At 57.4% G+C, this 55,870-nt stretch carries 55 protein-coding genes (2 of these 55 cut by a window edge); 25 read left to right on the top strand and 30 right to left on the bottom strand.

Annotated elements, in window-relative coordinates:
- On the bottom strand, positions 1–36 hold the start of the coding sequence (locus tag AC2FGB_RS04505) for a metal-dependent hydrolase family protein (protein ID WP_496693288.1). The gene continues 1,320 nt to the left of window position 1, outside the view; only the first 36 of its 1,356 coding nucleotides appear in the window; it begins with the start codon at positions 34–36; its stop codon lies off the left edge, out of view.
- A gap of 136 nt (positions 37–172) precedes the next feature.
- On the opposite strand from AC2FGB_RS04505, the gene AC2FGB_RS04500 reads away from it, so the two are divergent.
- Positions 173–1,186, top strand: a complete 1,014-nt coding sequence (locus tag AC2FGB_RS04500; RefSeq protein ID WP_496693287.1) for a helix-turn-helix transcriptional regulator — start codon at positions 173–175, stop codon at positions 1,184–1,186.
- A gap of 160 nt (positions 1,187–1,346) precedes the next feature.
- On the opposite strand, the gene AC2FGB_RS04495 is transcribed toward AC2FGB_RS04500, so the two are convergent.
- The 3 genes from AC2FGB_RS04495 to AC2FGB_RS04485 all read right to left on the bottom strand — a co-directional run bounded on the left by AC2FGB_RS04495 (position 1,347) and on the right by AC2FGB_RS04485 (position 4,501).
- The gene (locus AC2FGB_RS04495; RefSeq protein WP_281972269.1) at positions 1,347–3,167 is read right to left on the bottom strand and encodes a M3 family oligoendopeptidase; all 1,821 of its coding nucleotides are present in this window, start codon (positions 3,165–3,167) and stop codon (positions 1,347–1,349) included.
- A gap of 102 nt (positions 3,168–3,269) precedes the next feature.
- Positions 3,270–4,211, bottom strand: a complete 942-nt coding sequence (locus tag AC2FGB_RS04490) for an alpha/beta fold hydrolase (RefSeq protein ID WP_496693286.1) — start codon at positions 4,209–4,211, stop codon at positions 3,270–3,272.
- Positions 4,211–4,501: an SCP2 sterol-binding domain-containing protein gene (locus tag AC2FGB_RS04485; RefSeq protein WP_142634424.1), complete on the bottom strand. Its 291-nt coding sequence runs from the start codon at positions 4,499–4,501 to the stop codon at positions 4,211–4,213. The genes AC2FGB_RS04490 and AC2FGB_RS04485 overlap by 1 nt, the downstream gene beginning before the upstream one ends.
- 69 nt (positions 4,502–4,570) lie before the next feature.
- On the opposite strand from AC2FGB_RS04485, the gene AC2FGB_RS04480 reads away from it, so the two are divergent.
- The 5 genes from AC2FGB_RS04480 to AC2FGB_RS04460 all read left to right on the top strand — a co-directional run bounded on the left by AC2FGB_RS04480 (position 4,571) and on the right by AC2FGB_RS04460 (position 9,560).
- Complete coding sequence (locus AC2FGB_RS04480) at positions 4,571–5,140, top strand: tetratricopeptide repeat protein (protein WP_416383904.1); 570 nt, start codon at positions 4,571–4,573, stop codon at positions 5,138–5,140.
- A gap of 22 nt (positions 5,141–5,162) precedes the next feature.
- Positions 5,163–7,982, top strand: a complete 2,820-nt coding sequence (locus AC2FGB_RS04475) for a helicase-related protein (protein WP_496693285.1) — start codon at positions 5,163–5,165, stop codon at positions 7,980–7,982.
- Between the two features lie 6 nt (positions 7,983–7,988).
- Positions 7,989–8,354: an RNA-binding S4 domain-containing protein gene (locus AC2FGB_RS04470; RefSeq protein WP_142634418.1), complete on the top strand. Its 366-nt coding sequence runs from the start codon at positions 7,989–7,991 to the stop codon at positions 8,352–8,354.
- Between the two features lie 66 nt (positions 8,355–8,420).
- Positions 8,421–8,759 (top strand): ferredoxin FdxA, encoded by a 339-nt coding sequence (gene fdxA, locus AC2FGB_RS04465; RefSeq protein WP_085821728.1) that lies wholly within the window; start codon positions 8,421–8,423, stop codon positions 8,757–8,759.
- 282 nt (positions 8,760–9,041) lie between these two features.
- Entirely contained in the window at positions 9,042–9,560 is a 519-nt protein-coding gene (locus AC2FGB_RS04460) for a CarD family transcriptional regulator (RefSeq protein WP_142634416.1), read from the top strand.
- An 83-nt stretch (positions 9,561–9,643) separates the two neighbouring features.
- Here AC2FGB_RS04460 and cobS read toward each other — a convergent pair whose 3' ends face one another.
- A complete protein-coding gene (cobS, locus tag AC2FGB_RS04455; protein WP_496693284.1) occupies positions 9,644–10,408 on the bottom strand; it encodes an adenosylcobinamide-GDP ribazoletransferase in 765 nt (254 codons plus the stop codon).
- A 79-nt stretch (positions 10,409–10,487) separates the two neighbouring features.
- On the opposite strand from cobS, the gene cobT reads away from it, so the two are divergent.
- Positions 10,488–11,501 carry a nicotinate-nucleotide--dimethylbenzimidazole phosphoribosyltransferase gene (gene cobT, locus AC2FGB_RS04450; RefSeq protein ID WP_496693283.1) on the top strand — a complete coding sequence of 338 codons (1,014 nt, stop codon included), beginning with the start codon at positions 10,488–10,490 and terminating at the stop codon, positions 11,499–11,501.
- A 28-nt stretch (positions 11,502–11,529) separates the two neighbouring features.
- Here the strand turns inward: cobT and AC2FGB_RS04445 are convergent, their stop codons facing one another.
- Positions 11,530–13,410: a monovalent cation:proton antiporter-2 (CPA2) family protein gene (locus AC2FGB_RS04445; RefSeq protein WP_496687615.1), complete on the bottom strand. Its 1,881-nt coding sequence runs from the start codon at positions 13,408–13,410 to the stop codon at positions 11,530–11,532.
- 19 nt (positions 13,411–13,429) lie between these two features.
- Positions 13,430–13,885 (bottom strand): Lrp/AsnC family transcriptional regulator, encoded by a 456-nt coding sequence (locus AC2FGB_RS04440; protein ID WP_496693281.1) that lies wholly within the window; start codon positions 13,883–13,885, stop codon positions 13,430–13,432.
- A 146-nt stretch (positions 13,886–14,031) separates the two neighbouring features.
- Between AC2FGB_RS04440 and hppD the strand changes: the two genes are divergently transcribed.
- The gene (gene hppD, locus AC2FGB_RS04435; RefSeq protein WP_281994757.1) at positions 14,032–15,129 is read left to right on the top strand and encodes a 4-hydroxyphenylpyruvate dioxygenase; all 1,098 of its coding nucleotides are present in this window, start codon (positions 14,032–14,034) and stop codon (positions 15,127–15,129) included.
- Between the two features lie 43 nt (positions 15,130–15,172).
- On the opposite strand, the gene AC2FGB_RS04430 is transcribed toward hppD, so the two are convergent.
- Positions 15,173–17,050: a hypothetical protein gene (locus AC2FGB_RS04430; RefSeq protein ID WP_496687617.1), complete on the bottom strand. Its 1,878-nt coding sequence runs from the start codon at positions 17,048–17,050 to the stop codon at positions 15,173–15,175.
- Positions 17,051–17,214: 164 nt separating this feature from the next.
- Here AC2FGB_RS04430 and AC2FGB_RS04425 point away from each other — a divergent pair, with 164 nt between their 5' ends.
- Complete coding sequence (locus tag AC2FGB_RS04425; RefSeq protein WP_496687619.1) at positions 17,215–17,910, top strand: SIMPL domain-containing protein; 696 nt, start codon at positions 17,215–17,217, stop codon at positions 17,908–17,910.
- On the opposite strand, the gene AC2FGB_RS04420 is transcribed toward AC2FGB_RS04425, so the two are convergent.
- The 3 genes from AC2FGB_RS04420 to AC2FGB_RS04410 form a co-directional block, all read right to left on the bottom strand.
- On the bottom strand, positions 17,907–18,623 hold the full coding sequence (locus tag AC2FGB_RS04420; protein WP_496687622.1) for a GNAT family N-acetyltransferase: 717 nt from the start codon (positions 18,621–18,623) through the stop codon (positions 17,907–17,909). The two genes, AC2FGB_RS04425 and AC2FGB_RS04420, sit on opposite strands and share 4 nt — an antisense overlap.
- A 3-nt stretch (positions 18,624–18,626) precedes the next feature.
- Positions 18,627–19,919 (bottom strand): O-acetylhomoserine aminocarboxypropyltransferase/cysteine synthase family protein, encoded by a 1,293-nt coding sequence (locus tag AC2FGB_RS04415; protein WP_496687624.1) that lies wholly within the window; start codon positions 19,917–19,919, stop codon positions 18,627–18,629.
- Positions 19,920–19,991: 72 nt separating this feature from the next.
- Complete coding sequence (locus tag AC2FGB_RS04410) at positions 19,992–20,987, bottom strand: GT-B fold glycosyltransferase domain-containing protein (protein ID WP_496687626.1); 996 nt, start codon at positions 20,985–20,987, stop codon at positions 19,992–19,994.
- 171 nt (positions 20,988–21,158) lie between these two features.
- On the opposite strand from AC2FGB_RS04410, the gene AC2FGB_RS04405 reads away from it, so the two are divergent.
- The 3 genes from AC2FGB_RS04405 to preA all read left to right on the top strand — a co-directional run bounded on the left by AC2FGB_RS04405 (position 21,159) and on the right by preA (position 24,633).
- Entirely contained in the window at positions 21,159–21,791 is a 633-nt protein-coding gene (locus AC2FGB_RS04405; RefSeq protein ID WP_142634394.1) for a cupin domain-containing protein, read from the top strand.
- Positions 21,792–21,948: 157 nt separating this feature from the next.
- Complete coding sequence (locus tag AC2FGB_RS04400; RefSeq protein WP_496693280.1) at positions 21,949–23,283, top strand: NAD(P)-dependent oxidoreductase; 1,335 nt, start codon at positions 21,949–21,951, stop codon at positions 23,281–23,283.
- A gap of 45 nt (positions 23,284–23,328) precedes the next feature.
- Positions 23,329–24,633 (top strand): NAD-dependent dihydropyrimidine dehydrogenase subunit PreA, encoded by a 1,305-nt coding sequence (preA, locus tag AC2FGB_RS04395; RefSeq protein ID WP_281994752.1) that lies wholly within the window; start codon positions 23,329–23,331, stop codon positions 24,631–24,633.
- A gap of 252 nt (positions 24,634–24,885) precedes the next feature.
- Here the strand turns inward: preA and AC2FGB_RS04390 are convergent, their stop codons facing one another.
- Positions 24,886–25,494, bottom strand: coding sequence for a TetR family transcriptional regulator C-terminal domain-containing protein (locus AC2FGB_RS04390; protein WP_142634388.1), 609 nt, complete (start codon positions 25,492–25,494; stop codon positions 24,886–24,888).
- 169 nt (positions 25,495–25,663) lie between these two features.
- On the opposite strand from AC2FGB_RS04390, the gene AC2FGB_RS04385 reads away from it, so the two are divergent.
- The 9 genes from AC2FGB_RS04385 to AC2FGB_RS04345 all read left to right on the top strand — a co-directional run bounded on the left by AC2FGB_RS04385 (position 25,664) and on the right by AC2FGB_RS04345 (position 34,555).
- Positions 25,664–26,914, top strand: coding sequence for a Zn-dependent hydrolase (locus AC2FGB_RS04385; protein ID WP_496687633.1), 1,251 nt, complete (start codon positions 25,664–25,666; stop codon positions 26,912–26,914).
- 92 nt (positions 26,915–27,006) lie between these two features.
- Positions 27,007–28,461 (top strand): dihydropyrimidinase, encoded by a 1,455-nt coding sequence (gene hydA, locus AC2FGB_RS04380; RefSeq protein WP_496687636.1) that lies wholly within the window; start codon positions 27,007–27,009, stop codon positions 28,459–28,461.
- Between the two features lie 54 nt (positions 28,462–28,515).
- Positions 28,516–29,310, top strand: coding sequence for an ABC transporter ATP-binding protein (locus AC2FGB_RS04375; protein WP_281972254.1), 795 nt, complete (start codon positions 28,516–28,518; stop codon positions 29,308–29,310).
- On the top strand, positions 29,303–30,235 hold the full coding sequence (locus tag AC2FGB_RS04370) for an ABC transporter permease (RefSeq protein ID WP_496687638.1): 933 nt from the start codon (positions 29,303–29,305) through the stop codon (positions 30,233–30,235). The genes AC2FGB_RS04375 and AC2FGB_RS04370 overlap by 8 nt, the downstream gene beginning before the upstream one ends.
- Complete coding sequence (locus tag AC2FGB_RS04365) at positions 30,232–31,077, top strand: ABC transporter permease (protein WP_496687640.1); 846 nt, start codon at positions 30,232–30,234, stop codon at positions 31,075–31,077. Before AC2FGB_RS04370 ends, AC2FGB_RS04365 begins: the two co-directional genes overlap by 4 nt.
- A 60-nt stretch (positions 31,078–31,137) precedes the next feature.
- Positions 31,138–32,127, top strand: a complete 990-nt coding sequence (locus AC2FGB_RS04360) for an ABC transporter substrate-binding protein (protein WP_496693279.1) — start codon at positions 31,138–31,140, stop codon at positions 32,125–32,127.
- 153 nt (positions 32,128–32,280) lie between these two features.
- Positions 32,281–32,994, top strand: a complete 714-nt coding sequence (locus AC2FGB_RS04355) for an ABC transporter permease (protein ID WP_281972252.1) — start codon at positions 32,281–32,283, stop codon at positions 32,992–32,994.
- Positions 32,987–33,721 (top strand): ATP-binding cassette domain-containing protein, encoded by a 735-nt coding sequence (locus tag AC2FGB_RS04350; RefSeq protein WP_142634372.1) that lies wholly within the window; start codon positions 32,987–32,989, stop codon positions 33,719–33,721. The genes AC2FGB_RS04355 and AC2FGB_RS04350 overlap by 8 nt, the downstream gene beginning before the upstream one ends.
- An 18-nt stretch (positions 33,722–33,739) precedes the next feature.
- Positions 33,740–34,555, top strand: a complete 816-nt coding sequence (locus AC2FGB_RS04345) for an ABC transporter substrate-binding protein (protein WP_496693278.1) — start codon at positions 33,740–33,742, stop codon at positions 34,553–34,555.
- A 2-nt stretch (positions 34,556–34,557) separates the two neighbouring features.
- Here the strand turns inward: AC2FGB_RS04345 and AC2FGB_RS04340 are convergent, their stop codons facing one another.
- The 10 genes from AC2FGB_RS04340 to AC2FGB_RS04295 all read right to left on the bottom strand — a co-directional run bounded on the left by AC2FGB_RS04340 (position 34,558) and on the right by AC2FGB_RS04295 (position 43,737).
- Entirely contained in the window at positions 34,558–35,430 is an 873-nt protein-coding gene (locus AC2FGB_RS04340) for a substrate-binding domain-containing protein (RefSeq protein WP_281972249.1), read from the bottom strand.
- Positions 35,431–35,556: a hypothetical protein gene (locus AC2FGB_RS04335; protein ID WP_271946568.1), complete on the bottom strand. Its 126-nt coding sequence runs from the start codon at positions 35,554–35,556 to the stop codon at positions 35,431–35,433. It abuts the gene before it with no gap.
- Positions 35,557–35,569: 13 nt separating this feature from the next.
- The gene (locus AC2FGB_RS04330; RefSeq protein WP_496687651.1) at positions 35,570–36,832 is read right to left on the bottom strand and encodes a c-type cytochrome; all 1,263 of its coding nucleotides are present in this window, start codon (positions 36,830–36,832) and stop codon (positions 35,570–35,572) included.
- Complete coding sequence (locus AC2FGB_RS04325; protein ID WP_496693277.1) at positions 36,833–38,014, bottom strand: formate dehydrogenase subunit gamma; 1,182 nt, start codon at positions 38,012–38,014, stop codon at positions 36,833–36,835. It abuts the gene before it with no gap.
- A gap of 119 nt (positions 38,015–38,133) precedes the next feature.
- Complete coding sequence (fdh3B, locus tag AC2FGB_RS04320; RefSeq protein ID WP_085821701.1) at positions 38,134–38,727, bottom strand: formate dehydrogenase FDH3 subunit beta; 594 nt, start codon at positions 38,725–38,727, stop codon at positions 38,134–38,136.
- 11 nt (positions 38,728–38,738) lie between these two features.
- On the bottom strand, positions 38,739–41,633 hold the full coding sequence (locus AC2FGB_RS04315) for a formate dehydrogenase subunit alpha (RefSeq protein ID WP_496693276.1): 2,895 nt from the start codon (positions 41,631–41,633) through the stop codon (positions 38,739–38,741).
- Between the two features lie 107 nt (positions 41,634–41,740).
- The gene (locus tag AC2FGB_RS04310; RefSeq protein WP_142634359.1) at positions 41,741–41,929 is read right to left on the bottom strand and encodes a ubiquinol-cytochrome c reductase iron-sulfur subunit N-terminal domain-containing protein; all 189 of its coding nucleotides are present in this window, start codon (positions 41,927–41,929) and stop codon (positions 41,741–41,743) included.
- Between the two features lie 59 nt (positions 41,930–41,988).
- Positions 41,989–42,600, bottom strand: a complete 612-nt coding sequence (locus tag AC2FGB_RS04305) for a TorD/DmsD family molecular chaperone (protein ID WP_496687658.1) — start codon at positions 42,598–42,600, stop codon at positions 41,989–41,991.
- Between the two features lie 4 nt (positions 42,601–42,604).
- Positions 42,605–43,186 (bottom strand): DUF3306 domain-containing protein, encoded by a 582-nt coding sequence (locus AC2FGB_RS04300; RefSeq protein ID WP_496693275.1) that lies wholly within the window; start codon positions 43,184–43,186, stop codon positions 42,605–42,607.
- Entirely contained in the window at positions 43,183–43,737 is a 555-nt protein-coding gene (locus AC2FGB_RS04295; RefSeq protein WP_142634353.1) for a DUF3305 domain-containing protein, read from the bottom strand. The genes AC2FGB_RS04300 and AC2FGB_RS04295 overlap by 4 nt, the downstream gene beginning before the upstream one ends.
- A gap of 230 nt (positions 43,738–43,967) precedes the next feature.
- Here AC2FGB_RS04295 and AC2FGB_RS04290 point away from each other — a divergent pair, with 230 nt between their 5' ends.
- On the top strand, positions 43,968–45,920 hold the full coding sequence (locus AC2FGB_RS04290; protein ID WP_496693274.1) for a 4Fe-4S binding protein: 1,953 nt from the start codon (positions 43,968–43,970) through the stop codon (positions 45,918–45,920).
- On the opposite strand, the gene AC2FGB_RS04285 is transcribed toward AC2FGB_RS04290, so the two are convergent.
- On the bottom strand, positions 45,914–46,642 hold the full coding sequence (locus tag AC2FGB_RS04285; protein ID WP_496693273.1) for a hypothetical protein: 729 nt from the start codon (positions 46,640–46,642) through the stop codon (positions 45,914–45,916). The genes AC2FGB_RS04290 and AC2FGB_RS04285 overlap by 7 nt on opposite strands.
- A gap of 110 nt (positions 46,643–46,752) precedes the next feature.
- Here AC2FGB_RS04285 and AC2FGB_RS04280 point away from each other — a divergent pair, with 110 nt between their 5' ends.
- The 3 genes from AC2FGB_RS04280 to AC2FGB_RS04270 are packed head-to-tail and all read left to right on the top strand — an operon-like array spanning position 46,753 to position 48,985.
- Complete coding sequence (locus AC2FGB_RS04280; RefSeq protein WP_281972241.1) at positions 46,753–47,814, top strand: Mrp/NBP35 family ATP-binding protein; 1,062 nt, start codon at positions 46,753–46,755, stop codon at positions 47,812–47,814.
- Complete coding sequence (locus AC2FGB_RS04275; RefSeq protein ID WP_496687669.1) at positions 47,811–48,506, top strand: biotin/lipoate--protein ligase family protein; 696 nt, start codon at positions 47,811–47,813, stop codon at positions 48,504–48,506. Before AC2FGB_RS04280 ends, AC2FGB_RS04275 begins: the two co-directional genes overlap by 4 nt.
- Complete coding sequence (locus AC2FGB_RS04270; RefSeq protein WP_496693272.1) at positions 48,506–48,985, top strand: DUF6505 family protein; 480 nt, start codon at positions 48,506–48,508, stop codon at positions 48,983–48,985. The genes AC2FGB_RS04275 and AC2FGB_RS04270 overlap by 1 nt, the downstream gene beginning before the upstream one ends.
- Positions 48,986–48,988: 3 nt before the next feature.
- Here the strand turns inward: AC2FGB_RS04270 and AC2FGB_RS04265 are convergent, their stop codons facing one another.
- The 7 genes from AC2FGB_RS04265 to AC2FGB_RS04235 all read right to left on the bottom strand — a co-directional run.
- Positions 48,989–49,489 carry a flavin reductase family protein gene (locus AC2FGB_RS04265; RefSeq protein ID WP_281994740.1) on the bottom strand — a complete coding sequence of 167 codons (501 nt, stop codon included), beginning with the start codon at positions 49,487–49,489 and terminating at the stop codon, positions 48,989–48,991.
- Positions 49,490–49,577: 88 nt separating this feature from the next.
- Positions 49,578–50,990, bottom strand: a complete 1,413-nt coding sequence (locus AC2FGB_RS04260; RefSeq protein ID WP_496693271.1) for a 3'-5' exonuclease — start codon at positions 50,988–50,990, stop codon at positions 49,578–49,580.
- 1 nt (position 50,991) lies between these two features.
- Entirely contained in the window at positions 50,992–51,510 is a 519-nt protein-coding gene (locus tag AC2FGB_RS04255) for a hypothetical protein (protein ID WP_142634335.1), read from the bottom strand.
- 26 nt (positions 51,511–51,536) lie between these two features.
- The gene (locus AC2FGB_RS04250) at positions 51,537–53,360 is read right to left on the bottom strand and encodes a DUF294 nucleotidyltransferase-like domain-containing protein (protein WP_496693270.1); all 1,824 of its coding nucleotides are present in this window, start codon (positions 53,358–53,360) and stop codon (positions 51,537–51,539) included.
- A gap of 111 nt (positions 53,361–53,471) precedes the next feature.
- On the bottom strand, positions 53,472–55,256 hold the full coding sequence (locus AC2FGB_RS04245) for a sodium:solute symporter family protein (RefSeq protein WP_142634331.1): 1,785 nt from the start codon (positions 55,254–55,256) through the stop codon (positions 53,472–53,474).
- Between the two features lie 6 nt (positions 55,257–55,262).
- Positions 55,263–55,547, bottom strand: coding sequence for a DUF4212 domain-containing protein (locus AC2FGB_RS04240; protein ID WP_142634329.1), 285 nt, complete (start codon positions 55,545–55,547; stop codon positions 55,263–55,265).
- Positions 55,548–55,731: 184 nt separating this feature from the next.
- Positions 55,732–55,870, bottom strand: partial view of an adenylate kinase gene (locus tag AC2FGB_RS04235; RefSeq protein WP_142634327.1) — the 3' portion only. 545 nt of this gene lie beyond the right edge of the window; only the last 139 of its 684 coding nucleotides appear in the window; the start codon falls outside the window, past its right edge — the gene reads right to left on this strand; the stop codon is at positions 55,732–55,734.

The following is a 55,870-nucleotide window of genomic DNA, read 5'->3' as shown; positions in this document are numbered from 1 at the left end:
TATTATTACAAATGGAAAACTGCGCATTTTGAACATTTGTCGGCCTTCAGTATAGTTCCTATACCCTAGTTAAGCACATCGCAGCGCACCGAGGGTGGTCATTTTCGTGTTGCGCAGAGACCAGCTGAAGATGAAAATGGCCACTCGGCACCTTGGCTTTGTGAGATCACCGTTGACCAGCCCACCACAACACCTAGATGGATTTGTCCGGCTTGCGCTTGTGCATCCGTTCACCGCGTATCTCGACACGAAGTTCGTAGACTATGCGTCTGTATTGTCCCGGCATTCGCTCACCCCAAGCGATCTGGCGGATCCGACTGCACTTGTCTTTTCGGAGAAGATGTATGCGTTGCTCAACGCGCTCGCCCAGGTGGCAGGTGACCCGCATCTCGGTGTTCACGTAGGGGAACGTGTGACTATTGAACAATGGCCGCCCTTTTATGAGGCTGCGCGGGAGGCCAAGACGTTCGGCGAGTTTTTGAGCCGCCTTGCGATGGCCGTCCCGACGGAGGCTAGTTCGGTGCGCTTCGAGCTCCGTGTGCGCGCGGAGGTTGCGACGTACCTCGTGGAACGAGTGCAAGTGTCGCGCGAACATCCAGGACATGCCGAGGGCTACTTTGTTGGGGTCTATCTCCGGCTCTTGTCAGACGTTGCGAAGCCGGTTTGGGATCCATCTGACGTGACTGTCTTCACACCGTATACAGAAGCCATTCCCACAGCCTACAAGGGGGCCCGGATCACGAGGTCGGACGCGGCGCTCGCACTGCAGTTTCCCTCCGCCTGGCTAGTGACGCCCTTTTCGATGAACGCGAAGCTTGCGCAGGTTCCGGCCCTCAAGGGCGCGTCCGTAGAGCCCCTGACCGCGGTCACGGCAGTCTCGCGCGCCGCCGAGCGCGGATATCGACAGGGAGACCTGACGATCTCCGGGATTTTGGACTATCTTGGTGTTTCTCGAGGAATTTTGCGAACGACACTCGCGAACTATGGTACCACAATAACACGGGTAGTGTCTGACGCGAAGGTCGAGATCGCAAAGCGAGCTTTGGCCCATGACGATCGACAGATCCGTGACATCGGTTTTGATCTAGGCTTTCCCGACCCCTCCCATTTCGCTCGATTTTTTCGACAAAAAGCCGGAATGTCGCCATCTTCTTTTCGAGCCGCGCGAACGCAAGATTTTTATTAGGTATTCGAAAGGAAATGGAATTACCGGTTAAGCGCCGAGCCGAAGTTTGCTGTCTAGATCGCGCATGTCTGCTTTGCGCCGGAAGCGTCGATTACCCGTTGATGTCCGACTGACGGGTTTGTCCGCAAAGCAGACATCACCGTCTCCGCTTCAGGCGACTTCAGCCCTCCATCGCTTCCAATTCATCAATAAAGCCCGAGATCATCGACAGGCCTTTGTCCCAGAACTTGGGATCGCTAGCATCCAGACCGAACGGGGCCAGCAGCTCTTTGTGGTGTTTTGACCCACCGGCGCGCAGCATGTCGAAGTATTTGTCCTCGAACCCGTCGGCGCCGCTTTCGTAGACGGAATAGAGCGCGTTCACGAGGCCGTCGCCAAAGGCATAGGCGTAGACGTAGAAGGGCGAATGCACGAAATGTGGGATATAGGCCCAGAACGTCTCATACCCTTCCATGAATTCAAATGCGGGGCCGAGGCTTTCGGCCTGAACGCTCATCCACAAGGCGTTGATGTCGTCCGGGGTCAACTCGCCCTCGCGGCGTGCGGCGTGCAATTTGCATTCGAAGTCATAGAACGCGATTTGGCGCACGACCGTGTTGATCATGTCCTCGACCTTGCCAGCCAGCAGAATCTTGCGCTGCTCAGGGGTTTCGGCCTTGTCCAGCATTTTGCGGAAGGTCAGCATTTCACCAAAAACCGAAGCGGTTTCGGCCAGCGTCAGCGGGGTGGATGACAGCATCTCGCCCTGATCGGCGGCCAACACCTGATGAACGCCATGGCCCAGCTCATGCGCCAGGGTCATCACATCGCGCGGCTTACCAAGATAGTTCAGCATCACATAGGGGTGGACGTCAGTTACGGTGGGATGCGCAAATGCGCCTGGCGCCTTGCCCGGCTTCACCGCCGCATCAATCCAACCCTTCGAGAAGAACGGCGCGGCGATTTCACCCATACGGGGATCAAAGGCCTCATAGGCATCCATCACGGTTTTCTCGGCGTCATCCCAGCCGACAATCTGCGTGTCTTCCATCGGCAGGGGCGCGTTGCGGTCCCAGACCTGCATCACATCCAGACCTAGCCATTTGCGTTTCAGCTCGTAATAGCGGTGGCTCAGCTTGGGGTAGGCGGCCACGACCGCCTCGCGCAGGGCCTCGACGACTTCGGGCTCGACGTCATTCGACAGGTGACGACCAGTTTGCGCGGTCGGCATATTGCGCCAGCGGTCGACGATTTCCTTTTCCTTGGCCTGCGTGTTGTGAACGCGCGCGAAGGTCTTGACGTTGTCCTGAAACACGCGGGCCAATTCGCGAGAAGCCGCTTCGCGTTTGCTGCGGTCCTGCTCGGTCAGCAGGTTGAGTGTGCCTTCGATGTTCAACTCTTCTCCGTCAACATCAAAGGTCAAGCCTGCGATGGTCTCGTCGAAAAGGCGTTCCCAGGCATCGCCAACAACGCCCAGATCGTGCAGGAATTTTTCAAGCTCGTCAGATAGCTGATAGGGTTTCATCGCGCGGATGCGGCGGAATACGGGCTCGTAACGGGCCAGATCGGTGTTGGCGTCGAAATGCGCTTTTAGCGCGTCGTCGTCGAGGCGATTGATTTCCAGCGTGAAGAACACCAGCGGCGTGGTAAAGACAGTGATCTTTTCCTGCATGTCCGAGAGGAACTTGGCGCGTTCGGCGTCGGTTGTCAGCTGATAATAGCGCAGTCCGGCAAAGGACATGATACGCCCGGCGATCGAGTTGATCTTTTCGTTCCGCAACACGCAGGTCAGCAAGCCCTGGGCATCAAGATCCGCCAAATTGCCTTCGTAATCTGCGGCAAAGGCGGCGCATTCGGTTTCCAACCAGTCCAGGTCACGCGCAAGCTCGGCCGCGTCTTCCGAAGCATAGAGATCCGTCAGATCCCATTCCGGCAGGTTGCCAAGATTATCGGCCCCGCCGACCGCGTTTGCGTCACGTAGTGGAAAAGGAAGGTCGCGCATGGATCACCTCGAAAATCTGCTTTGGCAAACATCTAGGCGCGACCGGCGAGGATCACAAGCGGACAGTCAAAGAGAAAGCGCCGGTTCCAGGGGGTGATCCGTCTATGCAGCTTTGAAATGCGCGGCGATTTGGTCAAATGCAGGGTCGCGCACCTCTGGCGGTTCCATCAGGACTTCGTGTTCACCGTCTGGAATTTCGATCAACGTGCTGTTCGGCCAGTTTGCCATGCGTGCGCGGATGGCCTTGCGGTCCACAATCTGCTCGTGGGAGCCAAGATATGTCAGGCATGGGACGGCTGGGGCAGTCTGCACCATCAACCAGTCGCATTCATCTAATGCCTCGCGCAGCCAGATCGTCGACGGTGCACCAAGGGAAAGTTCGGGATACTTGGCCAGATGATCCTGCATCATTTTGTACATGGCAGGATCGCGCGTCAGGCTATTGCCTTCGAAAGGCTGTGTCAGAACATAGCTGTCCAGTGAAGTGGTCGGGGGGGTCTTTTCGCCAAACCCCAGACGCGGGGCCCAATTTGCGGTCAACCGGCTGATGGGTTTCATAAGGGGCGTAAAGAAAATCCCCCACATCGGACCGGTAAAAACACAGGTAGCAAAACAATCGTTTTCCAAAACTGCCCGCAATCCAATGGCACCACCCATAGAGTGGCCGATAACATGCCAGGGCCTGGGCAGATCAAGCTTTGTGGCCAGCTCTAGCGACACATCTACGTCTTGCTGATAGTCAGTGAATTTATTGACATGGCCAACCCGCGGATCGTCAAGCAACCGGTCTGCCAATCCCTGACCCCGCCAGTCGATCACCAGCACGGCAAAGCCACGCTTGACGAATTCACTCGCTGCATCACCGTATTTTTCGATGTATTCAGTGCGACCGGGAAACAGCATGACAGTCCCGTTCGCTGTACCTTCGGGGCGCCAATGCGCCACGCGAATTCGGGTACCGTCGGCGGTGTTCAACCAATGTGCAACACCGCCAGCGGGGCCGCCAGCCACGTCTTCGAACAAAGGGGCCGACGCATATTCCATCAGGCCAGGGCCGAGGCGAGTTTCATTGCCGCGCCCATGTCGCCGTCGATGCTCAGTTTTCCGGCCATGAAGGCGCTTGTCGGGTCCAGATCACCATTGAGAATTTGCTCGAACGTGTCCGCATCAGCGTTCAAAGTCACGTCCGTTTCTTCATCGCTGATGCGCGCGCCGCTTGCATCAACTACGATCGCGCCCAAATCCGCGATGGCAAATTTAGCCGATGCGTCGAAATCGCCGCCCGACAGTTTCTCATTCAGCACTGCTGCGGCTTTTTCCAATGAATCGCTCATGATCTTCCTCATTTTGTTAGTACGCCGTGAATGGACATCCTCGGTCGCAACGCTACACTGACACTTGTTATGAGCAATGCAATCAACAATCTCAAAGGTACCGTTGCGGCACTTTTTGTCCTAGTCATGTTTTCCTCCACTTGCCTTGCGCAGCAGGAGGATTCCCGCGACGAGGCCGAGTTGTTGCAGAACCTTGCACAGGCCACACCGGACCAAGCGACTGGAATCGACCGCCAGTTACGGGCGCTCTGGTCGCAATCGGGTTCGGCCTCCGCCGACCTGCTGCTGGAGCGTGGGCGCGAAGCACTGGATGATGGTGACACCTATGCCGCGATCGAGCATTTGACGGCCCTGACAGACCACGCGCCTGATTTCGCCGAAGGCTGGCACGCGCGGGCCTCTGCGTTTTTTGGGATCGAAAGGTTCGGGATGGCTGCCGCAGATCTGGAACATGCTCTGACGCTGAACCCGAACAACTATGAGGCCATCTACGGGCTTGGATTGATATTTGAGATTCTGGGTCAGCCCGAAAAGGCATTTGCGGCCTATTCCCATGCCTTGGCTATACATCCCCATTACGAAGAAGTAACCAATGCAGTGAATCGACTGAAAGCCCAGGTCGAGGGCTCGGCCCTCTGAGAACCGAGGGCAGGGGGCAAAGGTGAGCGGGTCATCCCGAATCGTGGCCGTACTTGGCCCAACCAATACAGGCAAAACCCATTACGCAATCGAACGTATGCTGGGGTACCGCACGGGGGTGATCGGCTTGCCGCTGCGTCTGCTTGCGCGCGAGGTATACGACAAAATCGTCGCCATTCGCGGGCCGTCGGTGGTGGCGCTGATCACCGGGGAAGAACGTATCGTACCGCCGCGTGCGAAATATTGGGTCTGTACGGTCGAGGCGATGCCCGAAGGCATGGGTGCCGATTTTGTGGCTATCGACGAAATCCAACTCTGCGCCGACCCGGAACGCGGCCACGTCTTCACCGACAGGTTGCTGCGCGCGCGCGGCACCAATGAAACCCTGTTTCTGGGATCCGACACCATGCGCGGTCCCATCGCGGCACTTGTGCCCGAAGCACAATTCGTCCGGCGAGAGCGGATGTCGCAACTGGTCTATGCCGGCCCCAAGAAAATCAGCCGCATGCCACCGCGCAGCGCCATCGTCGGGTTTTCGGTCGACAACGTCTATGCCATCGCCGAGCTGCTACGCCGTCAAAAGGGTGGGGCAGCTGTGGTCATGGGGGCGCTTAGTCCGCGTACACGGAATGCACAGGTTGAGCTCTATCAGAATGGTGAGGTCGACTATTTGGTTGCCACCGATGCCATCGGGATGGGGTTGAACCTGGATGTGAACCATGTTGCGTTCTCGTCCCTGACCAAATTCGATGGCCGGCGGATGCGGCCCCTGGCCCCGAATGAGCTTGCCCAAATTGCTGGCCGCGCAGGGCGCGGAATGTCCGATGGAACCTTCGGCGTGACCGGCGAGGCGCCGCCTCTGGACGACGGTGTCGCGCAGGCCATTATGGACAGCCGCTTTGCGCCGATGAAAAAACTGAATTGGCGGAATGCCGCCTTGCAGTTTGGTTCGATTGACGCTCTGATCCGCACGCTCGAGATTAGCCCGGATAGCGAACACCTGATCAAAGCCCGTCCGGCAGATGATCTGAATGTGCTTAAATCCTTGTCGCAAGTTGCCGAAATTGCGGCCCGTGCCAGTGATCCGCAATCCGTTCGTTTGTTGTGGGATGTGTGCCGAATCCCCGATTTTCGCGGCATCAGCCATGCCGAACATGCCAGCCTGCTCGAAGTGATTTTTGGCCACCTGCATGAAGGTGGTTCGATCCCGGATGACTTTATGGCGCGGCAAATCCGCCGGATCGACCGAACGGATGGCGATATAGATGCACTGTCAAAAAGGTTGGCATATATTCGCACCTGGACTTACGTTGCGCAACGAAATGGTTGGGTGCGTGACGAATCCCATTGGCGTGATGAGACGCGCATTGTAGAAGACAGGCTGTCAGACGCTCTGCATGACCGTTTGACTCAGAGATTTGTGGACCGGCGCACATCCGTTTTGTTGCGCCGGCTCAAACAGAAGGAGGCCCTTTTGGCCGAAGTAAATGACAAGGGTGAAGTGACCGTCGAAGGTGAATTCGTCGGTCGTCTGGAAGGGTTCCGGTTCAGTCCGGACAAAAGCGCGCAAGGAGCCGAGGCGAAAGCCTTGAAATCGGCGTCCTTGCAAGCCCTCGCGCCGCAATTCCATCTGCGTGCCGATCGCTTCTATAATGCACCCGATACCGAAATCGATTTTACCGATCAGGGTGGCCTGATGTGGGGTGAATATGCCGTTGGCAAGCTGGTTGCCGGGGCAGAGCCTCTCAAGCCGCTGGTCGAGGTTTTTGTGGACGAGGCCGCGGGCCCCGATGTTGAACAGAAAGTTCAGCGTCGCCTGCAGCATTTCATCGACCGCAAAGTGGCCGCACTGTTCGAGCCGTTGCTGAACCTGTCGCGCGATGAAGAACTCAATGGGCTAGCTAGGGGCTTTGCCTTCCGCATGGTTGAGGCGCTGGGCGTATTGCCGCGCGCAGGTGTCGCGCAAGACGTCAAGGATCTGGATCAGGACGCCCGTGGCGCGCTGCGCAAACACGGTATCCGCTTTGGTCAGTTCACCATTTTCATGCCGCTGCTGCTGAAACCGGCCCCAACGCGTCTGCGTCTTGTTTTGTGGGCATTGGCAAATGGCCTGCAGGAATTTCCCGACGCGCCGCCTCCGGGTCTTGTTACTGTGCCCATCGCCAAGGGCGCACCTGACGGTTATGACACTATGTGTGGTTATCGCGATGCGGGCGAACGCTCGATCCGGATCGACATGCTGGAACGTCTGGCCGACATGTTGCGCGCTGAAGACAGCCGTGGTGGGTTCGAGGCCAAGCCTGACATGCTGTCGATCACCGGTATGACGCTGGAACAATTCGCCGACCTGATGCAGGGGCTGGGCTACAAGGCCGAACGCGCCGAGCGTGAAAAGGTTAAGCCCGCACCGGCAGAGCTACCTGCCGCAGAGGCCACGGAAGCAGCTGCCTCCGAGGAAGTACCCGCACCAGAGGGAACCCCCGAAGAGGTCGCCGCACCCACCGAGGCGTCAGCCGAGGCCACCGAAAGCACCGAGGCAGCAGCCGAGGCCACCGTGCCGACAGCAGCAACAGATGAACCCGAGGTTGAGGTTTTCTATACCTTCACCTGGGGCCGTCAGCGTCAGGCCAACCAAGGCCCACGCCGTGAACAGCGGCAGGGGCAGGGCAAAGGTAAGCCGCGCGGTAAGCCTCAGGATGGCCGGGGCAAGCCGCAGGGCAAGAAAGGTGGCAAGCCGCAGGGTGCCAAGACCTTCTCGTCTCGTCCGCCCAGGAAAGAAAAGCCCATTGATCCCGATAACCCGTTCGCGGCCGCGCTTATGGGTTTGAAGGAAGGCAATTAACGCCTGATGACCGAGGCCCGGCTTCGGATCGATAAATGGCTGTGGCAGGCTCGGTTCTTCAAGACCCGCAGCCTGTCCGCCAAACAGGTCAGTGGCGGCCATGTCCGCGTCAACGGAAACCGGATCCTGAAACCGGCGCAGCCTGTGGCCCCCGGTGATGTTCTGACCTTCCCTCAGGCGCGCGTTGTGCGCGTTGTGCGTATCGAAAAACTGGGTGATCGGCGCGGACCAGCATCCGAGGCGCAGACATTATATACCGATTTGACCGAAAAGCAGGACACGCAGCCGCGAAATCCAGGGTTTGAGGGAAAAGGTCGTCCCACCAAGAAGGATCGGCGTCTACTTGATCTTTCTCGCAATCAAGATAGCTGAACATATCTTGAAGCTGACGCCATACTGATTTAGCTAGACGCCCAAACCGCAAACGGGAAATTCACCATGACCTATGTTGTCACTGAAAACTGCATCGCCTGCAAATACACCGACTGTGTCGAAGTGTGTCCGGTGGATTGTTTCTATGAAGGTGAGAATACACTGGTCATCCATCCCGATGAATGCATCGATTGCGGAGTATGTGAACCTGAATGTCCCGCTGATGCGATCCGTCCGGATACTGAGCCGGGCATGGATCAATGGGTCGAGTTTAATCGCAAGTTCTCCGAGCAGTGGCCGGTGATAGTGACCAAGAAAGACCCGCTGCCTGATGCAGAAGAGCGTGATGGCGAAGAGGGTAAGATGGAGAAATACTTCTCTGAGGCCCCCGGCGAAGGCGGCTAAGCGATTCGCGCTCTGAACTTGTCAGTTCAGCAGTGGGATGGCGCCTTATCTATCTGTTTTTTAACACCTTTCTTTCAAGTGGAAAGGGGCAGCCTTTCGAGTGTCTCAATTTTGTGATATACTCGGAAATTGAACGTTGATTGAGATGGGGATGACTCCGTAAGTATGCTCGCTTTGGAGTTCTGATTAGTTGAAAACACAGCAACCTGACCGGGCCGTACTGGCACGGGGTGGGTCGTTTTGTTGTCTGTCCCGCGCTCTCGTAACCAAGGAAGAACCTGTATGTCTAAGTCGAAGAAGCTTGAGTTTCGCCCCAACGACTATGTTGTTTACCCGGCCCATGGTGTCGGTCAGATCATTTCGATCGAAGAACAGGAAGTTGCGGGATACTCGCTCGAGCTGTTCGTCATTTCCTTTGAGAAAGACAAAATGACCCTGCGCGTGCCGACCAACAAGGCGACCGAGTCCGGTTTGCGCTCGCTCAGCTCGCCAGATGTCATCAGCCAGGCCATGAAGACACTGAAGGGCAAGGCCAAGGTCAAGCGTGCCATGTGGTCCCGCCGGGCACAGGAATATGAACAAAAGATCAACTCGGGTGATCTGATCTCGATTGCCGAAGTTGTCCGCGATCTGCACCGCACCGATGATCAGCGCGAACAGAGCTATTCCGAACGTCAGCTTTATGAAGCCGCGCTTGAGCGTCTGACCCGCGAAGTCGCGGCAGTATCCGGCGCAGGCGAAGTGTCTGCGGCCAGGCAGGTGGATGAGGTTCTGACCTCGCGCGCGGCAGCGGCGGCCTGAACCTGCTGAAATCAAAATTTTAGGGCCATCCCCGCAAGGAGGTGGCCTTTTTATATTGCAGTCACCAGATGAAATCGGGGCCACTAAACCTGCGTAGCTACGGCCATAAGAAACCCTATCTCGGCCAGTTGTTGAGTGGCGCCCAGTATATCACCGGTCTGACCCTCGATCTTGGCCTTGGTTAGCATCGCCATTGCCACCGCAGACAAAGCGGCAATCAGCGTAGGGAAAACCACCTGCAACCCGATCATTGGCAGAGTGAGCAGCAGCGCCATGACTCCGCCGAGTATCACCGCGGTCGATCCGGGTGCGCCCACTGAATGGCTAAGGCCCGATTGGCGGGCATTTGGAAGGACGGACATAACAACAGGCATCATAGCCCGCGAAACGATGCATGCGGCCAATACGGTGGTAAAACCCGCATTCGAAAGGATCGCGGCAATCAACGACACGCGCAGCAGTTGCGAAGAAATCAGGGCAAGGACGCCATAGGTGCCGATGTGGCTGTCCTTCATGATCTCTAGCCGCCGTTCAGGCGTGAAACCGCCCCACAGCCCGTCGGCGGTATCTGCAAGCCCATCCTCGTGCATCGCGCCGGTGGTGATGGTCAGGACAAGAACGACAAGTATGGCACACACTATCGACGGCAGCCCCATGGCCGTCGCCATCCATCCCACGGCACAGGCCAATAGGCCGACAACAAGCCCCGCCAATGGAAAGGCCCAAACGGCACTGGCCTGACGCGAGAACACTCTGTCAGGCAGCCGCGGCACGGGCAAACGCGTCAACAGGACCAAAGCCAGCGGAATATCCCAGGCAGAAATGAGCTTGGTGTCGTTTTTTAGCACTCCTGCGCCTTTCAGGGTCTTGTCGGTTTGATCGCTTCGGTTAAACACGCAGGACCACTCTGATGCAACGAGGCTTTGGATGCTGCCCGAAATTAACAATCTGAATTCTTTCCGCGAAGCTGTCCGGCAAGCCTCCGGGCCCGATGATGCCGCTGCGCAAGGGGCGACTGACCGTAATGGGCAGCTGACCAAACCTCCGGGCGCGCTTGGTCGGTTGGAAGACCTGGCAATCTGGTATGCAGGCTGGCGCGGGGATGCCCGCCCGCAGATCACCTCGCCGCAGGTTATCGTGTTTGCCGGAAACCACGGTGTCACAGCACAGGGTGTTTCGGCCTTTCCGCCGGAAGTGACCGTGCAGATGGTGTTGAACTTTGAACATGGCGGGGCGGCCATCAACCAGCTGGCCAAGGCGGCTGGTGCTACGATGGATGTCCACGCGCTGGAGCTTGAACGACCGACCGCGGATTTCACATCAGGTCCAGCTATGTCAGAGGACGACCTATTGCAGGCGCTGCGCACCGGGTGGACTGCGGTCAGACCAGACGCCGATCTTCTTGTTGTTGGTGAAATGGGTATCGGCAACACAACCCCCGCAGCGGCGATTGCTTGCGCCTTGTTCGGAGGTCAGGCGGGCGATTGGACTGGTCGCGGAACAGGTGTCGATGATGCGGGATTAGCAAACAAAACCCGTGTGGTGGCCGAAGGTGTTACGCTACATGGCGGTTCGGGCGATGGGCTAGAGATTCTGCGCCGTCTGGGCGGACGCGAGATCGCCGCTATGGCCGGAGCCATTGCCGCCGCACGCGCGCTGCACATTCCGGTTATTCTGGATGGCTTTATCTGCTCAGCGGCCGCCGCGTGTCTGTCTGACCTTTCAGAGAGCGCGCTGGATCACTCGATCGCCGGGCACCAGAGCGCGGAAGGTGCGCATGGCGCTGTGTTGGCCAAGCTCGGTAAAGAGCCTTTGCTGAAGCTGGGGCTGCGACTGGGTGAGGGCTCTGGCGGGGCGCTGGCGATCAATATCCTCAAAAGCGCTGTTGCCTGTCATTCCGGCATGGCGACCTTTGCCGAAGCTGGCGTCACGGACAGTTGATCCGCGCGGCCTGACCGTCAGTTGAAGGTCAGGCCGATTTTTTGTCGTTTTCTTCCGCCAATTCCAGCAGTTCGGTCTCAAGGTCTTTTTCCAGCTGCTGCGCACGCTCGATGTATTTTTTGTTCTCGGCGGTGGGCAGCCCGGGAATCCAGAGCTCTGCCAGTTCACGAACCGACATGCGATCATGGTGGTAGAAAGTCTGTTCGGCCTGCGCTGCCTCGTATTCGCTGAGACCCACATTCTCGAGCACATATCGCCCGGCCCGCAATGAGCCATCGAATGTCTCGCGCACAATGTCGTTCGCGCCGGCTTGATACAGCTCGTACACATGGGTCCGATCCCGTGCCCGCGCGACGATGTGTAGGTCTGGGCGCTGGCGGCGCGCATAGCCGACAAGACGCGTCACCTTCTTGCGATCATCCATCGCAGCCACCAGAACAGATGCTTTTTCAAGGCCGGCCGCGCGCAACAATTCCGGACGGGTCGGATCCCCCAGGAACCCTTTTACGCCAAAGCGACGCATCAGCTGGATGGTTTCGATGTTATGGTCAAGAACGATGGTTTTGAACCCGCTTGCCTGCACCAGACGATTGACGATCTGACCAAATCGCCCGATCCCGGCGATGATGACCGGGCCTTTCTCGTCGATCTCATCCGGTTCGGGTGCCGGTGTGCCATCCCCCATCCGGCGCGAGAGAAGATCATAAATGATGAACAAAAGCGGCGTGATCAGCATGGTCAGCGCAATGATCATCAAAAGTTTTTGTGACAGATCCCCTGGAATCACATTCTGCTGGGTCGAAAACGCCAGCAGGACAAAGCCGAACTCACCTGCTTGCGCCAGCCCCAGTGTAAACAGCCAGTGATCGCGTCCGCGCAGTTTAAATGCGCGGCCAACCAGGAACAGAATGATCCCTTTGACCAAGATTACCAACAGGGCCAGTCCGATCAGGTCGAAGGGGTCGTCAAAGAAATAGGCGACATCGATGCCCGCGCCAACGGTGATGAAAAACAGACCAAGGAAAAGGCCTTTGAACGGCTCTAGGTCGCTCTCCATTTCATGCCGGAACTCGGAACTGGCCAGCACCACACCTGCAAGAAACGCGCCCAGAGCGGGTGACAGGCCAACCAGCGTCATCAGGAAGGAAATGCCAACCACAATCATCAACGCCAGCGCCGTATACATCTCGCGGAGGCGGGTCGCATGAATAAAGCGGAACAAGGGCCTGGTCAGGTACACTCCGGCGAGAATGACGAAACCGATCGCGGCAATGGTGACAAGCGTTACCGCCCACCCTGGCAACCCCTCGACCAATGACAAGCTATGATTCGCCGCGCCGTGGTGCCCCGTGGATATGCGGTTGATAGATCCGTCATTTGCAATCTGGGGAATGGCAGGCAGAGCCAGCAGTGGAAGCAGTGCCAGGATTGGTATGACCGCGATGTCTTGAGTCAGCAGTACTGAAAAGGTCGCCCGTCCTCCGTTCGTTTTCATCAAGCCCTTTTCCGACAGGGTCTGCAAAACAATCGCAGTTGATGACAGGGAAAGCGTCAACCCCACTGCCAGGGCTACGGACCATGGATGATTTGCATACATGGCGACGCTGGCGATCACTGCGGTCGATAAAAGCACCTGGAGGCCGCCAAGCCCCAAAAGCCTGTCCCGCATATCCCAAAGAGCGCGCGGTTCCAGTTCAAGTCCGATCAGGAACAGCATCATGACTACGCCGAATTCAGCCACATGCTGCAGGTTTTCCGTTTCCGCACCCACCAATCCGAACAACGGCCCTATGACAAGGCCCGCGGCCAGATATCCCAGTACAGAGCCCAGTCCCAGACGCGCCGAAAGCGGCACGGCGATCACAGCCGCAGCCAGATAGATCGTCGCCTGGTAAAGGAAGTTGTCCATGATCGTCCTTTCAATGCGCTCAGGTGGGCAGGGGGGCGTCGCGTTTGAGCTGATCCATAACGATTTGGCTTTGTATCCGAGCCACTGCAGGATGTGGAAGGATTACCTGATGAAGCAAGCGATTAAGCGCGGATAGATCGTCGCAATAGACATGTAGTAAATAATCGGCCTCACCTGTCATTGTCCATGCGCTGGTGATTTCGGCGCGTGTTTCGACCATACGGGCAAAGCCTTCAGATTGCGCGGGGCCGTGCGTACTCAGATGAACCTGAACAAAACCCTGCACCTGCAACCCTAACTTTAGAGGATCGAGGCGAGCGACATAGCTGGTGATATACCCTTCAGCCTCCAGCCGTTGGCGCCGGCGACCAGCCTGACTGGGCGACAGGTTCAACATCTCTCCAAGTTGGTGTGCTGTTAGGTGGGCGTTTTTCTGCAGCGCTGACAGCAGGCGCGTATCAGTGGAATCAAGCATGTGCGGAAAAACTCCGTGATTGGCCAATCTTATGCGCAATTTACGCGCGCCCCTTTAAGTTATTGGAAAACTATGCGCGAAAAAAGTGCCGATTAAGACGTATTTTGAAATCAGCAAATAAATTCCTGTATTAACGGAGACGCGCCATGGGTCCTTTCCCTCACAACGCCCCGAAATCAATCATATCGGATGAAAACCCCGCCGGAACCGATGGGTTCGAGTTTGTCGAGTTCGCACATCCCGAGCCGCAAGAGCTGCGCGATCTGTTCGCAAAGATGGGATTCGCGCTGGTAGGTCACCACAAGGACAAGCCTGCGATTGAGTTGTGGCAACAGGGTGATGTGACTTACATCCTGAATGCAGATCCCGACAGCTATTCTGCCCGGTTCGTGGGCGAGCATGGCCCTTGTGCTCCGGCGATGGGATGGCGCGTCGTGGATGCGCAGAAAGCCTATGAGCACGCTGTAGCGAAAGGGGCTGAACCTTATGACGCGGCAGACAAGACACTGAATGTGCCTGCAATCAAGGGGATTGGCGGATCGTTGATCTATTTCATTGATCAATATTACGAAACATCGCCCTATAATCAGGAATTCACATGGACAGAACAGTCCAAGCCCCGGGGGGATGGGTTCTATTATCTCGATCACCTGACCCACAATGTTTACAAGGGCAATATGGACAAGTGGTTCAAGTTCTATGGTGATTTGTTCAACTTCCGTGAAATCCGTTTTTTTGACATTCAGGGCAAATTCACCGGTCTTTTTAGTCGCGCGCTGACTTCTCCATGCGGGCGTATCCGCATTCCGATCAACGAAGATCGCGGTGAAACCGGGCAGATCGTTTCCTACCTGAAGAAATACAAGGGCGAGGGCATCCAGCATATCGCTGTGGGCAGCGAGGATATCTATGCCTCGACCGATGCGATTGCCGAAAAGGGGCTGAAGTTCATGCCCGGCCCGAACGAAGCCTATTATGAGTTGTCCAAAACCCGCGTGGTCGATCATGAAGAGCCGTTGGACCGGATGATGAAGCACGGCATTCTGATTGATGGAGAGGGCGTTCTGGACGGTGGTGAGACCCGGATTCTGCTGCAAATCTTCTCGAAAACGGTCATCGGACCGATTTTCTTCGAGTTCATTCAGCGCAAAGGCGACGATGGGTTTGGCGAGGGTAACTTTAAGGCGCTGTTCGAATCCATTGAGCGAGAGCAGATTGAAAGTGGAGAAATTTCAGCAGCTTGATGCAAGAAGGTAATCCTGCGTGGTCACCCGCGCAGGCCGCCTCTTAACCACGTGGCATCTTGAGAACTACGTTTCGCCCGCGTTTCTGATAGCGCAATTCATTGTCGCTGATAGCAATGACATTGCCGCCGTCAAGCCTGTCCCCGATCTTAAGCTTTTTGTACCTGCCGCTGGGCAGCCGAACCAATGCGCGGCGATTGGATGGGCTGCCGTAAACCCCGATCAGGTTCAGTTTCCGCAGGTTGATTGCATTGTCGATTGTGGCCTGCCGTGCAACCGAAGCCGAGGATGGGATTTTGGGCGCTGTGGTTTTGGGCTGGAACGTTCCGACCTCATTGTTGAGCTGTTCAATTCCAGCTGCCGAACCCAAAGTCGCAGTACCTGCACTGGCCTGCCGGGTCAGTCCGGCCGGTCGGAGTTTGGGGCGCGGCACCCTCATTTCCGCAAGGGGCTCAGTCGATTCCGGGGGCGGCGGAGCACGCAACAGGGATTCCGGGCGCGGTTTCGGGCGAATTCCGGACAATTCCTTCAATGTACGCCCTTGAAGCCGTTGCCGTTCAAAATTTTCGGTCAGGTTCTCGGGCCTTGGTTTTGGTCGCAATGTCGCCAGCCTGTTGTCGACCACTTCCTCAACAGGTGCCTTTTCCAGCCGGACCAAAGCCGATGGAGGGGGAGTTTTAGAAGGTGTTCCCAAATAGACAACCACTCCGTCCGGGTTCAAGACGCCTTCTTTGGTTGGTATTACCAGCCCGCGCTCGTCAAGGCTGAACCTTGCCCCGGCAGCGGTTGAAAGTGGTTCGAAATCAAATGGCAGGTCGGTGTCGTATGTGTGTACTGGCGGCAATGCGATTGCATCACGCGACAGATTCGAGTCGTCTTTGGAGGCCAGATACAGCTCAATTTGCGGATCCTGCGCTGGCGCTATCAAAAGGCCCGGTGACGTGATTTCGATCTCCGGCTGTGTAGGAACTAACTGAGGTTCAGGCTCAAGCTCGATTTCGTCTACCAACGCGGGCGCAACGTTCAGCGCCTCAAGAATGGCCTGGTCGGTTGCAGACAGCTCGGGCTCTGATTCAGAGGTCGGTGCCATTTCTGGCTCTGCGGTCTCAGGCACTGTGACTTCGGCCTGTGCTGCGGGTGTCTCTGCAGGCTCGACAGGTCCAGAACTCGGTTCGGGTTGGGATATTGTTTCGTCCAGCAGGGCCAGTTCTGAATCGGCAGGGGCAGGGCTGTCTTCTCCAAAAAGGCTCCATATGCCACCGGCCACCAACATCAAAGCCACCGCCGCTGCAATTCGCACTGATGGCAGAGAGGCCCAGTTAGGTGCGGCCACTTTTTGGACAGGCCAAAAGCTGGTCGGAGCGGTAGAATCGGCGATCGCGTGAACAACCGGACTATCCTGCGCGGGGTCTGTGGGGATCACTTTGGGCGCGTTTGTGGTCGCAGGCGCGTCCCCAAGCGGGAAAAACGGTTCGGTCGGAAAATCATCTGTTTCATATGCAGCGCTGAACGCGACCGGAACGAATCCGTATCCCAGCACAAACCCCCGAGCTTCCTCCAGTGTATCGCGTGGAACGACGGCGACGCATGTGGTCGCCCCGTCATGTGCCGTGACATATACCAGCTCTGTCAGGTCATAAGGGGTGGCATCGGATACAGCGTTTTGCACAGCCTGTTCGGTGTCTTCGAAGGATGATCCGGCGGTATCGACTTTGATGAATTTGACCTGATCCCTTGGGATGATGACCTTGCAGCTCAGGTCATTTTCAAGCGCAAACCCCTTGTCCCGAAGCGCTTTCAACTGCTCTTCCAAGTTGGAGGCATCCAACGACACCTCACCTATGGCGAACCAGTCGCCATCGGAATTGTGGTGCAAAGAAATTCCGGTTGTAGAAATGGACAGCGCAAAAGCGGGTTTCATAATCCGGAGGAACCATAATTGTCAGTTGCAATGCAAACGATGCCTCGTCCGCAGACCGACATTAAAGCAGGATCTCGCCGAGGGAAAGAAAAAGCCTGCGTCTCCTCTTGCCCCGTGACCCGGTGCAGCCCCATGTTGAAATCAGGATAATTGGAGGGAAGATATTGAAGAAAATCGCTTTTCTGGCCGCTGTGCTGGCCATGACGTCGGTAGGGATGGCAACTGCGGAAGAACGTCGCATCATTGTTGATGCGGTAGGCATGGTGCATGCGGCCCCGGATATGGCCACCATTACCCTGGGTGTAACAAACGAAGATGCACAGGCATCAAATGCGATGCAGGCGACTTCGGACGCGGTGACCAAAATTCTGACTCGACTGGATGAGATGGGGATCGAAACCCGTGATGTGCAGACACGTGATCTGTCTTTGTCGCCGGTATGGTCTGGGCGGAACAGTTCTAGCGGAGAGCCGCCCGAGATTTCCGGCTTTGTCGCATCCAACAGCGTCGTGGTGCGTGTTCGCGATCTGTCGCAGCTGGGTACCATCATGGATGCGGTCATTGACGACGGGGCCAACAATTTCGGCGGGCTGAATTTCGGAATTCAGGACCCTGCACCGCTTGAGGCACAGGCGCGGGCCAAAGCTGTCGGTGAGGCGCGGGCAAAGGCCAACCAACTGGCACAGGCGGCCGAAGTCACGCTGGGTCCGGTTCAGATGATCCGCGAACAGGCCGGAGGATTCAATCCCATGCCGCAAATGCGTGCAATGAACATGGCAGCTGAGGGCGGCGTTCCGGTTTCCGGGGGCGAGATTTCGGTCTCGGTCAACGTGTCGATGGAATTTCTGATTTCCGACTAGGATGTGTCGCTGGTTCGGGCCATCAGGGATTGCCGCTGCTGGCCCGACTGATCAAAATTGTCCGGCGACAGCCAGGCCTCGAAAGCCGAGCGGATGCGCGGCCATTCGGTATCGAGGATTGAATACCAGGCTGTATCGCGGTTGCGCCCTTTGTAATGGGTGGCCTGCCGAAAGACGCCTTCGAAGGTAAAGCCCAGCCTTTGGGCCGCACTGCAGGACGGGGCATTCAGCGCGTCGCATTTCCATTCGTAACGGCGATACCCCAGCTCGTCGAACACGCGGCGCATCATCAGGTACATCGTCTCGGTGGATTTCGGGCTGCGCTGCAGCAGCGGTGAGAAATGGATGTGCCCAACCTCGACCACACCGGCCGCAGGTTCAATCCGCAGGAACGAGGCCATGCCAATCGGGGTGCCATCATCGTCTAGCACTGTGTGGAACATGGGATCGGCATCCATACAGGACGCGCGGGTCCAGGCGGCGAAATCTTCTTCGCTGTCGAATGGGCCATAGGGCAGATAAGTCCAGTTCCGCCCATCAGTGTCATTGGCAAACGCCCGGTACAGACCGGGCGCATGCCTGTTCACATCAAGGGGCACGACCGAGCAATATTGACCTTCCATCGGTGTATAAGGCGGCGTCGGGCGCGGAAACTTGCCCGAAACTGGCCGGCCGATGGGTTGGCCTAGATCGTTGGTATCGTGCCCGGCCATTTGTCAGGCCGTTGCCTTGGCCAGCGCCTGATCCAGATCGGCAATCAGATCGTTGGCGTCTTCGATGCCGATGGACACCCGAACAACGCTGGGACCGGCGCCTGCGGCCTCTTGCTGTTCCGGGGTCAGCTGACGGTGGGTGGTCGAGGCCGAATGAATGATCAACGACCGCGCGTCGCCCAGGTTGGCCACATGGCTGAAGATCTCCAGCGCGTTCACCAGTTTGACACAGGCGTCATAGCCGCCCTTGACCGCAAAGGTGAATAGCGCACCGGCCCCTTTGGGGTAGTGCGTCTTGACCCGGTCGTGATAGGGCGACGAGGGCAAGCCCGCATAGGTCACATATTCCACGCGGTCATCGGCCTCTAGCCAGGCTGCGATCTTTTGCGCGTTCTCTACATGACGCTCCATTCGCAGAGACAGAGTCTCGATCCCCATCAGCGTGTAATGCGCCGCCTGTGGGTTCATCGTCATGCCCAGATCACGCAGGCCGATGGCGATGCCGTGGAATGTGAAGGCCAGCGGACCGAATGTCTCGTGGAATTTCAGCCCGTGATAGGCCGGTTCCGGCTGGCTGAGCGAGGAAAATTTGTCATTCGCGGACCAGTCGAACTTGCCCGAATCCACGATACAGCCGCCAGTGACAGTGCCGTTGCCGGTCAGGTATTTGGTGGTTGAATGCACAACCAGCGTCGCGCCGTGCTCAATCGGGCGGCACAGATAGGGTGTGGCCGAGGTGTTGTCGACGATCAGCGGAATGCCGGCGCCATCCGTCACATCCGCCAGTGCGCGGATATCGGTGACATAGCCGCCCGGGTTGGCGATGGATTCGCAGAACACCGCTCGTGTATTTTTGTCGATCGCGTCCTTCACAGCATCCAGATCGTCAGTATCCACAAACTTGGCAGACCAGCCGAACCGTTTGATCGTCTGGCTAAACTGAGTGATCGTGCCGCCATACAGCCGGGTCGAGGCCACCACGTTGCAGCCAGGTCCCATCAGCGGAAACAGTGCCATGATTTGGGCGGCATGACCGGACGAGCAGCAAACTGCTCCAACGCCACCCTCAAGCGTTGCCACGCGTTCCTGCAGAACCGCCACGGTGGGATTGGTCAGGCGGGAATAGATAAAGCCGACTTCCTGCAGGTTGAACAGAGCCGCCGCGTGGTCTGCATCGCGAAACACATATGCCGTTGTTTGATAAATCGGCGTCTGACGGGCACCTGTTGCCGGATCAGGGCGCGCGCCTGCGTGAATTTGAAGCGTGTCGAAACCGTAGGTGGGGCCGTCAGACATGGTGGAAATCTCCTGTTGGACTATGTGTTGCAGAATCTCTAGGCGATTGGACGCGTGCGCACAACATTGCTGTCAGCGCATCCATAGACCTTTGCTTTTGATCTTGTTGCGAATGACCTGCTCGCGCTGAGGCAGGTTTTCGCGATCGAACATCTCGCGTATTTTGTGCCCTTTGCGCTGGAGCACCAGTTTCTTTATTGGGTCATAGCCCTTGAGCACTTTCTTGAACTTGTTGGGCGCAACCACAGTTTCCAGAACCTCGATCACATGGTCGCTTTCGCGTGCATACAGCAGAGGAAACAGACGGTAGTGGCACGTGACCGACCCGTCCAGCAGGCCAGTGGGCAGTGCGTCGCGGCCGCCGCCAAGGGCATGGATAACCAGCGGCAATGCGACCTGATCCAGCCATGGGTCCAGTGTTTGGCCCGCGAGTTCCGGGATATCCTCATCCCGGATGGTGCAGGCATATTCCAGGAACCGTTCGCCGAACTGGCGTGGGCATCTGTAAAAGAAATAACCCGCATTGAAATACAGGTAGCGCCGCCAGTATTCGGCTGGTTGGGCCTTGTCCAAGGAGCTGTCGAAATCCAGTTCGAACCGCTCATACAGGGCGCGCCAGATACCGTCATACCCCGGACCATACAGGGTCGGGCGCGGCCATGTCCCCTCAACTTTCAGCGAGGCACCGGGGCGGTCAAAATCGAAGGGCACACTATTCAGGTCTCCGGTGACAAGCGTATCGCTGTCGAAAAAGACAAATGGTTCCCCCTTGGGCAAGGACAAGAGCGCCTCGATCTTGTTTCCATAGGGATAGCTTCCACCGAAAGCCCGGTTTTCAAACGGTAGAATTTCGGCCCCAAGCTGGTGTAACGCTTTCAGGACATCCTCATCCTGAATGCTGGGGTCCTGTGACCATCGGGCCCCCGGTTGAGGAACGGCAACGAACAGGCGGCCAGCGAAATCGGGACAGCTGTGTCGTAACGAGGCTGCAAACAGCAGTGCCTCGTATTGCAGCCGGTTGTTTTGGCCGATGACCACGATATTGAATTTATTGTTGGCGGTCTGCATCGGGCGTCTCTCGGGTTCGTGGCGTTGGGCCAGCACTGCTCGAATTTTGGTTGGGCGTACACTAGGTAGAGACGTGGCACAAAACCAGATGTGATCATAGATCATGCATCTGAAATTTGAATTCAGGACTTGCGCAACCATTTAGAGACCAGACCAAACAGGAGAAGCCGCATGAGAGTTAACGCAGATTTCACAAAACGTGTTGCTGTGCATTTCGACCGGAATGACTGGATTGCGTCACCTGCCGCAGGGGTCGAGCGCAAGATGTTGGACCGGATCGGGGAAGAGGTCGCCCGCGCCACCACGATTGTCCGCTTTGCCCCAGGAAGCGCCTTTGCCGCCCATACGCATGATGGAGGAGAGGAGTATTTGGTGCTGGACGGTGTGTTTCAGGACGAGACCGGTGATTTTCCTGCAGGTAGTTATGTGCGCAATCCTCCGACATCTTCCCATACGCCTTCGGCAAAAGAAGGCGCGACGATACTAGTCAAACTGCACCAGTTTGACCCTGAGGACAGGACCGAAATTCGTCGGTCGATTACTGGGGATTCGAATCTTCAGCTTTTCAAGGACTCACGCGAAGATGTTCGCGTATTGAATTTGTCACCTGGCGAAAAGCTGGATCTGGATGCAGTCGATGGGTTGGAGTTGTTTGTCATCGCAGGTTCGGTGCAGGAATCCGACGAAGAATTTTCGGTCTGGGACTGGTTGAGATTACCGCCAGGTGCGCGTTCCACTGCTTTGGCAGGAGCAGAGGGCGCGCGAATTTGGATCAAATCCGGGCACCTGTCACAGATGATCTGAGCGGTTCCGGCCCAAAAAACCAGCAATGTACAGTAAAAAACCGGGTGTTTCGGCCTGGTTATTCATTTTTTGACCATTTGGCAAAATTTACCATTTGATAAAAAATCAGATTGTGCCAAGCTGAGGCCATAACAACATATCTACAGGGAGTAGAGCGATGGCACAGGGCCAGATGGTCCCCGGCATAGTCTCCGGGAGGCTTTCCAGCGATGAGCTGACCTCGAATTTCACGGATCTGCATCCACCACTTGCCCCGCATGAGGCCGCAGTGGCCGCGGATCGGTGCTATTTCTGCTATGACGCGCCGTGTGTGACGGCCTGTCCGACAGACATTGATATTCCATTGTTCATGCGCCAGATTCAGGCCGGTCAGCCTGAAGCTGCGGGTGAAACCATCCTTGGCCAGAATATCTTGGGTGGCATGTGCGCCCGTGTTTGTCCGACCGAAACGCTGTGCGAGGAAGTCTGCGTACGCGAAACCGCCGAAGGATCGCCAGTCGAGATCGGGCGTTTGCAGCGGTTTGCTACTGACAGCGTTATGGCATCGGGCGACCATCCGTTCCAGCGCGCCGCATTCACCGGCAAAACGGTGGCCGTGATCGGGGCAGGGCCCGCAGGGCTAGCCTGTGCGCATCGGCTGGCGATGCTGGGGCATGATGTGGTCATTCACGAAAGCCGCCCAAAACCCGGCGGTCTGAATGAATATGGAATTGCCGCCTATAAATCGACCAATGATTTCGCTCAGGCTGAGATCGATTGGTTGCTGAGGATCGGCGGCATCACCATCGAGACCGGATCGGTGCTGGGCGAGGGCCTGTCGCTGGATGGCCTTGTTGACAACTATGATGCGGTTTTCCTGTCCATCGGTCTGACAGGTGTGAATGCATTGCGAGCGGGCGGCGAGGATCTGACCGGCGTGCGCGACGCGGTCGACTTTATCTCGGATGTGCGTCAGGCGGCCGATCTGGCTGAGCTGCCCGTTGGGCGGAATGTCGTCGTCATCGGAGGCGGCATGACCGCGGTTGACGCAGCTGTAAAGTCGAAATTGCTGGGCGCGGAAAACGTCACCATCGCCTACCGGCGCGGACGCGAGGCGATGGGTGCCAGCCGCTATGAGCAGGATCTGGCCGCATCGCACGGCGTCAGGATCATGACCAATGTTCAGCCCATAGCCGTACACGGCAACGGGGCAGCCGCCGAGATCGAATTGGAGTATACTGCCAGCCATGACGGTCAGTTGAAGGGCACCGGCGAGAAAACCTGCCTGCCTGCCGATCAGGTGCTGAAGGCGATAGGTCAGACGCTGGAAGGAGCGCCCGAAGGGCTGACGTTGGACGGGAACAAGATCGCCGTCACGGGCGCCGGGCGCACGTCGGTACAAGCGGTCTGGGCCGGAGGCGACTGCGCCGCAGGCGGGGATGACCTGACCGTGACCGCAGTGGCCGAGGGGCGCGATGCCGCGATGGATATCCACGCAAGTCTGATTGCGTGAAACTCAATGATCAAGATGCCTGCAAGCATCAGGGAGGCCGGATAAATGGCTGATTTGAAATCGAACTTTCTGGGAATTGAAAGCCCCAACCCATATTGGCTGGCATCTGCGCCGCCGACGGACAAGGAATATAACGTCCGCCGCGCCTTTGAGGCCGGATGGGGCGGTGTGGTGTGGAAAACACTCGGGTCCGAAGGTCCACCGGTCGTCAATGTTAATGGCCCCCGCTATGGGGCGATCTACGGCGCAGACCGTCGGTTGTTGGGTCTGAACAACATCGAGCTGATTACAGACCGCCCATTAGAGGTAAACCTTGAAGAAATGGCGCGGGTTAAGGCTGATTATCCAGATCGCGCCCTGATCGCCTCGATCATGGTGCCGTGCGAGGAAGAGGCCTGGAAGGCTATCCTGCCGCGTGTTGCCGAAACCGGTGCCGACGGGATCGAACTGAACTTTGGCTGTCCACACGGGATGAGCGAGCGCGGGATGGGGGCGGCCGTAGGGCAGGTGCCGGAATATATCGAGATGGTGACGCGCTGGTGCAAGAAATACTATGACCGACCGGTCATCGTGAAACTGACGCCGAATATCACTGATATCCGCAAGCCTGCCGAAGCCGCAAAGAATGGTGGTGCGGATGCGGTATCGCTGATCAACACGATTAATTCGATTACCAGTGTCAATCTGGATAGCTTCAGCCCTGAACCCTCGATTGACGGCAAAGGCAGCCACGGTGGCTATTGTGGCCCTGCGGTGAAACCGATTGCCCTGTCGATGGTGTCCGAGATTTCGCGTGGACAGGCAACGAACGGAATGCCGATCTCGGGTATTGGCGGTGTGACTACCTGGCGCGATGCTGCAGAGTTTATGGCATTGGGTTGCGGCAATGTTCAGGTCTGCACGGCAGCGATGACCTATGGGTTCAAGATCATTGACGAACTGACGGCGGGCCTGTCGAAATGGATGGATGAAAAAGGGTATCAGGACGTCTCGGAAATTGTCGGTCTTGCGGTTCCAAACGTGACCGACTGGCAATACCTGAACCTGAATTATGTCGCCAAGGCCAAGATTGATCAGGATCAGTGCATCAAGTGTGGCCGTTGCTATGCCGCCTGCGAAGACACCAGCCACCAGGCCATTTCAATGTCCGAAGAGCGCGTGTTCGAGGTTATGGATGACGAATGTGTGGCCTGTAACCTGTGCGTGGATGTGTGCCCGGTCGAGGGATGTATTTCCATGGTGCCGATGGACGCTGGCGAAATCGACCCGCGTACGGGACAGGAAGTGCAGCCCGAATATGGCAACTGGACAACCCATCCCAACAATCCAATGGCGAAAGCCGCCGAGTAGTCCAAAAAAATTCGTCGAATCTTCTTAGAACAGGATGTCGATGGGGGGCGTTGTGGCAGTTTGCGACATATTGGGTGGCGGTGCGGATCAGATGATATCCGCGCCTCCTCACTTAGTCTTGGAACGCCTTATGCCCCACTTCTCGCTCTACCCACCCAACGAAAGCCTTACCACGGCACCTGTGTGTGGACAGGGAAGAAAAGAGTAGCGTCATCCTAGGCTCAGGGTGAGCGGGTTCCGGCTAACGAAAACCTAAGGCGCCAGCAATTTGCGGTAGAGCGTGTCGATGAACGGTTCAGCACCTTCATACGGGTCTTCGTCGCCAAGAATGGCCCGAACCTGGACATCGAAATCCGCATAATGCTGTGTCAAAGCCCAGATGGAGAAAATAAGGTGGTAGGGATGGAGGCGCGCGATTTTACCCTGCTCCATCCAGGCCGTAAGGATTGCGGTCTTCTCATCCATCAAAGTTTTGAGATCATTGGACAATGCATCGTGTATGCGTGGCGCACCCTGGACCAGTTCATTGGCAAACAGACGGCTTTCGCGCGGAAGTTCCCGGCTCATTTGCAGTTTGCGATGGATATAAGCGCGTATCTCTTCCAAAGGGTCCCCGTCGGCGTCGAGATCATGGAGGGGGGCCAGCCAAATCTCGAGAAGGCCAGATAGAAGGGCCGTGTGAATCGCTTCTTTTGAGGGGAAATAATACAGAAGATTCGGCTTGCTCAACCCGGCCTCGGCAGCAATCTGGTCGACGGTGGCACCGCGGAAACCGTAGGCAGAAAACACGTTCAAAGCGGCTTCTAGAATTGCAGCGCGGTTTTTTTTCTGAATTCGTGTTGGTGCGCGGTCTTTGGACATGTCTTTGCCTGTCTGATTTTTGGGCTCGCAAGTGCGGAATATGCCAAAAATTCCCACCGAGCTCTGCTATTTCTTGACTGATGTCGAACCCGTGATAGCGTGAGTTTGACCAGATGGTCAAATCAAGACACCAAAAGCGAGCAAATCGCAAGCAACAGGGAAGACTAGGATGGCAGCTCCGGCGCAGAACCTCAGGATCAATGGCGACAGGTTGTGGGACAGCCTGATGGAGATGGCCAAGATTGGCCCGGGTGTTGCGGGGGGCAATAATCGTCAGACCCTGACGGATGAAGATGCGGCAGGCCGCGCGTTGTTTCAGAAATGGTGCGAAGAGGCAGGGTGCACCATGGGGCTGGACCAAATGGGCAATATGTTTGCGCATCGAGAGGGCACGGACCCCGAGGCATTGCCGGTCTATGTGGGTTCACATTTGGATACGCAGCCGACAGGCGGCAAATATGACGGTGTTCTGGGTGTATTGGGCGGGTTGGAAATCATTCGCACGCTCAATGAATTGGGAATCAAGACCAAACATCCAATCGTTGCGACCAACTGGACGAATGAAGAAGGCACGCGCTATGCACCTGCGATGCTGTCCTCGGGGGTTTTTGCCGGGATGCATACGCAGGATTGGGCTTATGACCGTGAGGATGCCGATGGTAAGAAGTTCGGAGATGAGCTGAGCCGCATTGGCTGGCGCGGTGACGAAGAGGTTGGTGCCCGAAAGATGCACGCCTTTTTTGAGCTGCATATCGAACAGGGCCCCATTCTTGAGGCCGAGGGGAAGGATATCGGCGTTGTCACCCATGGTCAGGGTCTCAGCTGGACCCAGATTACCGTTACCGGAAAGGACGCCCATACCGGGTCTACGCCGATGCCGATGCGCAAGAATGCCGGATTGGCGATGGCGCGTATCCTTGAAAAGGTTGACGAGATTGCTTGGTCCCATGCGCCCCACGCGGTGGGTGCGGCGGGGCATATTGATGTGTTTCCGAATTCGCGTAACGTGATCCCGGGGAAAGTTGTGTTTACTGTCGATCTCCGTTCGCCCGATCTGGACGTGATCACCGATATGGAAAATCGTCTGCGCGTAGCGGCCGAAGATATCGTGGATGAGATGGGCCTACAGATCGAGTTCGAGAAAGTTGGCGGATTTGATCCGGTGAAATTCGATGATGGCTGCGTGGCAGCTGTACGCGATGCGGCTGAACGGTTGGGTTATTCTCATACAGATATCATTTCGGGCGCCGGTCATGATGCCTGCTGGATCAACCGGGTTGCACCAACAGCGATGGTGATGTGCCCTTGTGTGGATGGGCTAAGCCATAACGAAGCCGAAGAAATCAGCAAGGTTTGGGCTGCCGCCGGGGCGGATGTTCTGTTTCATGCGGTCGTAGAGACGGCTGGAATTGTGGAATAGGGGGCTCTGCCCCCGTCGCCCGTTGGGCGACTCCCCCGAGGTATTTGTAGCCAGATGAAGCAAGCGGCGCAGACCGCATCAGGGAGATTGATATGAGCACTGTTATCAAGAACGGGACCGTCGTAACCGCGGATTTGTCTTACCAGGCGGATGTGAGGGTCGAGCATGGGGTGATCACCGAGATTGGGCCGGACCTAAAAGGTGATACGGAACTGGATGCGACAGGCTGCTATGTGATGCCTGGCGGGATCGACCCGCATACGCATTTGGAAATGCCGTTCATGGGCACCTATTCCAGCGATGATTTCGAGAGCGGAACCCGGGCGGCATTGGCTGGAGGAACCACGATGGTGGTTGATTTCGCTCTGCCCAACCCAGGTGAAAGCCTGTTGGATGCGCTCAAGCGCTGGGATAACAAGTCGACACGTGCAAATTGCGACTATTCTTTCCACATGGCGGTGACCTGGTGGGGCGAGCAGGTGTTTGATGACCTCAAGACGGTGATCGAGACACGCGGCATCAACACGTTCAAGCATTTCATGGCCTATAAGGGCGCGTTGATGGTCAATGACGATGAAATGTATGCTTCGTTCAAGCGTCTTGCCGAGCTGGGTGGAACGGCCATGGTGCATGCCGAGAATGGCGATGTTGTTGCCGAACTCAGCGCAAAGCTGTTGGCCGAAGGCAATACAGGCCCCGAGGCACATGCCTATTCCCGTCCGCCGCAGGTCGAGGGCGAAGCGACCAACCGCGCAATCATGATCGCGGATATGGCCGGAGTGCCGCTGTATGTGGTGCACACATCGTGCGAAGAGGCGCATGAGGCCATTCGGCGTGCAAAGATGCAGGGCAAGCGGGTGTGGGGGGAACCTTTGATCCAGCATCTGACTTTGGATGAGAGCGAGTATTTCAACCAGGATTGGGACCACGCGGCGCGGCGGGTCATGAGCCCTCCGTTCCGAAACAAGCAGCATCAGGATAGCCTGTGGAACGGATTACAATCTGGTTCGTTGAGTGTCGTGGCCACCGACCATTGCGCCTTTACGACGGATCAGAAACGCTTTGGCGTGGGGGATTTCACCAAGATCCCGAACGGTACCGGAGGGTTGGAAGACCGGATGCCGATGCTGTGGACCCATGGGGTGAACACTGGTCGGCTGACGCCAAATGAATTTGTGGCAGTCACTTCAACAAACATCGCTAAGATATTGAATTGTTACCCAAGAAAAGGCGCAATTCTTGTAGGTGCCGATGCCGATTTGGTGGTGTGGGATCCTGAGAAAGGCAAGACGATCAGCGCGAAATCGCAGCAATCTTCGATCGACTACAACGTGTTTGAGGGCAAAGAGGTCAAAGGCTTGCCGCGCTTTACTCTGACCCGTGGGCAGGTTGCAGTGCATGACGGAGAGATCAGGACTCAGGAAGGCCATGGCCAATTTGTTGAACGCGAGGCCAATACAACCGTCAACAAGGCGCTGAGTACTTGGAAAGAGCTGACAGCGCCGCGACCGGTGGTACGCACGGGTATTCCAGCAACCGGTGTATGACAGAATATGTGGCAGATATCACGTCTTATTACGGTTTAAGTTCAAGGGGATGGAATGAATATTGAAACCGCTGCACCGCCTGTAATCGAGGCGCGGCAACTGGATCTGACCTTTCAGACCAATGACGGGCCGGTCCACGCTCTGAAGGATGTGAACCTGACCATCGAAAAGGGAGAATTCGTCAGCTTCATCGGACCCTCCGGCTGTGGTAAGACCACCTTTTTGCGGTGCATCGCTGCGTTGGAAACTCCGACCGGCGGGACATTGACCGTCAACGGTATGACCCCGGATGAGGCGCGGCGGAATCGGGCCTATGGCTATGTATTTCAGGCCGCGGGTCTGTACCCTTGGCGCACCATTTCCAAGAACATCAAGCTCCCGCTTGAAATCATGGGGTTTACAGCTGCCGAGCAGGAAGAACGCGTAAACAAGGTTTTGGAACTTGTTGATCTTGAAGGGTTTGGTGGAAAGTTTCCCTGGCAGTTATCGGGTGGAATGCAGCAACGGGCCAGCATTGCACGGGCGCTGGCCTTTGATGCGGATATCCTGCTTATGGACGAACCTTTTGGCGCGTTGGATGAGATTGTCCGCGATCACCTGAACGAGCAGCTTCTGGCACTTTGGGCGCGGACTGAAAAGACCATTGGGTTTGTCACCCATTCCATCCCTGAGGCCGTCTATCTGAGCACCAAGATCGTTGTGATGAGCCCTCGGCCCGGACGGATCACTGACGTGATCGACAGTCCGTTGCCGAAAGAGCGGCCGCTCGATATTCGCGACACGCCGGAATTCATCGAAGTTGCCCATAGGGTGCGAGAAGGGTTGCGCGCGGGGCATTCGGATGAATAGTAGCGGGTTCAAGGCATTCTGGGCTGTATTGACGGTACTGGCCGTCATAGTAGCCTTTTGGTACGCCGCTTGTATTCCGATGAATATCAAAGGCGTTCTGACCGAACAGGAACGGGCCGGCGCCACTGTTCAGCCACCCTCGGCAAAAGATCGTCGCGATCTGTCCGAATTCAGCCTGGTTCTGGACAATAGCTTTGCCATTCCAGCCACGTGGGAACAGGATCGTCCGCGGTTGCCCGCTCCGCATCAGGTGGCCGTTGAGATATGGAAGACAACGGTTGAGAAGAAAATCACCTCAAAGCGCTCGCTGGTTTATCACGGCTGGGTGACGCTGAGTGCGACGATACTGGGTTTTGCCATTGGCACCGGTCTGGGAATTCTGCTGGCTGTTGGGATCGTACATAGCCGGGTCATGGACCTGTCGGTCATGCCCTGGGCGATAGTCAGCCAAACCATCCCGATCATCGCTCTGGCCCCGATGATCATTGTGGTCCTATATTCCGTTGGCGTGCAGGGGATTATCCCCAAGGCGGTCATATCGGCCTATCTCAGCTTTTTTCCTGTCGTGGTGGGCATGGTCAAAGGTTTGCGCAGCCCGGATGCGATGCAACTGGATTTGCTGCGTACCTATAGCGCGAGCCACGCGCAGGGGTTCTGGAAACTGCGTTTGCCGGCCTCGATGCCGTATCTGTTCACATCGCTGAAGATAGGCATTGCGGCTTCATTGGTAGGGGCCATCGTGGGGGAATTGCCCACCGGGGCAGTTGCGGGACTGGGCGCGCGCCTGCTGGCAGGCAGCTATTATGGTCAGACCGTGCAAATCTGGTCGGCCCTGTTTGCGGCGGCGATTCTGGCGGCCTGTCTTGTGGGGCTTCTGGGGCTGATTGAAAAGTCGGTCCTGAAACGGATGGGGATTGCGCAATGATACCAATTCTGGGCGCACTCGGTGTGTGGCTGTTGGGATGGTGGTTGAACAGCCGCTTGGCCAGCGGGCCTTATGCTGATACGCGGATGGTCCGGTTTCTGGCTCCGCTGATCTTTGGTCTGACTATCATCGTCATCTGGGAGCTTTTAGTGCGCGGCCTTGAGGTGTCTTTGGTCATTCTGCCCGCTCCATCGGTTATCTGGATTCGGTTCTGGGACAGTTTGCCAACGCTTTGGATGGATTTCGTGCAAACCATCATCAAGGGCGCGCTGAGCGGTTACATCATCGGCTGTGGAGCCGCCTTCCTGATGGCGATTGCAGTGGACCGGTGGGATTTTCTGCGCCTTGGGCTTTTGCCCGTGGGCAACTTCGTGGCCGCTCTTCCGATTGTTGGCACCGCGCCGATTCTGGTCATGTGGTTCGGGTTCGACTGGCACTCCAAAGCGGCGGTGGTTGTCGTGATGGTCTTTTTCCCAATGCTGGTGAACACCGTCGCCGGGCTGCGCGAGGCGACAGCAATGCAGCGCGACCTGATGGAGACTTATGCCGCCACGTATTGGCAGAGCTTTCTGAAGCTGCGCTTGCCTGCCGCGATGCCATTTGTTTTCAATGGTCTCAAGATATCCACCACCCTTGCATTGATCGGCGCTATCGTGGCCGAGTTCTTTGGCTCACCGACGCTTGGCATGGGGTTTCGGATATCTACCAGCGTGGGGCAGCTCTCACTGGATATGGTCTGGGCCGAGATCGTAGTGGCGGCTTTGGCCGGGACATCATTTTATGGTCTGGTGGCCATGATCGAAAAGGCGGTGACCTTCTGGCACCCGTCGCAACGCGGATAAGAATTCAACAGACCCCAAAAATGAAAAATGGGGCGCCAACTGAAACTAGGAGATGTGAAGATGAAAAAGATACTCAGCGGGGCGGTTGCCGCCTTTAGCCTGGCCGCCAGTGCAGCCTGGTCGGCGGATGAGGTGACATTGCAGTTGAAATGGGTCACGCAAGCTCAGTTCGCAGGTTATTACGTGGCCAAAGACAAAGGGTTCTACGAAGAAGAAGGTCTTGATGTCACAATTCTGCCAGGCGGCCCGGACATAGCGCCGACACAGGTCATTGCGGGTGGCGGCGCTGACGTGACGGTCGAGTGGATGCCAGCTGCATTGGCCGCGCGCGAAAAGGGCCTGCCGCTGGTGAATATTGCCCAGCCTTTCAAAAGCTCGGGTATGATGTTGACCTGCTGGAAAGATGCCGGTATTTCCGCACCAGAAGACCTTAAGAACCGGACACTGGGCGTCTGGTTCTTTGGCAACGAATTCCCCTTCATGAGCTGGATGAGCCAGCTGGGCATTGATACCGGTGGCAAGAGCGAAAATGGCGTCGAGGTTCTGAAGCAGGGCTTTAATGTCGACCCGCTGCTGCAGCGTCAGGCTGATTGCATCAGCACCATGACCTATAACGAATACTGGCAGGTCATAGATTCCGGCGTCAGCCCCGACGAACTGGTCACATTCAAATACGAAGATCAGGGCGTCGCCACGCTGGAAGACGGCCTGTACGTTCTTGAAGAGAACCTGAGCGACGCGGCATTTGTCGACAAGATGGAACGTTTCGTACGGGCGTCGATGAAGGGGTGGAAATATGCCGAAGAGAACCCAGATGAAGCGGCCGATATCGTGCTTGAAAATGACGCGACTGGTGCCCAAACCGAAGCGCATCAGAGACGTATGATGGGTGAGATTGCCAAGCTGACTGCGGGCTCAAACGGATCGCTTGATCCGGCGGATTTTGAGCGCACTGTAGGGACGCTGCTTGCCGGTGGTTCTGACCCCGTTATCACCAAACAACCCGAAGGTGCCTGGACGCATCAGATTTCGGATGCAGCACTGAACTGAGTCAGGTTCACGATGGAATATGGCGCGGTCCCAAATGGGGCCGCGTTTTTTGTTGGAAGCGTCGAAAATGTGACTGCACTTGTAGCGCGTTTGTCATAGTAATTACCTGTAAATTATTGCAAACTGTTCAATATGGGGAGTATTAGGTAGATAATGCAGGATTTCACAACAGAATTCAGGTCGGCGCTTGCTTTGATCCTTCATTGGGATCCGGAGCTGTGGGCGATTGTTCTGTTGTCCCTGAAAGTCTCTGTTTTTGCCGTTCTGATTTCTGCCGTTATCGGGATGCCCATGGGCGCGGCTTTGGCCGTTGCGCGTTTTCCAGGGCGGCGGATTCTGATCGTCTTGATGAATGCCTTGATGGGCTTGCCCCCGGTTGTGGTTGGTTTGCTGGTCTATCTGATGCTGTCGCGTTCCGGCCCGTTGGGGGTCCTTGAATTGCTCTACACACCGACGGCGATGATTATTGCTCAGGTCGTTCTGGTGACCCCGATCGTTGCCGCACTGACACGTCAAGTGGTCGAAATGCTGGCCGAGGAATATTCCGAGCAACTCCGCTCACTCGGCGTGTCGCGGATGGCATCGATTCCGGTGCTATTGTGGGATGCGCGGCTGTCTCTTGTTACTGCATTGCTGGCAGGGTTTGGACGTGCGATTGCCGAAGTTGGAGCGGTTATTATCGTTGGCGGCAATATCAACCACGTCACGCGGGTGATGACGACGACAATCGCCCTTGAAACGTCCAAGGGAAATTTGGCGTTGGCGCTTGCGCTTGGGGCCATCCTGATTGCCATAGCCATCGCAGTAAACGCCATGGTCAGCACGCTTAGCCTGCGGGCCGAGAAGGAAGGGTTGCGCCATGCGTGATCTGGTGCCCGAGATGGTGAAATGTCTTTCTGTTCACAGTTTACAGATTTCCCGCAAGGGAAAGACACTGCTTCAAGTGCCAGAGTTATCCCTGATGGGGCTGGGACCAACTTTGATCCTTGGGCCGAACGGAGCGGGCAAGAGCCTGCTTTTGCGCTGTTTGCACGGGCTTATCGTCCCGGATAGCGGCAGGGTTCAGCAGGACGGGATTGCCCTGAATGCGTATCACAAATCACGACAGGCGATGGTGTTTCAAAGACCGGTTCTGTTGCGCCGGTCCGTGTCAGCCAATCTTGATTTTGTGCTAAAGCGTCAGGGCATGTCCCGTGCAATTCGCAAATCCCGGATCGACGAATTGCTGGCCGAAGGTGGGCTAGAGGGTAAGGCGCGCCAGTCCGCCAGATCGCTGTCCGGGGGCGAGGCGCAACGGCTGGCCATCCTGCGCGCGCTGGCGCTGGACCCGGAGACTTTGTTCCTGGACGAACCAACCAGTTCGCTTGATCCTGGTGCTACGCAGATGATCGAACGGATGATCTTGCGCGCTTCGAACCGTGGGGTACGCATTGTCATGGTATCCCACGATATCGGTCAGGCACGCCGTCTGGCAGCGGATATCGTCATGATGCAGGCCGGGCACGTGGTCGAACACGGTGCTGCCAAACAAGTTCTGGATGCCCCGACAAGTGACGCCGCGCGCCGGTTTGTTGCCGGTGGTCTGGTAACCTAATCTGAATATGGAGTTCAAATGATCCGCAAATTCGTCGGGGCTGCAGTAATAGCGCTTGGCCTGAACACTACAGCCGCATTGACCGAAACCCCATTTATTGTAGTCCAATCAACCACGTCGACTCAGAATTCGGGCTTGTTCGACCATATCCTGCCAGGCTTTGAAGCCGAAAGCGGGATTGATGTCCGCGTGGTGGCTGTTGGTACAGGGCAGGCGATCCGCAATGCGATCAACGGTGACGGGGACGTCTTGCTGGTTCACGCCAAACCTGCCGAAGAGAAGTTTGTGGCAGATGGTTGGGGTGTTGAGCGGTCGGACGTGATGTACAATGATTTTGTCCTTGTAGGGCCAAAATCCGATCCCGCCAAAGTGAAAGGTGGGACTGACATTATCGCGGCGCTGACCGCCGTGGCTAAGGCCAAGGCGCCCTTCGCCTCACGCGGGGATGACAGCGGGACGCATAAGGCAGAATTGGGCCATTGGGCCTCGTCCGGTATCGACCCGACCGACGCTTCGGGCACTTGGTACCGGGAAACTGGATCCGGGATGGGGGCGACACTGAACGTGGCTAGTGGGATGGGTGCCTATGCGCTGACGGATCGGGCGACCTGGCAGAGCTTTGGCAACAAGGGAAACCTTGAGGTCATGGTTGAGGGCGATCCGCGCCTGTTTAATCAATATGGGATTATTCTTGTGAACCCTGACAAGCATCCCAAAGTGCGGGCGGCCTCGGGGCAGCGCTTTATTGACTGGTTGACCGGGCCCGAAGGGCAGGCGGCCATCGCATCTTACACGCACGACGGCCAGCAGCTGTTCTTTCCCAACGCCCAATAGGGTCATCCGCTGGCTCCATTGTGATGGATGGTTCCGAGATCCGACAAGTCATACCCGCCGAATTCTTCTGCCCGGGTGGCAAAGCGGTCGGATTGCACAAAGCCGAGCAACCGAAGCATCGGGCCATCGAAATAGGCGCGCCTCCAGATGGCAAGGTCCAGGCGTTCGGTATGGGTCGGGGCAAAGCCCAGATTGTACAGCCCCGCAAGCGCACCCAGGCCGAATCCGGCATCGGCTTTGCTGTCATGCAGGGCTATGGCCAGCTCTTCTTCGGTACGTGCGCAGGTCGGCAGGGTATCCAGATCGTCTCGGTTCAGGCCGTGCGCCTGCAGTTGCGTGTCGAACAACCGTTGACTGGCGGCACTGTCCTGACGAAGAAGAATGCGACGGCCCCGGAGGTCAGAAAAGTCCGATATCCCAGTCACACCGGGGGCCATCAGTAGCCCACGCTGGCGTTTTGCTAGTTCGAACAGAATGACGGGTGCCTCTCCCAGATGGTCCTGGAGAGATTGCGTGTTAAATCCGTCTGTCTCGTGGATATGCAGCGCCGCAGCCTGCGCTGATCGTTCTTTCAGGCGATTCAAGCCGTCAAATGAGCCGTCATAATAAGTTGCCAGGCCCGACCCGCTTTCCCGCAGAGCCCAATCCAACAGCGGATCATGACTGCCCGCCACGATCGGCGGCAGCGACGGTTCTGCGACCTGCGGTCCGCTGCGCGATGCGTTCAGCCAGGCAATGACTTCGGCCCTTGGAAACAAGAGTTTGCCCATGGCCCGGACACAGGGGACCTCGCCGGATGAAGCAAGGTCATAGGCTTTACGCTCGCCAATGCGCAGCAGGTCGGCCAGTTCTTTGGTGGTCAGGTATTCTGACATTCAGTCGAGGCGCACGGCCGAACCCGCGCTGGCATTCGCCGCGCTGAATCCGAATTGGCCTAAGGCAAATGGCGCAGCGACGGCAATTACAGCCATCGTGGCAACAGCGGCTAGAAAGGCTTTCATATTTACCTCCGGTTCAGTTTTCCGGTGCCGTGACGCGGCGCAGAAAGGCGATCAAATCTTTGCGGTCATCCGCTTGTGTAATCCGTTGCATGGGCATCTTCGATCCCGGAATGTAATGGTCTGGTCCTTGGTCGAAAAGGGCATTTATCGTCTCGCCATTCCAAATGATATCAGAGTCTTGCAGCGTGTCCGAGTAGAAATATTCCGGTAAGCTGCCCGCCCGGCGACCAAATACACCAGAGAGCGTAGGTCCAGCACGTCTGTGCCCGTCCGCCGTCAGGCTGTGACAGATCGAGCATTTGCGCACGAATTGGCGCTCGCCATTGTCCATCTGGTCAGGGTTCTTCAGAAAACTAGGTTCAGTCGCGGCCATCTGTTGTTGGTCGCCAAGGTCAGATACCGGCCAGCTATACATCGCCTCATCTATACCACCTGCATAGATGTTTTTACCATCGGTTGAGAAGGCCAGCGCCCAGACCGGGCCGCGCAATGTGGCCCGGAAATCCTGTGCGATGCGCCAGTCGATGGTATCGACCAACATGATATGACCCTCTCCGTCCCCCACCGCCAGCAAGCTGCGGTCCGGGCTGAGAGCCAGCGCAAGGATTGGACGGCGGTCCAGGGTGAAATCATGCTCGTCGCCTGTAGTCAGATCACGAATGCGCGTGACGCCATCGACGGCCCCATAGGCAATCCAGTTTTCATGGGGATTCAGGACCAGTTCGTTGATGCCGAACCCGTTATCAACCAGTCGCAGTTTTTCCTGACCGGTTGCGACATCCCAAAGACGAACCGCCCCATCAACCCCGCCGGTATACACCGCATCTCCGTTTGGTGTGAACACAACAGCATTCACACCGCTGCCTGTGGGCCCCAATATCTTTGGCTCTGACCCGTCAAGCGGCCAAACCCCTATCGTGCCGTCCCAACTGGCAGTGGCGATGTAGGAGTTTGAAACAGCAATATCGACGATCTTGCCCTTGTGCCGCCCGAGGATTTGGCCATCCGGCCACCGGCGCAGGGTAAAGTCGTCACCAGCGGAATAGATCGCTGTGTCGCCAAAGGCGACGCTATTCACGGCAGCCTCGTGCCCCTCAAGCCATTGCGGCGTGCGGTCTGACCACAGGCCGACGGAGTTGTCGAAGCTGGCCGTCGCAATCCGGCCGTCCGGCGCGGAGGCAATCCCCATGATCGGACCGCCATGACCTTTCAGCGTGAAGAACTCGGCCAAAGCGGGCAGGGGGGTCAACACCAGTGCTAGGATTAGACTGCGCATCTATTCCGCAGGCGAGGCCACTGCCTTATTGGCCTCTTTTTCCTGTACCTCTTCGAGCCAAAGCGAGTGGTGCTCACGCGCCCATTGTTCCTCGACCTCGCCGGTGCCCATCGCGTCGAAAGCGCCCTCCATCCCCACCGAGCCCAGGTAGATATGCGCGATGATGATGGCGATGAAGACATAGGCGACCATCACGTGCCAAACCTGAGCATATTGCATCTCTTCTTGTGGTGACATCTGCACCGGAAGGTTCAGACCCAACATCTGCGGGATGCTGGTGGCATTTGCGATTGAGAAGGTCTTAGCAAACAGCGGCATCTCAAACGGGAACAGCAGAGACAGGCCAGACAGGCTGATCGATACGCCCAGCAGGATACAGGCCCAGAAGATGATCTTTTGACCCGCGTTGAATTTTTTGGCCGGAGGATGGCTGCCTTTCGTGAACAACCCGCCGCCGGCGGCCAGCCATTTCAGGTCGGTGCGGTTGGGGATGTTGTGGGCGATCCAGTTCACAGTGACCATGATCAAACCCAGCATGAAGGCCCAGGCGAGGTTGTTATGCAGCCATTTGCAGCCCTGCGCTATGGCTGCAAAGCCTTCTTTCCCGAAGATTGGGATCAGAAAGTCTCGACCATAAAGGGTCAGCAAACCGGTCAGGCCAAGGATGAGGAAAGAGCCCGCGAACAGCCAATGTCCGAACCGCTCAAAGCCTGAGAAACGCGTAACCGTGCGTCCCGTCTTTTCACCATCAATGCGGATTTTACCCCGGACCAAGAAGAACAGCAGCAGGATGCCAAGCATCCCGGCCAGAATATACGTGCCGTAATCGCGCAACGGGCCTGTTCGGAAATTCAACCACCACATGCCTCCGTCCTGTATCAAGACGCTGGCCGCAGGACCGTTCGACGAAACGGTCACATCCGCCGAGCCATAGCGCAAAGCGCGATAGACGTCGCTGTCAGACGCCACGCCACGTGTGCCCAACTGGCCCATCAGACCTTCGGCGTTGCCTTGACCGGTGTTACCTGAGCGATAACCGTTATCGACCGTCTCGCCACGCTGCCGGGCCAAGATATCCTCGATCGTGGTCGCGCCACCCGTTGAATTGCGATCCGGAGCATCCTGCGCAAAAGCAGGAACAGTCAAAACAATGAGACAGAACAGAAGTCGCAGGAAAATCATATGAACCTCGTGACGCGGTCATTGGCGTAGGCCCGATTGCGGGCGGGCAGAGATTTTTCGTCGAAAAATCTTATTGCTCCCCGGCACGCGGTACGCGCCGGGGAAAGTTCAGCTATGGATCAGCCGTCTTTTTGGTCGTAGGCCGTGCCCCAACCCCAGGCGCCAGACCCAAAACCGCGCGCCACGACGCGTTCGCGATAGATGGCCGATACCACGTCGCCGTCACCGGCAAGCAGGGCCTTGGTGGAACACATCTCGGCGCAGATGGGCAGTTTGCCTTCTGCGATCCGGTTGCGACCGTATTTGGCGAACTCTGCGGTCGAGTGCGTTTCCTCGGGGCCACCGGCGCAGAAGGTACATTTGTCCATCTTGCCGCGTGATCCGAAGTTGCCTGCCTGTGGGTATTGCGGCGCGCCGAACGGGCACGCATAGAAGCAATAGCCGCAGCCAATGCACAGGTCCTTGGAGTGCAGGACGACCCCTTCTTCGTTCTGATAGAAGCAGTCAACCGGGCACACCGCCATACAGGGCGCATCCGAGCAATGCATACAGGCAACCGAGATCGAGCGTTCGCCCGGGTCGCCGTCATTGATCGTCACCACTCTGCGGCGGTTGATGCCCCAAGGCACCTCGTGTTCGTTCTTACACGCGGTTACGCAGGCGTTGCATTCGATGCAGCGTTCAGCGTCGCAGAGAAACTTTGCTCTAGCCATTGTCGTCCTCCTTACGCTGCTGAGATCTTGCAGAGAGTCGCTTTGGTCTCCTGCATCTGGGTTACTGAATCATAGCCATAGGTCTGGGCGGTGTTCGAACTTTCTCCCAGCACATAGGGATCAGCGCCTGAGGGGTATTTGTCCCGCAGATCCTGACCCTGGAAATGGCCGCCAAAGTGGAATGGCATAAAGGCCACGCCGGCACCAACCCTGTTGGTCAGCATCGCCATCACCTTGACCTTACCACCCTCAGGCCCTTCGACCCAGACCTGAGCCCCGTCGCGAATGCCCAGGTTGTTGGCATCGCGTGGGTTGATCTCGACGAACATGTCCTGTTGCAGTTCGGCCAGCCACGGGTTCGACCGGGATTCCTCACCTCCGCCCTCATATTCGACCAGACGACCAGACGTCAGGATTATCGGGTAATCCTTTGAAAAGTCGTTCTTCTGGATCGAAGCATACAGGGTTGGCAGGCGATAGGACTGACGATCCTCATAGGTCGGATAATCCTCTACCAGATCACGCCGGTTGGTATAAAGCGGCTCGCGATGCAACGGGATCGGGTCCGGGAAAGTCCAGACCACGGTGCGGGCCTTGGCGTTGCCAAAGGGCGCACAGCCATGTGCAATCGCAACCCTCTGGATGCCGCCTGACAGGTCGGTTTTCCAGTTGGTCTTTGGCCCCGCAACGGCGTCGATGGCCGCACGTTCTTCGGCCGTCAGATCGCCGTCCCAACCAAGATCCATTAGCATCTGCATCGTGAATTCGGGATATCCGTCCTGAATTTCCGACCCAACGCTATAGACCCCTTCCGCCAGCAGGTTGTCGCCATCACGTTCCACGCCAAAGCGCGCGCGGAAGGTCAAGCCACCTTCGGCCACCGGTTTGGACATGTCATAGAGGTTTGGTGTCCCCGTATGACCCATCTCTGGCGTTCCCCAGCACGGCCAGGGCAGACCGTAGTATTCGCCGTCGTTTGGTCCACCTATAGCTTGCAGCGTGGTTCTGTCGAACGTGTGCTGATTGGCCATGTGGCTTTTCAAACGCTCCGGCGATTGGCCTGTATAGCCGATGGTCCAGAGGCCCGAGTTGAACTCACGCGTGATGCTTTCAACATTTGGGGTTTCGGCGTCCTCCATCTCGATATTGCGGAAGAACCGATCCGCCCAGCCGAACTTGTTGGCGAACTTGGCCATGATGACCTCGTCCGGCAGGCTTTCGAACAGCGGATCCACCACCTTGTCGCGCCACTGCAACGACCGGTTCGAGGCCGTGACCGAGCCACGGGTTTCGAACTGCGTACAGGCGGGCAACAGGTAAACGCCATCGGTCCGATCATGCAGAACGGCGGAAACGGTGGGATACGGGTCGATCACGACCAGCATGTCCAGCTTTTCCATCGCCGTCTTCATTTCCGGCCCACGGGTTTGCGAGTTCGGAGCGTGCCCCCACAGAACCATGGCGCGGACATTGTTGTCCTGATCCATGTTGGCGGGGTCTTCCAGAACACCGTCGATCCAACGAGAGACCGGGATGCCGCGCTCATTCTGCAGCGGTTTATCCTTGCCCTCCTTGTCCTTGATCGAGGCGAACTGGCCGGACAGCCATTCAGGGTCTTCACCCCAAACGCGCGCCCAATGGCCCCATGCCCCTGCGGACAGGCCATAATAGCCGGGTAGGGTATGGGACAGAACACCAAGGTCCGTCGCACCCTGCACGTTGTCGTGGCCACGGAAGATGTTGGTGCCACCGCCCGACGTTCCCATGTTGCCCAAAGCCAGCTGCAGCACGCAATAGGCGCGTGTGTTGTTGTTGCCATTGGTATGCTGGGTGCCGCCCATGCACCAGATCACCGTGCCAGGACGGTTGTTGGCCATGGTGCGCGCCACGCGCTTAAGCTGTGATCCGGGTACGCCGGTCACACGCTCAGTTTCTTCCGGGTTCCAGTTGGCGACCTCTTCACGGATCTGATCCATGCCCCAGACACGGGTGCGGATGAACTCCTTGTCCTCCCAGCCGTTGTCGAAGATGTGCCAGAGGATACCCCAGATCAGAGCCACGTCAGAGCCGGGGCGGAACCGGACATACTCATCCGCATGCGCTGCGGTGCGCGTAAAGCGCGGGTCGCAAACGATCAGCGGCGCGTTGTTCTGCTCTTTTGCGCGCAGAACATGCAGCAGAGAGACCGGGTGTGCCTCAGCCGGGTTGCCACCGATGATGAAGATAGCCTTGGAGTTGTGGATGTCGTTATAGCTGTTGGTCATGGCGCCGTAGCCCCATGTATTCGCAACACCCGCAACAGTAGTCGAGTGGCAGATACGGGCCTGATGGTCCACATTGTTCGTGCCCCAATAGGCGGCGAACTTGCGGAACAGATAGGCCTGTTCGTTGTTATGTTTCGCGGAACCCAGCCAGTACACACTGTCCGGTCCGGATTCTTCGCGGATGTTCATCATGCCGTCGCCGATCTCGTTGATCGCCTCTTCCCAGCTGATGCGCTTCCACTCGCCGCCTTCCTTTTTCATCGGATATTTCAGGCGGCGTTCACCATGGGCGTGCTCACGGACCGAGGCCCCCTTGGCGCAGTGCGCACCTAGGTTGAAAGGGCTGTCCCAGCCGGGTTCTTGCCCGATCCAGACGCCGTTCTGCACCTCGGCCACTACGGTACAGCCGACCGAGCAATGCGTGCATATGGATTTGATGTTTTCAACGGCTTGATTGGCCGCTGACTGGGCACTGGCTGGCGTCACGGTTCCACCCGTGGCGCTGATCGCGGCCAACCCGCCGATCGTCAGGCCCGATCCGCGCAGGAACGCGCGGCGATCGACGGTTTTCTCGCCGACCTGGGACAGGATACTTGTCCGCTGGGAGCGTCTCGCAACCCCGTTGGTCTTTTTCCTAAGCATTTCTTTCCTCCCTTGCTGGCCATGTTAGCTATGGCTGGCTTGGTACTGTTGGTGCCGACGTCAGGGCCAATCGCAACCGTCAGTCGGGTGGTGACATCGTCCGGGGTTCAGAACCGGGCGCTGTCCAGATATGCGCGCGTATGCGCGGTGTCCTGCATGCGGGTCTCATCCGTCGGCAGCTCGGCTGCCTCGGCTTGTCCGCTCAGGCTGGCGGCGGCAACTGCAGCGGGCGCTGCGGTTCCGGCCAGTTTCAAGAAGTCACGGCGCGTGGCGCCTTCTTCCTTGGTTTTGCTCATGGGATCCTCCTTTCCCAATTGCGATCTAGCGCCTATTGGGGCGCTGGCGAATGGCGGGATCATCCCGCCGTCATTCGAAAGGCTTCACGCTCGATTTCCATGAAAACCCGACCGGCGGTGCCGACCGAGGCATAGAAAACCGAGTTTTCCGCAGCTTCCAAATCTGAATAGAAATGTGCGGCCCAGGGGCCGATGTGTTTGTTCCAGAACGCTTTTTGATCTTCCAATGAGGCGGGCGCGCCAAAGCGTCCGACAATCATGCCCGCCATCATCTCCATCAACGAGGCGATATTGTCTTCGGGTTCAAACACGTTCTGCGCCCGTGTGATCTGACGAACCGCCATGTCGTTGCGCAGTTGCGCCAGCGGTTTTTCGTTCAGGAAACCAGTCAGGTAGAAACTGGCATAGGGCAGCAGTTCTCCGCGTCCTAGCCCGATGAACAGGGCATTGAATTCGCGTTCGGCAGCCGCAGGTTTTGTCACTTTTGCCACCCGCGACATCGCCTTGATGGCCTGTCCCAGATCGGTGTCATCGCCGGTCAGACCGACCACCTGAGACAGCAACATATGATCCGGTGGAGAGGCCAGCAACAGCCCAAGGAAGTTATAGAAATCCGCGCGCAGACGATCCTCGGCTGAGACGTCTAGGTTTTGCGCGTTGCTTGCGGTCATAACGTTATCCTTCGTATTCAAACTTCATGCGGCGTGGGGCAAGCGTAAGCTCTGCCTCTTCCGAGTCGTCGATTTCAGAAGTCATTACAGGCTCTGACGATTGCATCTCGGGTACCTCGGGCAACTCAGGCTCTTGCGTGGTTTCTTCAACCTCAGGGATCTGGTCTGTGTCTTCCTCTTCGGTCTGAGCGGCCAAAGCCTCGATATGGGCCAGCATTCCCTTGCCGACCTGATAGGCGGTCTGGATATTTTCGATCACGCAGGCGGCGTCGGTATAGTCCTCGCCGTAATCCACCAGCCCATCGACATTGGCCAGAACCGGGTTTAGGCGCCAGAGCTGCCGAAGGGCGCGGCGGCGCAACCGGTCAGGCACTGCCTTGGCCATAAAGCCCGAGACGTCGTCACCAACTTGCAACTGATCAGGGTCGGGCAAATTGAATTCCGCCAGAATTTCAGCGTCAGTCTTTTCTTCCAGCTCGCCCCGCTGTTCAGCGAAAGCCTGTTCTTGTGCTGCTACAATCTCGGCTTTGGCCTCAGCCTGAACGGCGGCCTTGCGGCGCGACCAGAAATCGCGGGTTTCTGTCATTGCACAATCCTCCGCGGGGCGCGGAAAACATCCGAGTCCTGCCGGATGCGTACATCCCCTTTGCCGTCCTCAACCAGATCGGTGCGTTTCTTATCACGGCGGCGCTTGACGAAGACTTCGTTGCGATGATGCTCCAGTGCGAAATCACGTACCCAAGCGATCAGCCCATCAGTCATTGGGATTTTCTCGACAAGCTCTTCGCCGGTATCTGCGTAATCCTGTCCTTCGAACGGTGAGGCGGTCACCAGCACCGCGTCCATCGGCTGTGTTCCATCCAGCGCATCGCGCAGGACCAGATAGATCGAGGGTTGCCCGTCCGACAGGTTGACCATGTAGGCTTCGGCCTCATCCGACCACAGGGTCAGGGGCAGGGTGGCTGCATGGTATTCGACCGCTTCACCCTCGCGCCGCATCTCCAGCCAATCGGCCGGTCCAGCGCCGGGCAGCACGGCGACGGCGCGCCAGTTCCATTGCGCCCAGCGTGTAACCCCGGGTGTTTTGCGCACGACGACGCCGATTGGCATTTCAATCTGGCTGGCGGCCTTGGCCACTAAGTCCTCCCTGGAAAGCTCTCCCCTGCCTTCCTCAGGGTCTACTATGGTACACAAAGTAGCTTCCTGCCAAGTCCTTGGGTGGTCGAATATGCACCCTTCACCGATTGTTTACGGTCCTCGCGGCTCTTATCGGGCTTTGTTCCGGCGATCCGGCCCCCACGGGCATTGCTACTTTCTTCAGAGGTTCTAAGCTGACCTTGGACTGGGGAGGACATCCGGGGGAGGTTATGGGTACGAGATTGCTGCTATGTGACTGTGCGGGAACGCAAACCATTGACGCTGAGAAACTATCGTCAGCTTGCGATGTCGCCTGCTCCAGAATTCACACCGCATTATGTACGAAAGAACTGGAAAGCGTCGCACAGCCGCTGCAAGAGGGCAAAGTCGTAATAGCCTGTACACAAGAGCAGGATGTTTTTCTGGCATTGGCCGATGAGTTAGGTGTCGAGGTGCCAGGGTTTGTCGATCTTCGCGATCGTGCTGGGTGGTCTGAAAAAGGGCAGGATGCTGCCCCCAAAATGGCCGCGCTGGCTGCTGAGGCGGTGTTGCCTCAGCCGATCACACCCAGTGTCGATGTGGTCAGCGAAGGGACGTGTTTCATCGTCGGGCCCGGCGCGCTGAGCTTTGAAGTGGCAGAACGCCTGTCGGACCAGTTGGCCGTGACGGTCTTGGCTACTGATGACATGGACCCCATGTCGCGCAGCTTTGATGTGGTGCGCGGGCGCGTTCGTACTGTGAAAGGTGCGCTGGGCGGGTTTTCGATAAAGCTGGATGCGTTGCAACAGCTTGAACCCGGTGGGCGCGGGGCCTTTGGCTGGACCGAACCGCGCGATGGGGCGAACTCCTCATGCGATATGGTTGTGGATCTGACCGGCGGCACGCCTCTGGTTCAGGCCCCAGCCAAGCGCGAAGGGTATTTGCGAGCTGATCCCAAAGATGCGGTCGCTGTCGAACGGCTGGCGTTTGAGGCCATGCAACTGGTCGGGACATTTGAAAAGCCTCTCTATGTCCGGTTGGAAGAATCCCTCTGTGCGCATTCCCGTGCCGAACAGGTCGGGTGTACGAATTGCCTGGATATCTGCCCGACGGGGGCGATCACCCCTGCGGGCGAACATGTAGCCATCGACCCTATGGTTTGCGCAGGGTGCGGAGAATGCGCGGCGGTTTGCCCATCTACCGCGATAACTTACGAGGATCCGCCCGTTTCTGCGCTGCTGTCACGGATGCACATTCTGTCGCGCACCTACCGGCGTGCAGGCGGGCAAGCACCCCGGCTGTTGGTGCATGACGCGCATGGGGCCGAAATGATCCGCCTGTCCGCCCGTTTCGGACGCGGGATTCCAGCGGATGTGATCCCGCTAGAACTGAACGTGATCTCGGGCTTTGGCCATGCCGAGATGCTGGCCGCGCTGGCACATGGGTTTGCGCGGGTTGATGTGCTGCTGGCCCCAACAACCGAAAGGGATGCCTTGGACCGCGAACTGGCGCTGGCGCAGGCTATCGCTGGGACTGCAGGGTTGGCACAGATCGATGAGGCTGATCCCGATGCGCTGTCCGACCTGCTATATGCGCAGGACGTGCCGCCCCCCTTGGCCGACCCGGTTCTGCCGCTGGGAAATCGCAGGCAGATTACGCGACTGGCCGCACAGGCGCTGAACCCGCAGGCCGCAGCCCCGTTGCCCTTGCCCGAGAATGCACCCTATGGGGCCATCGCGGTGGATACGGACGCCTGTACATTGTGCCTCAGCTGCGTGTCCCTTTGTCCGTCAGGCGCTTTGGCCGACAACCCGGATATGCCGCAGCTGAACTTCCAACAGGATGCCTGTCTGCAATGTGGCCTATGCCGAACAATCTGCCCCGAGAATGCGATAACTCTGGTACCGCAACTGGATTTAAGTGATGCGGCCCTGTCTCAGGACGTGTTGAACGAAGAAGACCCTTTTGCATGTGTGGAATGCGGTGCCCTCTTTGGTGTCAAATCGACCGTCGAACGTATCATGGAAAAGCTGTCTGGTACGCATCCGATGTTTGCGACATCCGAACAGGCGCGCATGATCCAGATGTGTGACAACTGTCGCGTGAACGCGCAGTTCCAGCACAAGGACAACCCGTTTCAGTCAAACCCGAAACCCAAAGTCGTCACGACCGAGGACTATTTCTCGAAAAGAAAGGATCATTGAAGCTGTAGCGGCGCGCCCAGATCTGCTGCCTCGATGGCCGAGACAAAGGCCAGAATCGCCTCTAACTCCTCCAGCGTCATCTCGACCGGGTGGATTGGCGAAGGACGCAGAGGGTCAAAGGGCGGGGTTACGTCCTCAATCTGTGTGAAAGCGGGATGAGGGTTCAGGGCAAAGAAGGCCTCGAACCGTTCGGACCAGTCCGGCATAGCCCGCAGCACGGCGAAAGAGGGGGTGGAGCCAAGCCCGTTCATCTGGTTCTGCGGACCGATCACATGGCAGCGCCCGCAATGGATCATCGACAGCTCCGCACCCAGGACAGCGTCGCCGTCGATCTTGTCGGTCTCGGTCGCGGCCTCGACCGTTAAGCTGGCGGAATAGGGCGGGCCGCTTTCGGGCGCGAAACTCTCAACGGTGCGCTTGCCGATGTCAGACAGCAGCCAGTCCCGAAACCGAAGCTGCTTTGTGTCGTCCAGTATGCGCAGGTGGTAAGTGACCCCGTGACGCGCGAAAACCGGATCGCCTGGCGGTGATCCACCCAGAGACATAGCGCCGGTATCGTCCGCAACGACGCGTATCCCGGTCTTGAGAGAAAAACGCGGAAGAATATGTTGCAACAGACCAGAGTCTGTAACCTCATCCGGGGCGGCAAGCCCCAGCGCCTCTTGCGACCAAGAGGGGGTAGCAGAGAGCAGCAAGCTCAGGCAAAAGAAGGTAACCCGCATAAAGGCAGCTTATCGGCCTGCGCCCGAATGCGTCAAATGAACGAAAAAAAGACGGAGACACATGCAATGAAACGTATCCCAACGACCGGGCAAACCAAAAGGGTAATGGCATGAGTGTTCGTGACGCGGTTCTGGCGAACCTGAAGAAAATCACCGATCCGGTTTCAGGCCAGGATATCGTAAGCGCCGGAGTTGTCCGCGCGTTGAATGTCGATGGCGATACAGTGCGCTTTGTGCTTGAGATTGATCCGAAACAGGCAGAGCGGATGGAGCCGGTGCGCGCCGCCGCCGAGCATGCTGCGCAGTTGGTGGAGGGGGTCGACAAGGTTTCCGCCATGATGACCGCGCATTCCGAAAAGGCCCCGCCTGAACTGAAGCCCAAGCCGAAACCATCTCAGACAGGTCCGCAGGCCGTTCCGGGTGTCGATCGGATCATCGCCGTTGCATCCGGTAAGGGCGGAGTCGGTAAATCCACCGTATCCGCAAATCTGGCTTGTGCTTTGGCTGCAGAAGGGCGGCGTGTCGGGTTGTTGGATGCTGATGTCTATGGCCCATCACAGCCTCGGATGCTGGGTGTCTCTGGCCGCCCGGCCAGCCCGGATGGCAAAACGATCCTGCCCCTGCGCAATCATGGCGTCACGATGATGTCGATGGGACTGATGACCAACGAAGGGCAGGCGGTCGTCTGGCGTGGTCCGATGCTGATGGGCGCGCTTCAGCAGATGATGGGGCAGGTTCAGTGGGGAGCATTGGATGTATTGATTGTCGACCTACCGCCGGGCACCGGCGATGTGCAACTGACGCTCAGCCAGAAGTTCAAGGTGGACGGGGCCATCGTGGTGTCGACCCCGCAGGACGTGGCCCTGATCGACGCGCGCAAAGGGATCGATATGTTCAATCAGCTCAAGACGCCGATTATTGGAATGATCGAGAATATGTCGACCCATATCTGTTCGAATTGCGGGCATGAGGAACATGTGTTCGGCCATGGCGGCGTCGCCGCCGAGGCCGAGGCGCTGGGCATTCCGCTGCTTGGTGAGATTCCGCTGCATCTGGATATCCGGGTTGCGGCGGATGGGGGGGCGCCCATCGTTGTCAGCAAGCCGGACAGCGCACAGGCCGAAGCTTTCCGCAAGATTGCCCGCGACATGATCACCAAGGGCAATGCATGACCCAGCCGGTCTTTCCTCCGTTGCTGACTGGACATGGCGTTCAGGGCGGGGAAGACCCGTTCGAACGCGCCCAGGCGATGGCAGCGCTGGGCTGTGATGCCGGAACGGTGGTCTACAACATTCAGGCCAACCGTTTGCGCGTTGCCATTGTATTTGCACCTGAGGTTCCATTGCAGGACGCCATGGTGATGTTGCCGCTTTGCGGAGTTGGGTTTCAGAATGCGCTGGGCGCTCTAGCCCCGCCCGAGGTTGCCGTTCATCTGGACTGGGGCGGCCCTATCTGTGTGAATGGTGCGACCTGCGGCAAGTTTCAGGTTGCTGCGTCGACTTCAGACCCTCAGATTGAGCCTGACTGGTTGATTGTCGGCTGGGAGCTGGCCTTGCTACAGACCAGCACCGCGCCAGGCCAGGCCCCGGATATCACAGCGCTCTACGATGAAGGGTGTGCCGAGGTCCAGCCTGTCCAACTGATTGAAAGCTGGTCGCGCCATATGCTGACATGGCTCAACCGTTGGCAAGAAGACGGCAACGCGCCGTTGCACAGCGAATGGTTGGGCCTGCTGCGTGGTGTTGGCGAACCCTTTGGCGAGATCGGGGTCTTTTTGGGCACTGATGAACGGTTTGGCATGCTTATCCGCAATGGTGCGGACACCCGCCTGCACCCGCTGACTGACTTACTGGAGAACGGATGATGAAACTGGCCCGTGCGATCCATTTCGATGAAAGCGACACGAATGTGTTTCATTCTCCGGCGCGAACGGGTGAGTGGTGCATTTCAGGCGGGTTCGAGTTTTCGAATTGGGGCGAAGGCGATTTGGAGGGTAAAGCCCGCCAGGCCTTTGCGAATGGTTGGTTGGGGGTTGAGACATTCGGCCGGGTGACCTTTGTAGCGGTGACGCAGGTTGAACAGGCCGAGATCGACCAGATTGCCCGGAATTTGGCGGAACATTTCGTGCAATTCTACGGGGCCCCATCGGTCGAGGCCGCCCTGGGTGTTGCGCAGGAAGAGATCGCGCATATGGCAGAGCTATGTGATGAACACGCCGTCAATACTCTGCTGACCGTCGCCCGTGAGCTGTCTGAAACCGGGGTGCTTGAGGCGTTTCGCATCATCACACCGCAGGAAACCCAGCTTGAGGCGCTGGCGGTCCACGGATCGCTGGACGAATAGGGCTTATAGCAGATCAGCAAAGCCGCCGAATTGACCGCGTTTGAAGATCAGGCCTTTGCCGGTGCGGTACATGGCCTGTTCGACTTCACCCACGATGATCAGATGATCCCCTGCCTCGTGCCGGGCATGAAGCTGGCAGTCGAACCGCGCCAGACAATCCGCCAGACGAGGGCGACCACGGTGATCTGCGGCCCAGTTGGCATGTGAAAAATCCGCACCCTCGCGCGCGAATTTTAGGGCCTGTTCCTGCTGTTCCTCAGCCATCACATGGATCGAATAGTGATCGCAGTCTTTGAAAGCGTCGAACCGGTTCGAATCCTTCGCCAGGCACCACAGCACCAGCGGAGGCGTCAGCGAGACCGAGGAAAACGAATTGACCGTGATTGCGCGGGGCCCCAGCGCTGTTTCGGTGGTGACGACCGTGACCCCGGTTCCAAAACACCCCAATGCCTCGCGAAACGCGGTGCTGTTGTCCGGGGTTGGGGTGAAGGTGCGGTCCGTCATCTCACGCTCATTCTGTGGCCGCGCCTCAGGTGCCACGGCAAGTCGGGATTGTCCATGAAAAGCTGCGCCTGAGGTGCATATTTCGCCCTCAGTTCAGGTCCTCAAGCAGACGACCGTGCCGGCGGGTTGCTTCGATGACCTCGCCAAACGTATTCATCCCGCGCGCTTGCAGCATCGGAAGCATCCGAACCAGCGCCTCGGCGGTGGCAACTGCATCACCCAATGCCGTATGACGCAGCTCATGCGGAATTGTAATGTCCAGCCGTTCGCACAGCGCGTCCAAAGTGTGCGTGTCGCTGGCGCCGAACAGGACCGCAGATAGCAGGACCGTATCCAGTACGGGATGCGTCCACTCAACTTTCATACGGTCGGCGTGGCGTCGTAGAAACGCCATATCAAAAGGTGCATTATGCGCCACGATTACAGCATTTCGCGCGAATTCGTGAAAGATACGCCCGGCTTCGGCGATTTCCGGCGCGCCATCGACCATTCGATCCGTGATCTTGTGAACCTTGGTCGAGGCGGCAGGGATCGGCATGACCGGGTTCACCAGCATATCCAGCCTTTCGCCTTCGACCATCCGTCCATTTACCACACGGACTGCGCCGATCTGGACGATCTCGTCTTTGTGCGGCAGCAGGCCTGTGGTTTCGGTGTCGAAGACAACAAAACAAAGCTCGCGCAGAGGCAATGTCTCGAATGATTGGTCGGTGGATGTGTTCAGCAAACCAAAGTCATAGACCAGAGGTCTGGCAGCCTCAGGCGCTATATTGGCGGCGCTGTCATCTAGGATTAGCATATAGCCGGAAGTTTCCCCCAGCGGTTTCATGCGGGCTGAATAGGTCTGCGCCCCATCAATGCTGGTCAGCGAACAGGATGCCTCCATCCCGGTCTTGGTCAGTTTAGCATAGGCTTTCTGCAGCGCGTCTGGCTGGAAGTAATCGAACAGTGGCGCATTCAGGCGTGGATGCGAAATCTGTGCCAGAACCTCGGCGGCCTGTCCGTCATACAAAACGAGCCTGTGAGAGGCGCTAGCCAGCAATATGGCTACAGGAATTTCAGTCAAAAGCGCCCTAAGCCTTTGCTGTTCCGCAGCCAGATGCTCGGTTTCAGCAGCGACAGCCTCTGCCACGCCCATGGTCTTGTCGGACAGTTGGTTGGCCAGACCGGCAGCCGCAGGGGCCAGGTCGCCAAGATACCGCGCGGCTTGCAGATCGAGGTCGCGGCTGACACCGGCATGCGCTCGTGCGCGCAGTTCAGCGGAAAGCCTTTCGATCGGCTTGGCGACATTATCGTCGAACAATAGCCAGACAGCGGCGATCAGGGCCAGCAGACCGAACCCGATGACGATCTCTGCAAAGATGAACGCCTCAAAAAGGGCCGGATCCGCCGCCCGCCTGTAGCTTACCCAAAGCGCAACCGAGCTGACGGCAACTCCGCCGACCGCCAGTAGGCAGAAGAACAGGAAAATCCGCAGGCGCAGGCTTAATCGGGTCAGCATGTTACACTCCGCAAGTGGCCTCGATGATCGGATCGTTCGTAGAGCCTGTTACCCAATCGGCGTTCAGCAACTGGCCGTTGTCACCAAACTCTGCCCCATCCGCCAGATTGGCGCGTTGGTTCTTGTCGCAATCCACAGCGACCGGCAATTTTGAAACCGGTGCCCAACGACCAAAGAAATACAGTTCAACGAGGCGCTGCTCAGGCACTTGGTCATTGGTGCGCACAGATAGGGTGTCGATTGCGGCAAAACGATCAACAAAGGGCATCGCATAGGTCCAGGGACGGTACAAAGCGCGGCTTTCGACCTCTTGAATGATGATCAGACCATCTGGAAGCGTATCGCGCGTGCGGTCAAACCATGAATACTCGCTGTTGATCGTCATCCCGATCATGCCAATGCCCGCCGCGACTGGTGCGGACCAACGAGGCAGGCGTCCACCTGTCAGTTTGTTGATCACCATCACGATGCCGGCTAGGGCGACGCCTGCAAATATCGTGCCGATCAGTTCTAAGAACATGAATACTCTCCAAGGTTCCTGAGGGTTTAGCCCAGCATTCCTTTACCGTGGCCGACCGCCGATTGCATTGTTTTTACCACGACAAAGGCATCTCGCAGATGACTTCGCTCAAAGTCCGAAAGATCGGAAGGGGGCAGGAAATTGTCCGGCTTCTTGTTGCCTTTCACCAGACGGGCCTGATGGTCCAGCCGCGTTTCGGCGATCAGATCGTAAGCGTCCAGCAGGTCGCGGGTACCTGAGGGGCTGAGGACGCCTGCCGCCCCAGCTGCTTTCAGGCGGGCACGTGTATTGGCCTGGGACAGTTGCCCCTGAAGGCTGTATATCCGGGCCAGGTCAACCACAGGCACAACGCCATTATGCTTTAGATCCAGCGTGTTGCGATGTTCACCCGAGCGTACCGTAGCAAACCCGCGTAACAGGCCTAGCGGCGGCGTGTGCTTTAACGAGTTCGAGATCATATGTGCCACAAAGATTGAATTCGCTTGGGCCGCGGCCAGCGTTTCGGCCTGCAGGTCATCGAACAGGTGAAATGCGCCGCCAATGGGGCGCAGGTCGAACATGACCGAGGCCAGCATCTGCGCCTCGGGGTTTGGTTTGGCGATCCACCCGCGAAAATAATCACGCCAGACACTTACCGGTTGGCACCAGCGTGGATTTGTCGCCATCATGTCGCCCGGGCAATAAAAGTACCCACATTTATCCAGCCCGTCCGACACGATTTTTGCCAGTGCCTGGAAATATAGCAGGTCGTCATCGGTTACTTTGTCATCCAGCATCAAGCAGTTGTCCTGATCCGACACCCCGGTTTGTTCCTGTCGTCCCTGCGATCCACAGGCCAGCCATAGGTAAGGCACAGGTGGTGGTCCAAGCTGTTTTTCCGCCATTGCCAGCAAACGTCTGGTGGCTGTGTCGGCGATATCGGTAATCAGGCGCGTAACGATCTCGTGGCGATTTCCGGCAGCGACAAGCTGGACCAGAAGCTGGGGAATCTCTTCGGTCACTTCTGCCATCTGCTGCGCGGTTTGCGCATTTGCTATCCGGCGCACCAACTCGGCGGAATTGACCGCCTGATAGTGGGTCAGGTCTGTCTGGGTGACAATTCCGACCAGACGCCCAGCTTCGGATACCGGAATATGGCCGATGCCGCGCTCCATCATGATGTGAAGAACATCCGATCCGATATCCGACGGCGACAGCGTCACCGGGTTTGCCGTCATTATTGCCGATACAGGGGTATCCACAGACATCCCATCGGCAACGTATTTGCCCGAGATATCTCGTAAGGTGGCGATCCCCAAAAGAATGTCCCCCTCGGTGATGCAGAGAGAGGAAATATGTCTGTCCCTCATCATCTGCGCCGCTTCGCGAACGGTGGTATTAGGGGGGCAGGTTGCGGGGTTATGTGCCATCAGAACGTCGATAGCGCTGGTTGCAAGGCTTTGGGGACTGGAGCGTTCCGTGCGGGTCCGATCAAAGAATTTGGCGACGATTTCATGTTCGTCAATGAGGTCTCGGATCAGGTTGGGCGGGATCACCAGAAAAACCGAGTTTGCGTGTGCCTGCGCTTTGGTCGCGGCTTTACCGTCTTTCAGTAAACCGCGTTCCCCGAAAGAATTGCGCAGTCCCAGATGAGAGACAATCGCGCCGTTCCTGTCAGTGATTTCAACCTGTCCTTCGTAAATCACGAATACGCCGGGCAGGGGCGCGCCCAGTTGATACACCGGGGATCCTTCTTCGACCTCCCAAACTTCGATCTGATCAGACAGCGTTGCCAGATCATCGGCGGGCAGGGCGTCATAAGGGTGAACGGATTTCAGAAACCGCGTGATCTCGGCTTGGGGCAGGGGCATCGGATACTCCTCGGTTTCTATTCGAAAAATCCCGCCCGGTGGAATGCCGGGCGGGAGTAGTCAGTCGAAAGACACGGCCTTTGGCAAGGTGCTCAGGGGCCGCATCTCTACTCAGTGATCCTGAGCGGCACCCGCGCCACGGGGAATGCGGACGCTTTCGACCAGATCCTTGATCTCTTGCGGGGTTTCTTTGGTCATGCCAGCCACCACATAGGCGACAGTGAAGTTGACCAATGCACCGATCGCACCGAACGAAGTCGACTTGATCGTACCCAACAGAGGATCAGCATCCGTGAACGAGTTGGTATCCGGAATGAACAACCAGCCCTTGTGCAGGAAGATGTAGACCAGGGTCACAGTCAGACCAGCCAGCATACCAGCAACCGCACCGGTGTTGTTGATGCGGGTCGAGAAGATCCCCATCATCAGCGCCGGGAAGATCGAGGCCGCTGCCAGACCAAACGCCAGGGCAACGGTCTGCGCTGCAAAACCTGGAGGGTTCAGGCCCAGATATGTCGCCACAACAATGGCCACGCCCATTGCGATCCGCGCCGACAGAAGCTCGGATTTTTCCGAAATCTGCGGGTTGATCGCGCCTTTGATCAGGTCGTGTGACACAGCGGACGAGATCGCCAGCAACAGGCCCGCAGCGGTCGACAGAGCAGCCGCAAGACCACCGGCAGCGACCAGACCGATCACCCAACCCGGCAGGTTGGCAATTTCGGGGTTGGCCAGAACCAGGATGTCACGGTTGAACTTGGTCAGCTCGTTTCCGACCCAGCCCTTCTCTTCCGCAAGCGCCTGCATGTCGGCATTCTTGTCGTTATAGTACTGGATCTTGCCGTCGCCGTTCTTGTCTTCCCAGTCCAGCAGGCCGGTTTTCTTCCATGTAGCCATCCAGTCATAACGGGCGTCGTTGTCGATATCTTCGACGGATACGGCGCCACCTTCGATGCCGCCATTTGGCCACATCATGTCACTGATGTTTAGACGGGCCATTGCGCCAACCGCAGGGGCGGTCAGGTAAAGCAGTGCGATGAACACCAGCGCCCAACCGGCAGACCAGCGGGCATCAGCCACTTTCGGCACGGTGAAGAAACGCATGATTACGTGCGGCAGACCGGCCGTACCGATCATCAGCGACAGCGTGAACAGCACCATGTTCAGCGTGTCCGAGTGGTGGGCGGTGTATTCGTTAAAGCCCAACTCGGTCACGATCGCATCCAGCTTGGTCAGCAGCGGTTCACCGCTGGCGGTATCACCAAACAGACCCAGAGCCGGAACCGGATTGCCAGTCAGTTGCAGGGAAATAAAGATGGCTGGGATTGTGTAGGCGGTGATCAGCACGCAGTACTGAGCGACCTGTGTGTAGGTCACGCCCTTCATCCCCCCAAACACCGCGTAGGCAAAAACAACGGCTGCACCAATTAACAACCCGGTGGTGTTTGACACTTCAAGGAAGCGGCCAAAAGCTACGCCAACGCCGGTCATCTGGCCGATCACGTAGGTCACAGACGCTACGATCAGACAGATCACCGCCACGATACGCGCGGTCTGGCTGTAAAAGCGGTCGCCAATGAACTCTGACACGGTGAACTTGCCGAACTTACGCAGGTAAGGGGCAAGAAGCAGCGCCAGCAGCACATAACCACCGGTCCAACCCATCAGGAAGGACGAGTTGTCATAACCGGTAAAGGCGATGAGGCCCGCCATCGAGATGAACGAGGCTGCAGACATCCAGTCTGCCGCTGTCGCCATACCGTTGGTGACCGGGTGAACGCCGCGACCGGCGGCGTAGAATTCTGATGTGGACCCAGCACGGGCCCAGATCGCGATGCCGATGTAAAGCGCAAAGGACGCGCCCACAAACAGCAGGTTGATGGTAAACTGGTCCATAGGGTCTTACTCCTCCTCAACGCCGTATTCAGCGTCTAGCTTGTTCATCCGCCAGGCGTAGTTGAAGATCAGCAGCAGAAAGACCAAGATGGATCCCTGTTGCGCGAACCAAAAGCCGAGATCGGTTCCGCCGACGGAAATGCCGGACAGAAGTGGACGCAGCAAAATGCCGAATCCAAACGACACCAGCGCCCAGATCACCAGGCTGATGTAGATAAGACGCAGGTTGGCCTGCCAATAGCCCTTATCGGCTTCGGCAGTCTGCGCGGAGTGTGTTGATTGATCCGCCATCGCGGGTTCCTCCTTCGCTTCCTCTTTGAGCGGCCCGTTGTCCTAACCCTCCAGCGCGCAGGGCCACTTTTCGATATGCTTGATGCCAGGTGGCATCAGGCAAGACTTCTCTGGTCCGCCAGAGCGGGTCCTTTGAAGTTTTCCTTTAGGAATTCGGCCCTTATTGAGGGCGGGCCATATTCCCCTAGTTCATTGTGTCGCTGACGATCCGTTCCAGATTGCCGGCGATGTCTTCGATATTGCCCATGGCGTTCAGACCTTTCAGAACGCCATGGTCTTGGTAATAAGTGATCAGCGGCGCGGTCTGCGCATGATAGGCAGCC

The organism is Ruegeria sp. CDSC021 (genome assembly GCF_059610845.1).
The sequence above is the reverse complement of the archived record's forward strand: the minus strand, read 5'-3'. Positions and strand labels throughout refer to the sequence as shown.

What these genes read in the sequence shown, in the direction of transcription:
- AC2FGB_RS04355 (WP_281972252.1), top strand. Translation starts at nt 32,281, where the DNA reads ATGCAGGATTTCACAACAGAATTCAGGTCGGCGCTTGCTTTGATCCTT.
- AC2FGB_RS04490 (WP_496693286.1), bottom strand. Translation starts at nt 4,211, where the DNA reads ATGGAATATGCGTCGGCCCCTTTGTTCGAAGACGTGGCTGGCGGCCCC.
- AC2FGB_RS04415 (WP_496687624.1), bottom strand. Translation starts at nt 19,919, where the DNA reads ATGTCTGACGGCCCCACCTACGGTTTCGACACGCTTCAAATTCACGCA.
- AC2FGB_RS04370 (WP_496687638.1), top strand. Translation starts at nt 29,303, where the DNA reads ATGAATAGTAGCGGGTTCAAGGCATTCTGGGCTGTATTGACGGTACTG.
- AC2FGB_RS04430 (WP_496687617.1), bottom strand. Translation starts at nt 17,050, where the DNA reads ATGAAACCCGCTTTTGCGCTGTCCATTTCTACAACCGGAATTTCTTTG.
- AC2FGB_RS04340 (WP_281972249.1), bottom strand. Translation starts at nt 35,430, where the DNA reads ATGTCAGAATACCTGACCACCAAAGAACTGGCCGACCTGCTGCGCATT.
- hppD (WP_281994757.1), top strand. Translation starts at nt 14,032, where the DNA reads ATGGGTCCTTTCCCTCACAACGCCCCGAAATCAATCATATCGGATGAA.
- AC2FGB_RS04285 (WP_496693273.1), bottom strand. Translation starts at nt 46,642, where the DNA reads ATGCGGGTTACCTTCTTTTGCCTGAGCTTGCTGCTCTCTGCTACCCCC.
- AC2FGB_RS04420 (WP_496687622.1), bottom strand. Translation starts at nt 18,623, where the DNA reads ATGGCCGGGCACGATACCAACGATCTAGGCCAACCCATCGGCCGGCCA.
- AC2FGB_RS04260 (WP_496693271.1), bottom strand. Translation starts at nt 50,990, where the DNA reads ATGCTGACCCGATTAAGCCTGCGCCTGCGGATTTTCCTGTTCTTCTGC.
- AC2FGB_RS04305 (WP_496687658.1), bottom strand. Translation starts at nt 42,600, where the DNA reads ATGACCGCAAGCAACGCGCAAAACCTAGACGTCTCAGCCGAGGATCGT.
- AC2FGB_RS04400 (WP_496693280.1), top strand. Translation starts at nt 21,949, where the DNA reads ATGGCACAGGGCCAGATGGTCCCCGGCATAGTCTCCGGGAGGCTTTCC.
- AC2FGB_RS04405 (WP_142634394.1), top strand. Translation starts at nt 21,159, where the DNA reads ATGAGAGTTAACGCAGATTTCACAAAACGTGTTGCTGTGCATTTCGAC.
- AC2FGB_RS04255 (WP_142634335.1), bottom strand. Translation starts at nt 51,510, where the DNA reads ATGTTCTTAGAACTGATCGGCACGATATTTGCAGGCGTCGCCCTAGCC.
- AC2FGB_RS04485 (WP_142634424.1), bottom strand. Translation starts at nt 4,501, where the DNA reads ATGAGCGATTCATTGGAAAAAGCCGCAGCAGTGCTGAATGAGAAACTG.
- AC2FGB_RS04365 (WP_496687640.1), top strand. Translation starts at nt 30,232, where the DNA reads ATGATACCAATTCTGGGCGCACTCGGTGTGTGGCTGTTGGGATGGTGG.
- fdh3B (WP_085821701.1), bottom strand. Translation starts at nt 38,727, where the DNA reads ATGGCTAGAGCAAAGTTTCTCTGCGACGCTGAACGCTGCATCGAATGC.
- AC2FGB_RS04325 (WP_496693277.1), bottom strand. Translation starts at nt 38,014, where the DNA reads ATGATTTTCCTGCGACTTCTGTTCTGTCTCATTGTTTTGACTGTTCCT.
- AC2FGB_RS04310 (WP_142634359.1), bottom strand. Translation starts at nt 41,929, where the DNA reads ATGAGCAAAACCAAGGAAGAAGGCGCCACGCGCCGTGACTTCTTGAAA.
- preA (WP_281994752.1), top strand. Translation starts at nt 23,329, where the DNA reads ATGGCTGATTTGAAATCGAACTTTCTGGGAATTGAAAGCCCCAACCCA.
- AC2FGB_RS04460 (WP_142634416.1), top strand. Translation starts at nt 9,042, where the DNA reads ATGTCTAAGTCGAAGAAGCTTGAGTTTCGCCCCAACGACTATGTTGTT.
- AC2FGB_RS04335 (WP_271946568.1), bottom strand. Translation starts at nt 35,556, where the DNA reads ATGAAAGCCTTTCTAGCCGCTGTTGCCACGATGGCTGTAATTGCCGTC.
- AC2FGB_RS04270 (WP_496693272.1), top strand. Translation starts at nt 48,506, where the DNA reads ATGAAACTGGCCCGTGCGATCCATTTCGATGAAAGCGACACGAATGTG.
- cobT (WP_496693283.1), top strand. Translation starts at nt 10,488, where the DNA reads ATGCTGCCCGAAATTAACAATCTGAATTCTTTCCGCGAAGCTGTCCGG.
- fdxA (WP_085821728.1), top strand. Translation starts at nt 8,421, where the DNA reads ATGACCTATGTTGTCACTGAAAACTGCATCGCCTGCAAATACACCGAC.
- AC2FGB_RS04410 (WP_496687626.1), bottom strand. Translation starts at nt 20,987, where the DNA reads ATGCAGACCGCCAACAATAAATTCAATATCGTGGTCATCGGCCAAAAC.
- AC2FGB_RS04280 (WP_281972241.1), top strand. Translation starts at nt 46,753, where the DNA reads ATGAGTGTTCGTGACGCGGTTCTGGCGAACCTGAAGAAAATCACCGAT.
- AC2FGB_RS04480 (WP_416383904.1), top strand. Translation starts at nt 4,571, where the DNA reads ATGAGCAATGCAATCAACAATCTCAAAGGTACCGTTGCGGCACTTTTT.
- hydA (WP_496687636.1), top strand. Translation starts at nt 27,007, where the DNA reads ATGAGCACTGTTATCAAGAACGGGACCGTCGTAACCGCGGATTTGTCT.
- AC2FGB_RS04445 (WP_496687615.1), bottom strand. Translation starts at nt 13,410, where the DNA reads ATGGACAACTTCCTTTACCAGGCGACGATCTATCTGGCTGCGGCTGTG.
- AC2FGB_RS04470 (WP_142634418.1), top strand. Translation starts at nt 7,989, where the DNA reads ATGACCGAGGCCCGGCTTCGGATCGATAAATGGCTGTGGCAGGCTCGG.
- AC2FGB_RS04290 (WP_496693274.1), top strand. Translation starts at nt 43,968, where the DNA reads ATGGGTACGAGATTGCTGCTATGTGACTGTGCGGGAACGCAAACCATT.
- AC2FGB_RS04240 (WP_142634329.1), bottom strand. Translation starts at nt 55,547, where the DNA reads ATGGCGGATCAATCAACACACTCCGCGCAGACTGCCGAAGCCGATAAG.
- AC2FGB_RS04385 (WP_496687633.1), top strand. Translation starts at nt 25,664, where the DNA reads ATGGCAGCTCCGGCGCAGAACCTCAGGATCAATGGCGACAGGTTGTGG.
- AC2FGB_RS04375 (WP_281972254.1), top strand. Translation starts at nt 28,516, where the DNA reads ATGAATATTGAAACCGCTGCACCGCCTGTAATCGAGGCGCGGCAACTG.
- AC2FGB_RS04330 (WP_496687651.1), bottom strand. Translation starts at nt 36,832, where the DNA reads ATGCGCAGTCTAATCCTAGCACTGGTGTTGACCCCCCTGCCCGCTTTG.
- AC2FGB_RS04440 (WP_496693281.1), bottom strand. Translation starts at nt 13,885, where the DNA reads ATGCTTGATTCCACTGATACGCGCCTGCTGTCAGCGCTGCAGAAAAAC.
- AC2FGB_RS04265 (WP_281994740.1), bottom strand. Translation starts at nt 49,489, where the DNA reads ATGACGGACCGCACCTTCACCCCAACCCCGGACAACAGCACCGCGTTT.
- AC2FGB_RS04360 (WP_496693279.1), top strand. Translation starts at nt 31,138, where the DNA reads ATGAAAAAGATACTCAGCGGGGCGGTTGCCGCCTTTAGCCTGGCCGCC.
- AC2FGB_RS04350 (WP_142634372.1), top strand. Translation starts at nt 32,987, where the DNA reads ATGCGTGATCTGGTGCCCGAGATGGTGAAATGTCTTTCTGTTCACAGT.
- AC2FGB_RS04275 (WP_496687669.1), top strand. Translation starts at nt 47,811, where the DNA reads ATGACCCAGCCGGTCTTTCCTCCGTTGCTGACTGGACATGGCGTTCAG.
- AC2FGB_RS04245 (WP_142634331.1), bottom strand. Translation starts at nt 55,256, where the DNA reads ATGGACCAGTTTACCATCAACCTGCTGTTTGTGGGCGCGTCCTTTGCG.
- AC2FGB_RS04495 (WP_281972269.1), bottom strand. Translation starts at nt 3,167, where the DNA reads ATGCGCGACCTTCCTTTTCCACTACGTGACGCAAACGCGGTCGGCGGG.
- AC2FGB_RS04315 (WP_496693276.1), bottom strand. Translation starts at nt 41,633, where the DNA reads ATGCTTAGGAAAAAGACCAACGGGGTTGCGAGACGCTCCCAGCGGACA.
- AC2FGB_RS04300 (WP_496693275.1), bottom strand. Translation starts at nt 43,186, where the DNA reads ATGACAGAAACCCGCGATTTCTGGTCGCGCCGCAAGGCCGCCGTTCAG.
- AC2FGB_RS04250 (WP_496693270.1), bottom strand. Translation starts at nt 53,360, where the DNA reads ATGCCCCTGCCCCAAGCCGAGATCACGCGGTTTCTGAAATCCGTTCAC.
- AC2FGB_RS04345 (WP_496693278.1), top strand. Translation starts at nt 33,740, where the DNA reads ATGATCCGCAAATTCGTCGGGGCTGCAGTAATAGCGCTTGGCCTGAAC.
- AC2FGB_RS04390 (WP_142634388.1), bottom strand. Translation starts at nt 25,494, where the DNA reads ATGTCCAAAGACCGCGCACCAACACGAATTCAGAAAAAAAACCGCGCT.